The sequence below is a fragment of the Myxococcus dinghuensis genome, assembly GCF_024198235.1.
Taxonomy (GTDB): domain Bacteria; phylum Myxococcota; class Myxococcia; order Myxococcales; family Myxococcaceae; genus Myxococcus; species Myxococcus dinghuensis.
In genome coordinates this window covers 1-56,184 of the sequence record NZ_JAKCFB010000033.1, presented here as the reverse complement: position 1 = coordinate 56,184, position 56,184 = coordinate 1, and the positions used below count along the sequence as shown (strand labels likewise).

The following is a 56,184-nucleotide window of genomic DNA, read 5'->3' as shown; positions in this document are numbered from 1 at the left end:
ATCCGGCTTCAGGACGCGCCGCTGCGCCGGCGCGTCCGTGCGGATCCAGATGGCTCCATCCGGGAGCAGGACGTACACGGTGCCCGCCTCCTGCGGAGCGACCACGAGCATGCCCAGCTCCGGGTAGAGCATCACCAGCGCGAGCTCCGTCTCGAGCGGCCCGGGGAACAGCACGTGGGTATGGAGGGCCACCTCGGCGCCCTCGGACGTGTCCCCGCTCGGCGCCCGCGCCTCGAAGACGCCCTGGTGGAGCTGCGTCTTCTCCAGGAGCGTCCGCCCGTCCGGACCGAAGCGGAACCGGAAGTCGCCGCCCAGGTTCACGCGCCCGGGATGGTGGCTGCCCTGGAGCACGTAGACGGTCAGCTCGCCCGACGCCTCCAGCCGGACGACCAGGTTCACCCGCCGGGAGCCGAACGCCTCGTGCGCGGTCTGCACCGCGGTCCGCACCGCGCGCGCCACGTGGCTGAAGTCCGTGGGAAGGCCCTCCACGGGGATGCGCTCCATCCACTCCGGTGCCTCGAACGGCGCCTTCAGCGCATAGGACGGGTTGAACGTCCCCGCGTCATCCACCTTCCCGAAGAGCCCGTACCAGGCGCCACCGAAGGGGAGGGTGAAGAACCACTGCAGCCGGGAGCGGTCCAACGTCTCGTCCGCCAGGAGGATGTCGGTGGCGCGGATGGCCGCCCGCTCCGCCTCGACGATGTAGAGCGCGCTGCGCTGGACTCGGAGCAGCTCCGCGTCATCCACGGACGGCTGCACGGGCTCGGCCTTGTCCGGGCCCGGAAGGGGCTCGGGCTGGCGCCGCGAATGCGCGCCGCACCCGGCGCCCCAGAACATCAGCACGGCGAATCGAAGCAGGCGCACACGCGACCTCACGCGAAGGAGGAACGGCTCCCGTGAGTCTGCCCGACGTCCCGACTCCCTCGCACGCGTCACCACTCACGCGGCAAGTTCCCCTCCCCTTCCGCCCGTCAGGTCTCCTGCTTCGCGGGCGCCGTCTCCTTCAGGGCGGCCTTCACCTTCTCGCGCAGGGCGCGGGCGCGCTCCTTGAACTGGGTGCGCTGCTCCTCGGTGAGCTGGCCCCCCGCGGCGTCGCGCTGGGCCTTCGTCTCGTCGCGGAGCTGGCGCATCTCGCCCTTGAACTGGTCGGCCTGGGCCTGGGAGAGGCGGCCGCTCTCCACGGCGCGGTCGAGCCGGTGCTCCATCCGCGCCAGGTGCATGCCGCCGTGCCTGCCGCCCTTCATGCCCCGGTGACCGTGGGCGTGGGGCTGCGAGCACTGTCCGTCAGCGGCCTTGTCGCCGTCACCAGCGAGCACCGGCGTGGCGAGCAGCAAGGAGGCGGCGGCGAAGGAGGTCAGCAGGGTCGTCAGACGCATGTTTCGTTTCTCCAGTGGTTCCGAGGGACGCGGGCACTCCCGCTCGCGTCCCCCGATGCCAGGAAAAACCCCGCGCGACCCGGAAGGTTAAATCCCGCCCCGCATGGGGCCCGGGAGGGACTCCTCCCCACCTCACCGCCCCGTCGGCTTGACGGCGCGCGTGGCGATGAACCCGTCGAAATACTCGGACACCGCGTCACCCGACACGTGCCGGTCCTCGAAGAGGCCCGCGAGGACGAAGCCCGCGTCCAGTTGCCCGCCCAGTTGGTCCTGGAGCGAGTGGCCGACACACAGGGGCTCGCCCTTGTCGGTGTACCGTCGACGCTCCTCGTCCGTCAGGCTGGTGAAGTCCGAATAGGGCATCTTGTACTTGAGCTGCAGCACGCCCTGCTCCTGGAGCTCCGGGTCGAAGAGGAAGATGACCGGGTTGCTGAAGCCCGACAGGAGCGCCCCACCGGGCCGCAGCACGCGGAACGCCTCGCGCCACACGGGCCGCACGGTGTCCACGAAGCAGTTCGAGCACGGGTGGAAGACGAGGTCGAAGCTGCCATCCGCGAAGACGGAGAGGTCGCGCATGTCCCCCTCCACGAGCCGCAGGGTCAGCCCCTCGCGCTCGGCCACCTTCCGGTCCTGGCCGAGCTGCCCGGGCGAGTTGTCCAGCACCGTCACGTGGGCCCCGGCCGCCGCCAGCACGGGCGCCTGCTGGCCCCCCGCCCCCGCCAGACACAGCACCTGCTTGCCCGCGATGTCGCCGAACCACTCGCGCGGCACCGGCTTCGTCGGGGTGAGGACGATGCTCCACTCGCCGCGCCGCGCCGCCGCGATGACCTCCGGCCCCACCGGGATGGTCCACCGGTCCCCCGCCGCCACCTGCCGGTCCCATGCCTCGCGGTTGTACTTCCGCACATCCACGTCAAACGTCATGCAACACCCGTCCTTCCATGCCCCCCGCCACGGTGACGACCTCGCCCGTCACGTGGCCGGAGATGCGATCCGACGCCAACGTCACCACCACGCGCGCGACGTCCTCCGGCTGCCCCACCTTGCGCAGGGGCATCGTCCGGGTCACCCGCTTCACGAACTCCGCGTCGGCCACCTTCGCGCGATTGCGGTCCACCTCCGTCCATCCGGGGCACACCACGTTGACCCGCCCGAGCGGCGCGACGCGCCCCAGCTCGTTCTTCAAGCTCTTGACGAACCCGCTCGCCAGCGCGCCCTTCGCCGCCGCGTAGTCGGTGTGGCCGGCCTCGCCGAACAGCCCCGCGGTGGAGCTGATGATGACGATGTTGCCCGTACCCGTGGTCGCCATGTGCCGCAGGAAGGCACGGCAGCACAGGAAGACGCTGTCCAGGTTCTCCGCCAGCGTCTGCCGCCAGCGCGCCAGCGACATGTCCCAGAGTGACTCGTCCGGTGCGGGGTACCGGCCCGCGTTGCACACGAGCACGTCCAGGCGGCCCAGCGCGGCGACCGCCGCGGGCACGAGCGCGTCCACCTCCGCCTCCACCGTCAGGTCCGCGCGCAGCGCCACGCCGCCCACGTCCCGGGACAGGCGCAGCGCCTTGTCCTCGCTGGAGCGGTAGTGCACCGCCACCCTCGCGCCCTCCTCGGAGAACGCGCGCACCAGCGCCGTACCGATACCGCCCGCGCCGCCCGTGACGAGGACGCCCCTGCCCTTCAGCTCCGTGTCCATGCGAATGGTCCCTCGGGTGACAGGGCCCTTCCGTCCGGCAACACGAGCGAACGGGTGGCGTCCGGCGACGCCCGACGCGCAGGGCCCTCGAGTCCTGACAGCCCCAGACAGACGAATGCCCGCCGCCGCCCCAGTGGGACTCCGGCGGGCACGACCTCCCCGCCCTCAGCCCAGCCGCAACAGCTCGCGCGCCTGCTGGGGCGTGGCCGGCTCGCGGCCGTGGGCCCGGGCACGCTTCGCGGCGTCCGCCACGAGCTCCCAGTTGCCCTTCGCGAGCACGCCCTTGGACACGTAGATGTTGTCCTCCAGGCCCACCCGCGCGTTGCCGCCGCGCTTCGCCGCCTCCTCCACGAACGGGAGCTGGAAGCGGCCCACGCCGGCCACGGTCCAGGTGGAGGCCTCCGGCAACGAGGCGATCATGAAGTCCAGCACCTCCGGCCGCGCCTGGAGCGTGCCCGGCACGCCCAGCACGAAGTCGAAGTGCGCGGGCAGCTCCACCAGCCCCTCCTTCGCCAGGTAGCGGGCCTCGTCGATCATCCCCACGTCGAAGCACTCCAGCTCCGGGCGCAGGCCCAGGGCGCGGATGCGCCTGGCGATGTCGCGCACGAGCGGGCGGGGATTCCAGAAGACCTCTTCCCCGAAGTTCACCGTGCCCGTGGTGAGCGTGGCCATGTCCGGCCGGTCCGCCCCCGTCAGCGTCAGCGGACCGCAGCGCTCGTCCACCGTCATGCCCACCGCGCCACCGGTGGACGTCTGGATGAGCACGTCGGTGCGCGCGCGGATGGCGCGGATGGCGGCCCGGAACAGCTCCGCGTCCTGCGACGGCTTGCCGTCCGGGGTGCGCACGTGCAGGTGCACCATGGCCGCGCCCGCCTCGCGACAGCGCGCGGCGTCCTCGGCGATCTCCTCGGCGGTGATGGGCAGGTGCGGCGTCTGGGCGCGCGTCGTCTCCGCGCCCACCATCGCCGCGGTGAGGACCATGGGAGGACTCATCGCTGACCTCGCTGCTTGTCCTTGGGAACCACGCAGGTCCCCGAAGCACGGCACACCACCACGGGCTCCGTCAGCACGTCCGCCGCCGAATCGTTCACATCCGGGCGCGGGCGGATGACCTTGCGGGCCTCGAAGCGCATCTTGCGCGACGTGTTGCCCGCGCTGACGATCTCCCCTTCCGCCTCGATGAAGTCCCCGGCGTACACCGGCGCCAGGAACTCCACGGAGTCGTAGGCGCGGAACAGCCCCTCGTCGCCGTCGGCCCGGATGCACAGCTCCGTGGCCACGTCGCCGAACAGGCCCAGCATGCGCGCGCCGTCGACGAGGTTGCCGCCGTAGTGCGCGTCATGGCTGCTCATGCGCAGCCGGATGATGGCCTTGGTTCCCGTGCTCACGTGGGCTCTCCCTGGAAGTGCATGTCCTGGGGCTCCTTGCCCTCCTTCTTGAGGAGCGCGTGGACGATGTAGTTGGCCACGTCCGAGGGCTTGGTGCCCGGCCCGAAGCCCGCGTCGAAGCCCAGCTCCAGCGCCAGCTTGTGGTCCACGCGGGGGCCGCCCAAGAGCAGTTGCACCTTGCCGTGGATGCCCGCCGCCTTCGCCGCCTCGATGAAGTGGCGCGAGTTGTCCTTGTGCACGTCGCGCTGGGTGACGACCTGGCTCACCAGGATGGCGTCGGCGTTCTTCGCCAGGGCCTTCTTGATGAGGTCCTCGTTGGGGACCTGGCTGCCCAGGTTGAACGCCTCGAACCCGGGATAGCGCTCCAGGCCGTAGTCGCCCGCGTAGCCCTTCATGTTCAGGATGGCGTCGATGCCCACCGTGTGCGTGTCCGTGCCGGTGCACGCGCCGAACACGACGATGCGCCGGCCCACCTTCTCCTTGATGAAGGCGTTGAGGTCGTCGAACGACATCTTCTTGACGACGACCTCGGGCACGTCGATTTCGGCGTAGTCCAGGTACATGCCCGAGCGGGCGTACACGATGAAGAAGGTGTAGTTGTCCGCGGCGCGCTCCGCGGCGGCCACCTTCACGTCGGAGAACCCCATCTTCCGAGTGAAGACGGCGGCGGCCTCCTTGGCCTTCTCCGACAGGGGCACCGGCAGCGTGAACGACAGCTGCACGACCCCGTCGTCCCGACGGTCTCCGTAGGGACGGATGATCTGCTTGCTCGGCTTCACCATCGCTCTATTTCCCCGCCCGCTGGATCTTCACGCTGGTGCCCACCTTGTCGGCCAGCGTCGAGAACCGCGCCTTCTTCGCCTGCTCCATGAAGAAGACGATGGACCACGTGGTGCGTCCGTCACAGCCCACGTACGTCACGGTGTCGACCACGCCGCCGTTGGTGGACGCGTCGGAGTCCAGCCGCTTCGCCGCGGGCTGTCCGCCCACCTTGAGCTTCTCCCAACCCGTGCCGCCGATGCCGGCGGTGATCTTGTCCACGCAGACCTGGGCCTTCATGCCCGCCGTCTGCACCGTGCCCACGTCCACCAGGAAGTAGGCGTCACCGCTGGGGGCGAGGAACTTCGTCGACCCGTCCTCCACCGAGCGCTGCCACGCGGCCGGCACCTGCACCGCGACGTTCTTCACCTGGAAGTTCGCCAGCGCGTCCGCCGAACCGCCCGCGGCCACCACCATCGTCAGAAGCGTACCGAGCATCATGCTGCCTCCAGGATTTCCAGGAACGGATTGAAGTAGTCGGGCGACTTCTCCAGCACGCCGTCGAGCCCCTTGCCGCCGGTCTCCTCGCGCTTCACGTCGCCGAAGTGCCCCTTGCCGATGGCGGCCACCATGCCCTCGTCGCGGCACTCCTGGAGCAGCTTCATCGCCTGGGCGAACACCTCGCGGGCCCGGTTGGCGATCTTCCCGTCCTCCCGGACGGTGAACTCCTCGTCGATGCCCCGCGCCGCGCGGTGGATGTAGTTGGCGGACTTGAGCGCCACGAAGCGGTCCGCCAGGAGCGGCGTGTGCATGGCCTCCGTCATCATGCCCAGCAGCTGGATGCCCTGCCGCGTCCAGATGGCCACCAGGTCCGCCATCACGTCGTACGCGTGGCTGAAGAAGATGTCCGTCTCCTTGTGCTTGGTGGGCGGCATGTACTTCAGCGGCGCGTCCGGGAAGCAGCGGCGCACGAGCATCGCCTGCGACAGCTCCAACAGGAGCGTGTCGTCGCGGTACGGGTCGATCTCGTACGAGTGCCCGATGCCCAACTGCCAGTCCTTCAGGCCCGCCCGCTTGGCGAAGCACTCGTTGATGAACTGGCTGGCGATGACCGTGTGGGCCGCGTCGTACGCGTCCGCCGTGGTGATGTAGTTGTCCTCGCCCGTGTTGATGATGATGCCCGCCAGGGCGCAGATGCGGCGGCTGAAGTACTGGTCGATGAAGGTGCGACGCATGTTGATGTCGCGGAAGAGGATTCCGTACATCGCGTCGTTGAGGAGCATGTCCAGCCGCTCGTAGGCCGCGCAGAAGGCGATCTCCGACATGCACAGGCCGGACGAGTAGTTGGTCAACTGGATGTAGCGCTTGAGCTTGCGGCTCTCCTCGTCCAGGGCCTCGCGCATGATGCGGAAGTTCTCCTGGGTCGCGTACGTGCCGCCGTAGCCCTCCGTGGTGGCGCCGTGGGGCACGTAGTCCAGGAGCGACTGGGCCGTGGACCGGATGACCGCGATGACGTCCGCGCCCGCCTGGGCCGCCGCCCGGGCCTGATCCACGTCGTCGTAGATGTTGCCCGTGGCGACGATGACGTACTTGTGCGGCGCGGGCGACATGGGGAACTGCTGGCGGAGCGCGTCGCGCTGCGCGAGGCGGGCCTTCATGTCCTCCAACGCCGCGCGAGCCTCCTCGCGGACCTCGGCGCGCAGCCGTTGCTCCTGCTCCGCAGGCAGCGGACCCAGCTTGTCCGTGGGCAGCGCCGTCAACCGCTCGACGGCCTCCAGCGGACTCTTCGCCCCCAGTTGTAGCGCCCGGCCGTACCAATAGGCCGCGCCCCGGTTGAGCACCCCGGCGGCCTTCAGCTTGTCGACCATCAGGTTGGCGAGCGGCACTCCTCGGGCCCCCGCCCCGGAAATGCCGAAGAAGCGCAACACGGTGCGCTCGATGGAAACAGTGGTGTTGCGGCGGATGAGGTCGAAGATCGGGTTGACGATCTCCTCCGCCAGCTTGCGCGCGTGTGCAATCTGCGCGTCTTCGATGAACGGGCCTGGCATGGGCGCACCTTACCCGCCAAACCGCCTACCGGAAGCGTGGAAGCACACCGAGATAGCGCTGCCGCACCGCATTATCGGTTCTCGCTCCACCAACACCGAAAATACGATGATCACCCCCACCGAAAAGACGGTGATTCAACCGACATTTCGGTGTCGACAGGTCAGCCGTTCTCGTCAACCCCTTGAATTCATTGAGCACCGGCTCACGGCACGGTCCGTGCTCAAGGAGCGCACGCCTCACCCCCCAAGAGGAGACTCGACGTGAAGACCCGCTCCCTCATCCTGACGACTGTCCTGTTCAGTGGCTCGGCGTTCGCGGCCAACCCACCTCCCCTCACTACCGACACGGGCGCCCAGGTCGGAACCAACCAGAGCTCGAAGACGGCGGGGCCGCGCGGCGGCATCCTGCTGGAGGACTTCCACCTCATCGAGAAGCTGGCCCGGTTCGACCGTGAGCGCATCCCGGAGCGCGTGGTGCACGCGCGTGGCGCGGGCGCCTACGGCGTGTTCGAGAGCTATGGCGACTTCTCCAACCTGACGCGCGCGTCCATCTTCGCCACCAAGGGGAAGAAGACGCCGATGTTCGTGCGCTTCTCCACCGTCATCCATCCGTCCGGCTCGCCGGAGACGCTGAGGGACCCGCGCGGCTTCGCGCTGAAGTTCTACACGGACGAGGGCAACTGGGACCTGGTGGGCAACAACCTGCCGGTCTTCTTCATCCGGGACGCCATCAAGTTCCCGGACATGGTGCACTCGCTCAAGCCGTCGCCGATCACGAACAAGCAGGACCCGAACCGCTTCTTCGACTTCTTCTCCCACATCCCCGAGTCCACGCACATGCTGACGCAGCTGTACTCGGACATCGGCATCCCGGCGAACTACCGCCAGATGAACGGGCACGGCGTCCACGCGTTCAAGTTCGTCAACGCCAAGGGCGACTACCGCTACGTCAAGTTCAACTGGAACTCGCAGCAGGGCATCAAGAGCCTCACCTCCGAGGAGGCCGCGCGCGTCGCGGGTGAGGACCACCAGAACGCCACGTCGGACCTGTATGCGTCCATCGGCTCGGGCAAGTTCCCCGCGTGGGAGCTGACGGCCCAGGTGCTGGACCCCAAGGACCTGGACGGGTTCTCCTTCGACCCGTTGGACCCGACGAAGATCTGGCCGGAGGACAAGGTCCCGTCCATCAAGCTGGGCAAGTTCACGCTCAACAAGCTGCCGGACAACTTCTTCGAGGAGACCGAGCAGTCCGCCTTCTCTCCGGGCGTGCAGCCCTCCGGCATCGAGCCCTCCGAGGACCGCCTCCTCCAGGGTCGCCTCTTCTCGTACGCGGACACCCAGCGCTACCGCGTGGGCGCCAACTACCAGTCGCTGCCCGTCAACCGCGCCAAGGCGTCGGTGAACAACAACAACCAGGGCGGCAGCATGAACTTCGCCAACACGAAGTCGGACGTGAACTACGAGCCGAGCATCGTCCGCGAGACGCAGGAGGTCCCGGCCTACCTGCTGTCGAGCGCGCCGCTGACCGGCACGACACAGCAGCGCCCCATCGACAAGACGGACAACTTCGCGCAGGCGGGCGTGTTCTACACGGCGCTGGACGCGGCCGGGCGTGAGCGCCTGGTGAAGAACCTGGCCGCCGACCTGGGCCAGGTGCGCGACGCCAAGGTGAAGGCCCGCATGGTGGGCCACTTCTTCATGGCCAACCCGGAGTACGGCACCAAGCTGGCCAAGGCCGTGGGCGTGAAGGTCGACGACGCCAAGGCCGCCGTGGCCCCGCTCGCCGCTCGCTGAAGAAGCCGTCCGCGGTCCAGGCCCGGGAGACGCGCGTCGGCTCCCGGGCCCGCAGTCCTGTTTCCCCCCTAGTCCTCGAGGGGCTGATTGGACCGGCCACGCGGGAGTCCGCGGCCACCTCGCCCCTCCCCTGTTCGCGTCCGGAGGACGTCATGTTTCGCAAGCTGTTGATGGGAGCCGTGGGCCTGTTGGTGCTCGTCTGTGGTGTGCTCACCGCCGCGTGGTTCTCCCTGCGCTCGGAGCCGGCGCCCGAGGGGCGCATGCTGGCCACGAGCGAGGCGGAGCGGTACCTGCTCGCCGCCGCGCGTGTCGGCGACACGGAGATCGTCACCGGGCTGCTCCGCGCCGGGACTCCAGTAGAAGCCCGCGACAAGCGCGGGTTCTCGCCGCTCATCCTCGCCGCGTACCACGGTCACCTCGACACGGTGCGCGCGCTGCTCGCCGCGGGCGCTGACGCGTGCGCGGGCGACAATCACGGCAACACCGCGCTGATGGGCGCGGCGTTCAAGGGCTACGCCGACATCGTCGGGTTGCTCAACCAGCAGACGTGCGCCGTGGACCAGACCAACGGCTTCGGTCAGACGGCGCTGATGTTCGCCTCCCTCTTCGGTCGACAGGAGGTGGTCGACCAGTTGCGCCAGAAGGGGGCGTCCCCAGAGACCCGCGACGCGAGCGGACGCAGCGCCAGTGACTGGGCTCAGACACAGCAGCCCCAGGCCCCCGTCGCGCCCGCGCCGGACGCCGCCGCCACGCGCTGAGCGAGCGGCGTGAGCATGATGCGACACCGCGCCGGCGACGGGCCTGGACACGACAGCGCCAGGCCACGGGGGCGCCCTGCGCGCGACGCGCATCCGGCGCCACCGGCGGGCCTGGACGCGACCACTCCAGGCCACCGGGCTGCCCGCGCCGCCTGTTCCCCACCGTCGGACATGGGGGCGCGTAGCAACCGCGGGTTCCCGCGTCCCGCTCAGACGTAGCGGGTGGCGAAGAGCTGGAGGAGCGCGGGCTCCGTGCGCAGCAGGGCGAGCGTCAGCGAGGCATGGCCGGGCACGTAGCCGTTACCCACGACCATCGTGACGTCCTTGCCCACGCCCTCCGCGCCGAGCGCCGCCGCGGTGAAGCTGGTGGCCATGGAGAAGAAGATGGCCGTGCCCCCGTCCTTCACGGACAGGATGGTGGCCATCTCCGTGTTGCCCACGCTGGCGCAGTTGACGACCAGGTCACACAGTTGGCCGCCCGTCGCCTGGCTCACCGCCTCCATCACGTCCACGCCCTGCGTCGCGTCCACCTTCAGCGCCACGTCACACAGCCCGATGGAGGACAACGTGTCGAGCGCGGCCTGGGACACGTCCAGCGCGATGAGCTTGCCCCGGCTCTCCAGGTTGCGACGCGCCTGCGCCAGGCACAGCGCCCCGCTCTTGCCCGAGCCCAGCACCGCGACCGTCATCCCGGGGCGCACGTGGCGGGCCACCAGCGCGGGAGCACCACAGACATCCAGCGCCGCCAACGCCAGCGTGTCCGGGATGTCCGATGGGAGCTTCGCGTAGATGCCGCTGGCGAACAGCAGCGCGTGCCCGCGGATGTCCACGCGGTCGATGTCGACGTGGACCGACTTCACCTCCTCGATGACCAGCGGCGTCAGGGTCAGGCTCACCAGCGTGGCGATGCGGTCCCCCACGCGCAGTTGCTCGCGCGCCGGATGCTTCGCGCCAATCTCCTTCACCCGGCCGATGAGCATGCCGCCGGAGCCAGTCACGGGGTTCTGCATCTTCCCCCGCTCACGGACGATCTCCTGGATGCGCTCGCCGATGCGCGTGGCGTCGCCACCCACCTCGCCCTTGATCTGCTTGAAGGACGCGGCGTCGATGTTGAGGCTCTCCACGTCGATGAGCACTTCGGACTCGCGGCACGGCAGCGAAGGGTCCAGCTTCTTCGCGCGCTGCGGCAGCACGCCCTTCTCGCCGACCACGCGAGACAGCCCATAGAGGTCGTTGCTCATGTTCCCGTCTCCCTGAAGGTCATCGCGCCCTCCGCCTCACCGCGCGGCGCGCGTTGCGACCTGCGTCTATCCGCTCCGGGAGGGGATTGGCCAGCACCACGTCGCCTCCACGGGCCCGGGACGTCGCGAAAACGCCATCCCAGGCCCCCGTGTCCACGCGTGGACGCGCCGCGCTATTCCAGCGCGAGCCGCGGCAGCAGCACCGCGAGCGAGCGCTCGAAGCGGTACGACACGCCGGAGTGGCCGTCCTCGAACTCCTCGTGCACCAACTCCACGCCCGCGTTCTTGAGGTCGTCGGCGAGCATGCGCGTGCCCCAGCGGATGTTGAACTCGTCGCGCGTCCCACAGTCGAGGAAGAGCGTCTTGAGCTTCTTGTAGGAGTCCAGGAACTTGGGCACGAAGCGCACCGGGTCGTGCACCAGCCACCGGTTCCACACGTCCAGCTTCAACCGCCCCGTCTGCGGGTCGAAGGGCAGCTCCAGGTTGAGCGGCTCGCCCTTCTTCGGCGAGTACGCGGCGGCCATCGCCAGCGTGTTCACCACCGGGAAGTCGTCGCCGCGCATCTTCGTCTCCCGCACGCGCTTGCGGAACTCCGTCTGCCACGCCTCCACGCCCCCGGACTTCAGGAGCGAACCCGCCGCCTTCGGCAGGTCCGGCAGGTAGCAGTATTCGAAGTACGCATCCGCCGAGTGCGCCCCCAGGTGCGAGAAGAGCTCCGGGTGGTAGCGCCCCATCACCAGCGCCCCATAGCCACCCGAGCTGTGCCCCAGCACCGCGCGCGACGCCGCCTTGGGCAGCGTGCGGAACGTGCGGTCCACGAAGCCCACCACGTCCTTGGCCAGGTAGTCGCGATAGCGGCCGATGGCGTCGCTGTTGATCCACTGGCTCCCGCCCAGCGACGTCCAGCCGTCCGGGAAGATGCCGACCACCGGAGGGACCGCGCCGGACTCGATGAGCGCGTCGAGCCGCTCCGGCACCGTCAGGCCGAAGCCGGACGCGTTGGTCCACGTCCCGCCGCTGTTCCCGAACGCGTGCAGGAAGTAGACGGCCGGGTAGCGCCGGTCGCTCTCGGCATAGCCCGGCGGCAGGTACACCGTGAGCCGCCGCCGCGCCGGGTCGCCCAGCGGGTTGGACTCCAGCGCGGGTGACTGCAGCTCGCGCGTCTCCAGCAATCCCTTCATCGTGCCTCCCCCCCGGCCGCCCACGCTAAGCGCGCGAGCCCGGGTTCTTGCCGAATACCTTCATCACCGCTTGCAGGTCCGCCCACGCGTTGCGCTTCTCCGCCGGGTTGCGGAGCAGGTACGCAGGGTGGAACGTGGGCATGAGCTGGATGCCCTCGTAGACCCGCCAGTTGCCACGCATGCGGGTGATGGGCGTCGAGTCGCGGAGCAGCGTCTGCGCCGCGAACTTGCCCAGCGCCACCACCACCTTGGGCTGGATGGCCGCCAGTTGCGCGCGCAGGAACGGCTCGCACGCCTGGATCTCGTCCGGCTCCGGATTGCGGTTGCCCGGCGGGCGGCACTTCACCACGTTGCAGATGTAGACGTCGTCGCGGCGGAACCCCATCGCCTCGATCATCTTCGTCAGCAGCTCACCCGCCGCGCCCACGAACGGTACGCCCTGCAGGTCCTCGTTCTCGCCCGGCCCCTCGCCCACGAAGACCAGTTGCGCCCGCGGGTTGCCCGAACCGAACACGATGTTCTTGCGCCCCGTGCACAGCTTGCAGCGGCGGCAATCCCCCAGCTCCCGGCGAACCTGGTCCAGCGTCGGCCGCTCGCCGTCCACGGCTCCGGGCAGCGGCGCGGCCCCAGGGGAGGGCTGGGGTGGAACATCCAGCAACATGCCCGGCGCGGCGGGGCGTGCCGAGGGCGCCCGGGAGGCGGAGGCCGGAGGGGACGAGAAGCCCGGGCGCGCGGCGGGCGGCGGCGCGGGGGGCCTCTGCGTGGGAGCCGCCGCGGCCACGGGCGCCCCAGCAGGGGCCTCCATGGGTCTCGTCGGGGCCTGCGCCACGCCCCTGTCCGCCGCTGGTTCGGCGACGGCCGCGGGGCGCGGCTCGACCGGCGCGGGGGACTGCGGGGACTCCGACGCGGGCCTCGCGAAGCGCGAGCGCAGGGACGGGGTCAGGCGCTGGAGCTCGGCCGCGGCCTTCGCGTCGATCATCAGCACCCGGCCCGCCGCGTCCTCCTGCCAGAGCAGGTGGCGGCGGACGTCCTCGAGCACGGCGCTCATGTCCAGCGAGGCTTCGGGCGAGTCGTCGTTCACGGTTCTGGATCGGTATCGGACGCAGCGCCCGGGCGCAAGGAAGCGGTCATCTTCGCCTCCACGTTCCCCGCGCCGGGGCGGACGGGCCGCCATGCACCAGCGCTCGGCCCCACGGACGCCTCGGTCTCGCACATCGCGTCACACGCCCGGGGCGTCCGACCGGGCCCACACTGGGGCGCCCCTCGATTCAGCCCTGGCCTCCACTGGAGCCGGGACGCGGCAGGGAGCGCAGGAGGTCGAGGATGCCCCGGGCCACGCCCTCCTTGCTCCCCTGGAGCTCCTGTCGCGAGCCCGAGCGGGTCAACACCGTCACGTGGTTGGTGTCCGTGCCAAACCCCGCGCCCGGGGCCGTGACGTCGTTGGCGACGATGGCGTCCAGGCCCTTGCGCTCCAGCTTCTCGCGCGCGTGCTCCTCCACCCGCTCCGTCTCCGCGGCGAAGCCCACCAGCAGCGGTCTCTTCCCCTGCCCCGCCACCTTCCGGGACGCCTCCGCGAGGACGTCCGGCGTCCGGACCAGCCGCAGGTTCTCCGGCGTGGCGGTCGCGCCCTTCTTCACCTTCTGCGGCGAGCGCGTCTCCGGGCGCCAGTCACTCACCGCCGCCGTGGCGATGAAGAGGTCCACCGCCTCGACTCGCGACAGCACCTCGCGCGCCATGTCCTCCGCGGACACGACGTCCACCACCTCGAGGCCGGAGCGGTCCACGGCCCCGACGGGCCCCAGGACCACCGTCACCGAGGCCCCCTGGGTCCGCGCCACGTGCGCCAGGGCCATGCCCATCTTCCCCGTGGACGGGTTGGAGATGAAGCGCACCGGGTCCAGGAACTCGCGCGTGGGGCCCGCCGTCAGCAACACCCGCTTGCCCGCCAGGGGCCCGGGCGAGAAACGCGCCGCCACCGCGGCGACGATGTTCGGCACGTCCGCCAGGCGCCCCTCCCCCACGTCGCCACACGCCAGCAGCCCCGCCCCCGGTCCCACCATCGTGAAGCGCTTGTGCGACAACAGGGCCGCCACGTTCTCCTGCGTCTGCGCGTTGTCCCACATGGCGACGTTCATCGCCGGCGCCAGCACGACGGGCCCTCGGAAGGCGATCAGCGACGTCGTCACCGCGTCGTTCGCCATCCCCGCCCTCAATCTCGCCAGCAGGTCCGCCGTCGCGGGGACGACGACGAAGGCCTCCGCCCAGCGCGCCAGGTCCAGGTGCCCGAAGTTCCCCTCCTGCGAGGGGTCGAAGTAGTCGGTGAGGACGGGGTGGCCGCTGAGCGCCTGGAAGGTCAGCGGGGTGACGAACTGCCGCGCCGCCTCCGTCATGGCCACGCGAACCTCCGCCCCGGCGCGGCCCAGCTCGCGGACGAGCTCACACGCCTTGTAGGCGGCGATTCCGCCCCCGACCCCCACGATGATGCGACGGCCCTTCAGTGCCGATGCGTCCATGCGGCTACCTAATGCGCTCGCCCGTCGAATCGCAACCCGCGCGCACCGGCACGTCGTCCCGCCGCTACCGGCCCAGGGACAGCTCCCCACGCGACGGGACGTCCACCACGCGGACCTCCGGCCCCCCCGGCGTCCCCGTGTGGAAGGCACCCCACACCACCGTGTAGCGCCCGGGCGGCAGCCCGTTGACCACCACCTGCTCGGAGCGAGGCTGGTAGACGAGATACGCCCAACGCGAGCGCAGCAGCTCCTGCGAGGCGGGCGCCCCTGGGGACGACACGTCGCCCGCGACGACCCAGAGCGCCATGCCCCGCTCGGGCTTGAGCTGCACGGTGAGGGAGGCCGTTCCTGGAGCGGGGCCCAGGTCCAGGCGCATCTGCTCCCCGCTCACCTGGGCGATGATGGCGGGCTCCCCGGAGAACTCGCGCCCCACGCCCAGCACGAAGCGGTAGCTCCCCGGCGCGGCCTCCACGGAGTAGGAGCCATCCGGTCCGGTGACGAGCGTCAGCGGCTCACCCCGGTCCCCGTTGACCGCCGCCACCTCGACGCCCGCCGCGGGCTGTCCTCCGGGGAGGAAGACGCGACCGCTGAGCCGCGTCGCCTGCCGCAGCGACAGCACCAGCGCGCTCCGGTCCCCCCGCTCCACGAGCTGCGTCGCGCTCAACCGGCCCTTCCGCGCGGTCACCGAGTAGCGCGCGACATAGGGCGGACTTCCCAACGAGAAGCGCCCGTCCGGGCCCGACAACACCGACTCCTCGCAGACCTCGCAGGTGATGACGGCATCCGCGACGGGGGCGCCGCCCGCGTCCTTCACCTGGCCGGAGATGCTGGGCAGCTTGTCCAGCACCAGCTCGCCGAGGTCGGACTGCGTCGCCGGACGATCCACCATCAACGGCTCGTAGCCCGCCGCGTCCACCGAGGCGATGACGCGCTCGCCCGCCGTGGGCAACGGCAGCTCGAACTGGCCCTCGGGGTGGTCCACGTGGTTGTCGTCGATCCGGAACCGGCGGACGACGGCCCCGTCACTGCCCACGACACGGCCCCGGAAGACGGCGCGCTTCTTCACCACGACCTTCACGGGAGGACCGCCCGCCTTGCCCTCGGCGCGCTCCACCTGGTCGTAGCCCGAGTGCTTCGCCTCGATGCGATAGCCGCGATCCGGCCGGAGCGAGCGGAACTCGAAGTGCCCTCGCGCGTCGCTCTGCACCGGCTCGGCGCCGCGTGGGACCACCATCAAGGACGCGCCCGCGACCGGCGCGCCCTCCGTGTCGACCACGTCCCCCACGAGCGGCGCCCCCGGCTTCAGCTCGGCCTCGAGCTTCAGCGTCTGCCCGTCCATCACCGTCACCTGCCGCCGCTCGGAGGGCTGGTAGTCCGGGTGCGAGGCCACCATCGTATACGTGCCCTCGGGCAGGCCGCGCATGGGCACCACGCCGTCCGGTCCGGACGAGCGGTCGCTGCGGAAGATGCCCTCCTGGTCCACCCACAGCACCACGTCCGCCCCCTCCACGCGCCGGCCCTCGGACGACACCGTGACCTCGACCGCGGCATGGGGCTCCAACGAGAGCTCCACTCCGGACGCGGGCGCCGTCACCTTCAACTGGCCACCGCCCCACTCCGAATGGTGCGCGTGCAGCTCGTAGAGCCCCGCCGTGGGCACCTGCGCGACGAAGTTGCCATCGCCGTCCGCGAGGATGGCCTCGCCCGTGGGCTGGACGAGCACGGACACACGGGGCGCGGGACGGCCGTACTGGTCCATCACCCGCCCGGTGATGAGCGTCGCCCGCTGGAGCTCCAGCTCCACCGACGTCTCCCCCCGCCCCACACGGGCCGGGAGCTGCGCGTCCTGGAACCCCTCCGCCTTGCCCTCCAACACGTAGTCCCCGGTGGCCAGCGGCCCCAGCTCGACGAGCGTCCCGGTGCTCCCGCGTTCGCTGCGCACCAGGTCTCCATGCGCGGTGCGGAGCACGAGCTGCGGGTTGGGGACCGGCTGTCCCTCCTCGTCCACCACCGTGACGAGCAGCTTGCCGGCCACCTCCAGCTCCAGCGTCACCTGCGTGACGCGCGCGTCGAGCGTCAGCGTGCGCGGAATCGAACCCAGCCCCGGCGCCTCCGCCGTCACCACCAGCTCGTCGGGATAGAGGCCGGTGAAGCGCACCACCTCGCCCTCCGTGCGCAGCTCGCGGGAGAGGTGGTCCGCGCGCAGGCGCACCGTGGCCGCCGCGGGCTTGCCCTCGCGCACGACGCGGACCTCCAGCGTCCTGGCTGGCGTGAGCCGCAGGCGCACGGGCTGCGAGCCCGCCTCGACCTGGGACTCCACGGCGGGCACGTATCCCTCCGCCATCGCGAGCACGTAGAACGGCCCCTCGCCCAGGCCCTCGAGCGCGAAGCTGCCATCCCCCTGGGTCTCCGCCTCGAACGCCAGCGGCACCTTGCGGGACACCGCGTGCACGCGCGCCGTCCGCACCGGCTGCCCCGCCTCGTCCACCACCTGGCCCCGCAGGCTCCGCAGGGGCGGGAGGAAGAGCTCCACGGGATCCCCGGGCGCCGCCCGGTCCCTCAACGCGACGCCCAACCCCGCGGCCTTCGCCCAGACGGAGAAGGACACGCCCACCAGGTGCTCGAAGCGGAAGCGCCCCTGCGCGTCGGTGCGCGCGGTCGCGCGCGGCGTGAGGAAGCCCCGCTGCTGCTCGAAGAAGGCGAGCGCGTGCAGCGCCGTCTCGTGCGCCTGGCAGGACAACAGGGCCAGACCGCACTCGTCACACCGCACGTCGACCAGGGTCCGCTCGGCGCTCGCGGCGAGGAAGACCTCCGCGTCGGGGACCGGACGCCCCGAGGGGTCCAGGACGCGCCCGGTGAGCGCCAGCCCCTCCTGGCCACCGGAAGAGACCTCCACGGCGGAGAACTCGGGCAACCCCTTGGACGCGGTGAGGGGTCCACGCGGGGCCCCCGACTCCCGCGTGTCCGCCCCGGGGCGACTCCAGAGCCACGTCGCTCCGAGCGCCACCAGGGCCAGCGTCACCCCTATGAGGATCCACTTGCGCATGCGCACGTCGGCGGGACCATAGCCCGCGGCCGGCCCCCGAACGGACGATTCCGACCTGAAATTCCGGGCTCGTCCGCCTCAGGACGCTCCGACAGGGGGGCTCGCTGTCGCGTGCCCGACGGAGCGCGGCTCGGGAACACCGCGGCGCTTCGGGTGTTAGGACTTGCCCTCGAGCGCGTCCAGGCGCCGCTCCACCTGCTCGAACCGCTCGTTCGTCGAGTCCGCCAGCGTCCCCAACAACCGGGCCATGCGTCCCGCGTGCGTCTCCATGCGCTGGAGGCGCCCGGAGAGCGAATCCACGGTGCCCGTCATCGCGTCGAGGGTGTCGAGCATGGAGTCCATGTTGGAGCGCATCGACTCAATGCTGATACGCATCGCGCCCATCCCCGCCCCCAGGATGCGCACGTCCATCCGCGTGTCCTGCAGCTCCTGCCGGAGCTCGGTCACCTCGCCCAGCAACCGGACCATCACGTCCCCGCCGACCGCCCTCGCCATCCGCCCTCCACGTCCGTTCCCCAGGGAACGTACGCGGGAGGTCTGACGCGCGGCGGTTTCGTGTCCCGTCGAACGAGTTCGTCGCGAGCGCATGGCGGGAGGCCTCACTCCTCGGCGAACGGCTGGATGGCCTGGGCCACGGCGAGCTCCTGCCGCGCCTCGCTCAGCTCCGAGTTGGTGGCGCGCAGCCGGTCGCTGAGCACCTGCACGAAGCTCCACAGCATCTTCACCGCGAGGATGGACTCGCGCTTCATCAGCCCCATCAGGTCCGGGCGGGAGATCACCATGGTCCGCGTGGGCTCCGTCGCGCGCACCGTCGCCGAGCGCGGCGCGTTGTCGATGAGCCCCATCTCGCCGAAGTGCCCCCCCGAGCGCAGCTCCGCGATCTCCACGCCGTTCTTCTCGATGGCCACGCGCCCTCGGATGACGACGAACAGCTCCTCGCCCGGCTGTCCCTCCACCACGATTTCACGGCCCGCCGGATAGGTGCGCGTGGTCGCGATGGACAGCACCGCCGTCTGTTCCTTGTACGTGAGGTGACGGAAGAGCGGGATCTTGCGCAGCGCCTCCATGCGCGACTGCGCCTCGCTCGTCTCCTCGCTGGACATGGTGGCGCTGTCGCCCGCCACCTTCACCACCACCGCGGTGATGTTGTCCTTGCCACCGCGCTCGTTGGCCAGGTCGATGAGCCGCTTGGGCAGATCTCCCGGCGAAAGCCCCGCCACCAGCGGTAGCAGTTCCTCGTCCTCGAGGTAGCCGTGCAGACCGTCCGAGCACAGCACGAACATGTCGCCCGGCATCAGGTCCACGATGAGCGTGTCGACCTGCACGGAGTCCTGGATGCCCACCGCCCGTGTAATCACGTTGCGGTACTGTGACGTGGCCGCCTGCTCCTTCGTGATGGTGCCGGCCTTGAGCTGCGCGGCCACCAGCGTGTGGTCCTCCGTCAGGCGGTGACACTGGCCGTGGCGGACCAGGTACACGCGGCTGTCGCCGACGTGGCCGATGACGCCCTTGTTGCCCCCCACCGCGAGGCACACGAACGTCGTGCCCATGCCGCGCTTCGTGGAGTCCGTCATCGCCGTGCGGTAGATGTCCGAGCAGGCCCGCTGGACGGAGACCTCCACCAGCGCCGCCGCCGCCGAGCGACTGTCCGCCGTGGGGTTGTTCCCCAGGTCCTTGAGCAGGTGGCGGTTGGCCGTGATGTGCTGCTTGACGACCTCCGTCGCCCGAGCGCTGGCCACCTCGCCCGCCGCGTGCCCGCCCATGCCGTCGGCGACCACGTAGAGGCCGAGCCCCACATCCACCAGCATCGCGTCTTCGTTGTGCTGCCGCTTGCGGCCGACGTCGGTCAGTCCGAAGGCTTCTGTGGTCAAGGCCACCGCGAACACTCCCGTGTGTGACTGTGGGCGACTTCGCACGTTACGCAGGCCACTTGAGACGTGGCAAGGCTCAGGGAGCCATCCGCGCCGCCAGCATCCGGACGAAGCCACCCGGCGTATAGAACGCCAGCTCCACCTGCCCGAAGCGCAATCGCGCCCCATCCTCCAGGGGCACGGGCTTGCGGGGGGTGAGCCGAACCCCTCCGAGGAACGAGCCGTTCTTCGAGCCCGCATCCGTCAGCAGGAAGCCCGCCTGCGCCTCGTCCCGGGCAAACCACGCGTGGAACCGGGACACACTCCCGTCATCCAGCACCACGTCGTTGTTACCCGTCCGCCCCACGGTGATGCCCCGGCCGAAGGCGTTCGTCCGGGACTTCACCACCGGGAACACCACCGCCTCGCTCGCCCCCAGCGTCGGGGGCCCCGCGTTCGTCACCGTCTTCAGCCGGTACTCCTCCTGCTCCACCGTCAGCTCCGGGACGGGTAAGGGCAGGAAGACGAGCAACCCGGGCGGCAGGTGCCGCTCGAGGTCACCCCGATTGCGCAGGTATCGCGAGACGTGGGCGCTGAGCAGCTCGGGCATAGGAAGAGTCGCGGTGGGGGGAACGGGCCGCGACTCCAGTCTACACCGACTTCAGCGCCAATCCGCGAACAAGCCGAACATCGGGCCACCCACGAAGGTCCGGCCGAGGCTCCGGCGCTTGAGGCCGAAGGGCTCCGCGTAGCCGGCCGCGACGCCGAAGGCGACCTGGTCGAACTGGTAGCCAATCTGGATGCGGCCATCGATGATGCCCGCGGTGCGCTTGTCGGCGGCGTTGCCACCATCGAAGTGCGCGCCATAGAAGACGGGGCCGCCGGTGACCTGGAACCCCCAGTGGGCGCCCTCCTTCAGGTGGTTGCGGTAACCGACGCCCACCTGGGCCGTGTGCTCGTAGTAGGAGCCGAGCAGCGTGTGCGGTTCACTCTTGTCCTGGGTCGGCATGGAGGCTCCCCAGCCCAGCCCGCCCTCCACCAGGAACACGAACGCGTCCTTCCGATCCTGGAAGAAGGTGAACTGCCACTGCACCTTCAGCCGGGGGGTGATGGTGTCGTCCCGGAACGACGCCCCCAGGAAGACGCCTCGAGGCAGCCAGGCGGGCGACGGCGAGGTGTGCTCGCGGCGGGTGAGCGTCTGCGCCTGGGCCGCGGAGGTCAGCCCAAGCGACAAAACCAGCAAAACAAGGAGCTTGCGGAGCATGGTTCCCTTACCCGCCACGGCGCGGACCGCTTGTCAACGAAGTGTTGGGTTGGCTATGACGCGTTCGTTACTTGCGGATGGGCAAGGGGCCGGGCCATGCCTGGAGCCACCCGCCGCGAGGCACAAGGAGCGGGACACCGCATGCCAGTCGTGACAGTCCGGGCCGGGAACAAGCAGGGCTCGGGAAGGTTCGACACCCTGGTTCGCAGGGCCACGGAGAAGGCCTCCGACCTGCTGGAGCAGAGTGGTCGGGTGCTCGTGGTGTACGAGAAGGGAAGCGCGAGCATCTATTACGAGGGAGAGGGCCAGGAGCCCCTCCGCGCTCCCGCGCCCCGCGTCTCCTGAGCCGGGCCGACACGCCCGGCGGTCTCCCCGACCTTCCTCGCGTTTCCAGGCGGAACCCCCGCGGCGCGACGTGCGTCCAGGAGGGACCCAGCCCGCCTTCAGCGAAGGAACATCTCCGTGCGCCTGATCCTCGTCGCCTCCCTGCTCGCCCTCGTCGGCTGCAGCACCGCCCGGCCCACCGCGGCGTCGCTCGCGCCGGAGCTCCCCGCCACGGGCTCGGCGCCTGGGTCGATCCAAACGGGCCGCACCATCCTCCGCAACGCCCACATCCGACTGGAGCGCTCAGAGCCCGAGCAGGGTCCGGTGGAGGCCACGAAGCTGGCGCAGGCCCATGGAGGCTACGCGCAGCGCGCGTCCAGCGAGTCCGTCACGGTGCGCATCCCCGCCGCGCGGCTCGACGCCTTCCTCGACGCCCTGCCGACCCTGGGCGAGGTGGAGGACAAGTCCGTCTACGCCGAGGACGTGACGGAGACGCACCTGGACATGCAGGTGCGACTGGAGAACCTCAAGCGCGTCCGCGAGCGCTACCTGGAGCTGCTCCAGCGGGCCGTCACGGTCGAGGACACCATCAAGGTGGAGAAGGAGCTGGAGCGCGTGACGGCGGAGTACGAGTCGCTCAAGACGCAGTTGGAGCGGTTGGAAGGCCAGGCCGCGCTCGCCTCCGTGACGCTCGTCTTCGACCGCCCCACCCGTCCGGGCCCGGTGGGCTGGGTGTTCTATGGCCTGGGCAAGGCCGTCAAGTGGCTGTTCGTCTGGGACTGACGCCCGGGCTCACGACTCGTCGAGCTTGCGGTAGAGCGTCCGGCGGTTGATGCCCAGGATGCGCGCGGCGGCGGCCTTGTTGCCGCCCTGGGCATCCACCACGCGGCGCACGTACTCGCGCTCGACCTCCTCCAGCGGCAGCGCGTCTCCGGAGGTCTGCTGGAAGAGCGCCGGCCTGCCCCCCTCGCCCCCAGGCAGCTCGAAGTCCTCCGGCAACAGCGTGTCGTGGTCCGACATGGCCACCGCGCGCTCGAGCAGGTTGGCCAGCTCGCGGACGTTGCCGGGCCAGGCATGACTCATGAGGCGCCGCATCGCGGACGCGGACACGCCGACCACCTCCCTCGCGCGCGGGCCGCCCAGCCGTCCGAGGAAGAAGTCCACCAGCGGGACGATGTCGTCGCGCCGCTCGCGCAGCGGGGGGACCTCGAGGCGGATGACGTTGAGGCGGTAGTAGAGGTCGGGTCGGAAGCGGCCCTCGCGCAGGAGCACCTCCAAGGGGCGATTGGTCGCGGCGAGGACGCGGGCGCGCACCGTCACCTCCGAGTTCGCCCCCAACGGGCGCACCCGCCCCGTCTCGAGCGCCTGGAGCAGCTTGGCCTGGACCTCCAGCGACAGCTCGCCCACCTCGTCGAGGAAGAGGGTGCCGCCCGCCGCCGCGGCGAAGACACCTGCCCGGTCCTCGCGCGCGTCGGTGAAGGCCCCCCGCCGCACGCCGAACAGCTCGCTCTCCGCGAGGCTCGGGGGGAGGGTCGCGCAGTTGAGCTGGAGGAAGGGCTCGCCGCGCCGGGCACTCGACTCGTGGATGAGTGAGGCGAGCGCGCTCTTCCCCGTCCCCGTCTCGCCCGTGAGCAACACCGTGGAGTCCGTGCGCGCCGCCTTGCGCGCCATGTCCAGCACCTTGCGCATGGCGGGGCTGCGCGCCACGAGCCCCCCGGGCGACTCGGTGGGCACCGCCGCGCGCAGGCGGACGATCTCCCGTCGCAGCTGACGCTCGCGGAACGCCCGCTCGATGGCGAGCACCAGCTGGTCGATGTTGAAGGGCTTGGTGACGAAGTCGCAGGCCCCCGCCTTCACGGCCGCCACCGCCAGCTCGATGCTGCCGAACGCGGTGATGAGCAGGACGAGCTGCCCCGGCTTCTCCGCGAGCAGCACCTCCAGCAGCTCCGTGCCACGCATGCGCGGCATCTCCACGTCGGAGATGACGAGGTCGAAGGACTCCTTGCCGAAGCGGGCCACCGCCTCCTCGGGCGAGGTGAGCCCCGTCGTCTGGTAGCCCCGAGCGCCCAGGCTCTCGCACAGGAAGTCCACCACCCCGGCGTCGTCATCCAGGACGAGCAACCGCTCTCCACGCCCGCTCATGCCACCACCTCCTTCGACTCCGCTTCTCCAGCCACCGGCAGGAACACCTGGAAGAGGCTGCCCTCCCCTGGACGCGAGGACACCGCCATCGTCCCCCCGTGCTCGTTGACGATGGACTTCACCACCGCGAGCCCCAGCCCCGTCCCGCCCTGCTCGGACCATGTGCTGAAGAAGGGCTCGAAGATGTGCTCCACCCGCTCCGCGTCGATGCCCACGCCGGTGTCCTCCACCGACAGGCAGATGCCGGCGCGCTCCGGCAGGCTGGGCGCGATGCGGAAGTTCGCGGGCGCGAGCGCCAGGCGCACCGTCCCGCCACGCGAGGTGGCACGGAGCGCATTGGTCAGCAGGTTCAACGCGACCTGCTGCACTCCGTCTCCGTCCGCGAACACGCGCGGCAGGGATGGCGCCAGTTCGGACACCAACCGCACGTCACGCTTGCGCGCCTCGTGCTCCAGGAGGTCCACCACGGCGCGCACCGGCGCGGCGACGTCGAGCACGTCCCGCCGCGTCGGCTTGCGGCGGGAGAGGTCGAGCAGTTGGCGCACCGTGCGCGCGATGCGCTCGGACTGCTCGACGAGGATGTTCGCGTTGCGGCGGACGTCCTCCGGCAGCTCGGTGCGCGCGGCGAGCGCCTGGGCCCGACCCCCGAGGATGAGCAGCGGCGAGCCGATCTCATGCGCGAGCCCCGCCGACAGTTGTCCGAGCGTGACGAGCTTGTCGACACGCTGGAGTCCCGCCTCCAGGGCGATGCGCGCCTCCACCTCCTCGGTGAGCCTCCCTCGCGCCTCCCCCAGCTCCTTCACCATCGCGTTGAAGGCGTGCGCGACCTCGCCCACCTCGTCGTCGCGCTCGGCGACGACCGACGTGGTGAAGTCGCCCCCACGCACCGCGCGCATCGCGCCGACCATCCGCTCCAGGGGCCGCTGGATGTAGAGCAGCATGAGGAGCCACCCCACCGCGGAGATGCCGACGATGAGCGTCAGCGTCGACAGGAGCGTGGAGAACCGCGTGGACTCCAGGTCCAGGCGCAGACCGTCGAGGGGTTTGACGACGCCCACCGCCCCCAGGCTGCCGCCCGTGTCGTTGTGCAGGGGCAGGACGATGGACAGGTGATCGAGTCCACCCTCCCCTCCGAACCGGGTCACGACTCCATGGGCCTTCATCACCTGGACGGCCTCCGCCTCGACGAGCGGGAGCGAGCGGGAGCTGCCCAGGGAGCGCGCCACCAGCGCCCCCTTCGCGTCGAAGACGAGCACGTCCACCGTGGGGTCCTTCAGCTCGAGCGACTCCAGCATCTTCCCCACGTCCCCGGACTGCCCGTCCCGGACCGCGTTCTCCATGGCCACCTGGAGCGCCGTCGCCAACAGCCGAGACGCCTGCTCCGTGGCCGTCCGCAGCTCCATCTCCTCCTTCTGGAGTTGGCTGTACCCGTAGGAGCCCAGGATGACGGCGCTCGTGAGGGTGAGGCCCAGGCCCAGCTTCGTGGAGATTCGCACGGCCGCACTGTGGCGAAAGTGCACAGGTGATTCAATCCGCCTCAGCCACGCCTGCTCCCCGAGCGTCATCCACTCCTGTAATTCCAAGAGGTTGGCGAATGACGCGGTTGGACCAGGACTTGCCCAGGGCTGGGGCATGACACGGACCCTGTTGATGGGCCTCCTGGCCCTCTCCGCCGCCGGCTGCACGAGCGCGGCCGCCCCCTCGCCCACCCCGGAGCGCACCGCAGCCAGTCCCCAGAAGGACGGCGTCATCCAGCTCGCCGAGGCCTCGCAGGCCTTCGTCGCCGTCACCCCCGTCCAGCCGGACCCGAGCGGAGCGCTGCTCCAGGCCCCGGCGCGGGTGGCGTTCCGGGATGAAGCCGTCTCGCGCCTGGCGGCCCCGCTGGCCGGCCGCGTGGTCACCGTCCATGTGCGCACGGGCGACACGGTGAAGCAGGGTGACGCGCTCGTGACGCTCGATTGCCCGGAGGCCGCGGCGGCGCGCACGGCGGTGGCCACGTCCGGGGCGGCGTTGCGCGAGGCCCAGTCCGCGTTCGAGCGCGAGCGGCGCATGTTCGACCAGGGCGTGAGCACGGAGCGGGAGCGGCTGGCCGCCGAGACGCGGCTGACCGAGGCGCAGGCCGAGCTGGCGCGCGCCCAGGCGTCCGTGGGCTTCGTGGGCGCTGGCGGTGGCACCACGGTGGTGCTGCGCGCGCCGCTGGCGGGCACGGTGTTGTCGCGGAGCGCGGCGGTGGGCAGCGCGGTGCAGCCGGGCGGCGAGCCGCTGGTGGAGGTCGGGGACCCGTCCGCGCTGTGGGTCGTGGCCGAGGTGTTCGAGCGAGATTTGCCGCAGGTGCGCGAAGGCGCGCGCGTCAAGGTCACCCTTCCCTCCGTGCACGCGCCGCTGGAGGGCACGGTCACGTCGGTGGGCGCCGTCGTCACGACGGGCTCGCGCACGGCGCCGGTGCGCGTCGCGCTGGCGGAGACACCCGCGGGGCTGCGGCCGGGGATGTTCGGTCGCGTCCGCATCGACGCGGCGGAGGCGAGCCTGACGCTGCCGGTGGAGGCGGTGCTGCTGCGCAACGGCAAGGAGTCGGTGGTCTACGTGAAGCAGGACGAGCGCACGTTCGTGCGGCGCTCCGTCGTCATCGCTCCGCCGGTGGACGGCCGCGTGCAGGTCATCGCGGGCCTGACGCAGGGCGAGCAGGTCGTCACCAAGGGCGCGCTGCTGCTCGACGGAGCGGCGGACCAGTTGCTCTGAGCGCCACGAGGACGTCCCCATGTTGAAAGCACTCATCGCATTCTGTGTCCGCAGTCGCCTGCCCGTCCTCGCGCTGACGCTGGGCATCGGCCTGTTCGGCGTGAAGGCCTACCTGGACACGCCTGTCGAGGCGTTCCCCGACGTCACCAACCTCCAGGTCAACGTCATCGCGCAGATGCCGGGGCTCGCCCCCGAGGAGATCGAGCGCCAGGTGACGGTGCCCCTCGAGCGCGTGCTCAACGGCACGCCGGGCATGGTCCAGATGCGCAGCGAGAGCCTCTTCGGCCTCTCGCTCATCTTCCTCACCTTCGATGACGACGTGGACCCGTTCAAGGCCCGCACCACCGTCTCCGAGCGACTGGCCAGCGCGGACCTGCCCGACGACGCGGACGCGCGTCTGGCGCCCGAGGCCACGCCCCTGGGCAAGGTCTACCAGTTCCGCGTGCTGAGCGACCGGCACACGCTGACGGAGACGCGCTCGGAGATGGAGTGGAGCATCGCGCGCCACCTCCGGCAGGTCCCCGGCGTCGCGGACGTGCTCAGCCTGGGCGGATTCCTGAAGGAGTTCCACGTCCAGGTCGACCCCTCGCGACTGCTCGCCCACGGGTTGACGCTCGCCGACGTCACCCAGGCCCTGGAGCGCTCCAACCGCAACGTCGGCGGCGGGTTCCTGAAGCAGGGAGACCAGGAGCTGCTCATCCGCGGCGTGGGCTACCTGCGTGGCGCCCGCGACGTGCAGGACATCGTCCTCAAGAGCGAGGACGGCACGCCCGTGACGGTGGGTGACGTCGCGCGCGTGGTGGCGTCCCACACGCCCCGGCGCGGCTCCGTGAGCCACGACCTGGACATGGACGTCACCGAGGGCGTCGTCCTCCTGCGTCGAGGTGAGAATCCGAGCGCCGTGCTGGAGGGTGTCCACGCCAAGGTGAAGGAGCTGAACGAGCGCGTGCTCCCCCAGGGCATGCGCATCGAGCCGTTCTATGACCGGAACACGCTGGTGCAGCACGCGCTGGGCACCGTGCACCACAACCTGTTGCACGGAGCCATCCTGGTGGTCGCCGTGGCGTGGCTGTTCCTGCGGAGCCTGCGCTGCTCGCTCATCGTCGCGTCGGTCATCCCGCTGGCATTGCTCACGGCCTTCATCGGACTGCGGATGGTGGGGCTGCCCGCCAACCTCATCTCCATGGGCGCCATCGACTTCGGCATCCTCGTCGACGGCGCGGTGGTGCTGGTGGAGAACGTGCTGCACGAGGCCGCGATGCGGCGGCCCAAGCGGCGCAAGGAGATGCTCGGCCTCATCCTCCACTCGGCGCTCGACGTGGCCCGGCCCACGTTCTTCGCCATGGCCATCATCATCGCCGCGCTCATCCCCGTGTTCACCCTGGAGCGCGTGGAGGGCCGCATCTTCCGCCCCCTGTCGCTGACCTACAGCTTCGCGCTCGTGGGCGCGCTGGTGTTCGCGCTGACGGTGATTCCCGCGCTGTGCGCGCTGTTCCTGCGCCCCAAGGACGCGGAGGTGAAGGAGCCCAGGCTGCTCGGCGCGCTGCGGACCAGCTACACGCGCGCGGTGACGTGGCTGCTGCCGCGCAAGGCGCTGGTGTTCGGCGGCATGGCGGCGCTGGTGCTCCTCACGGGCGTCATCGGCTCGCGGGTGGGTAGCGAGTTCCTCCCCGAGCTGGACGAGGGCGACATCAACATCTTCGTGGAGATGCCCGCAAGCATCTCGCTGTCGCGGGGCGCGGAGGTGCTGCTGGAGGTGCGCAGGCGCATCCTGGCGTTCCCCGAGGTGAAGGAGGTGCTCGTCGAGCAGGGACGTCCCGAGGACGGCACGGACAACGAGTCCGTCAACATGGGCAAGACGTTCGTGCGCTTCATCCCCGATGACCAGTGGCGCAAGGGCTGGGACAAGGAGCGCATCATCCGGGAGATGCGCGCGTCGCTGCTGGAGATTCCTGGCGTGAGCTTCAACTTCTCGCAGCCCATCAAGGACAGCGTGGAGGAGGCCATCAGCGGCGTGCGCGGCAAGGTGGTGCTCAAGATCTTCGGCACGGACCTGGCGGCCATGCGCTCCACGCTGGAGCAGGCGGTCGTCTCGCTCCAGAAGGTCGAGGGCGTGGTGGACCTGGGGCTCTACCGTGACTCCAGCGTCCCGCAGCTCCAGGTGGTGCTGGACCGTCCGGCCCTGGCCCGCGCGGGCATCGATGTCTCCACCGCGCAGGACCTGGTGGAGACGGCGCTCAGCGGCAAGGTGGTGACCGAGCTGTGGGAGCAGGAGCGTCCCGTCGCGGTGCGCGCCATCCTCGCCGGCACGGAGCGCGAGGACGAGGCCCGCATCGGCGACATCCTCGTGCCCACCGCCAGCGGCGGCCACGTGCCGCTGCGCGAGGTGGCGAAGCTGGAGAAGGCCCTGGGACGGGCGAGCATCAACCGCGAGGCCAACAGCCGCACCCTGGCGCTGAAGTTCAACGTCGAGGGCCGCGACATGGGCTCCACCATCCAGGAGGCCATGGCCACGGTGGAGAAGGAGGTGAAGATTCCCGAGGGGACGTTCATCAAGTGGGGCGGCGAGTTCGAGAACCAGCAGCGCGCCCTCGGTCGCCTCGCGGTCATCGTTCCGGTGTCCTTCCTCGTGGTGTTCGCCCTGCTCTACGCGGCCCTGGGCTCGGTGCGCAGCGCGGGCACCGTGCTGGCGGGTGCGCCCTTCGCCATGTGCGGCGGAGTGCTCGCGCTGGCGATCACCGGCGTCCCCCTGTCCGTCAGCGCGGCGGTGGGCTTCATCACGCTGCTGGGACAGGTGTGCCTCGCCTCGCTGCTGGTGGTGAGCGCGGTGGACGAACGCCGACGCGCGGGAGAGCCGCTGGAGATCGCGCTGCCCCAGGGTGCGGCGAGTCGCTTCCGCGCCGTGTTGATGACGGCGATGCTCGCGATGCTCGGCTTGTTCCCCGCCGCGCTGTCGACGGGCGCCGGGAGTGAGACGCAGCGGCCGTTCGCCATCGTCATCATCGGAGGGCTGGTGACGGCGGTGCTCGTGTCGCTGTTCGCGCTGCCGGCCTTCTACTCGGTCATCGTGGGCAAGCACTCCGCCTCGGACGAGACGCCGGACGACGACGAGCTGGATGCGGACGTGAAGTCGCTGGGTGACAACAACACCGCGGAAGCGGGCAAGGTGGGAGCGGTTGCGGCATGAAGCGGTTCATCTCGATGACGACGCTGTGGCTCACCCTGGCCTCGGGCAGTGCGATGGCGCAGGAGGCGACACAGGCCTCGCGACCTCCGGACCATGTCACCCTCGAACAAGCCTTGGAGCTGCTCGCGACGAGCAGCCCCTGGGCCACCGCGGAGCGCTCGCGCGTGGCCGTGACGGAGGCGGACCGTGTCGCGGCGGGCCTGCTCCCGAACCCGTCGCTCAGCTACAGCTCCCAGATGCTCGCGACGGGCGTCAACACCGGCTCGGCCATCACCCACCAGTTCACGGTGGAGCAACCGCTGCTCCTCTTCGGGCAGCGGGGGGCGAAGCGTGATCTCGCCGACCGGAGCGTGGCCGCCGAGCATGCGCGCGTGAAGGCCTCGCTCGCGGAGCGGGCGCTCTCCATCCGAGAGGCCTTCGCGTCCCTGCTCGCGAGCCAGGAGGAGCTGCGCGTCCTGGAGGAGATGTCGCAGGACCTGGGCCGCGTGGAGAAGGTGGTGAAGGGGCGGGCCGCCGCGGGTGACTCCAGCCGCTATGACGTGGAGCGCATCGAACTGGAGGGGCGGACGCTGGAGGTCGAGGTGATGAACGCCCGCGCCAGCGTGGACGACGCCTCGGGGAAGCTCGCCGGACTGCTGGGGATTCCGAACTGGAGTCCGCACGCGGAAGGGACGCTGCGATCGACGGGAGAGGCGCCGCCCTTGGAGACGCTCTGGGAGACGAGCCAGCAACAGCGGCCGTCGCTCGTCGCGGCGAGGGAGCGGCAGGAGGTGGCCCGGGGCGGGCTGAAGGTGGCGCGTCGGGAGGGGCTGCCCATCCCGTCCATCGCCGCCGGACTCCTGTTCACGCGCCACGAGAAGAGCACCCTGGGCTACGTCGGCATCGGGCTTCCCCTCCCCTTGTTCGACCGCAACCAGGGCGCCATCGCGCGAGCTTCCGCGGAGGTCGAAGCCGAGTCCCGCACGATGGACGCGGAGTTGGCGGAGGCACACGCGGAGCTGACGCGCGCCCATGCCGTGCTCGTGAAGCGGAAGGAGGCGCTCGCGCGACTGGACAAGGACGTGGTCGAGCGACTGCCCACGGTACGGAAGATGGCCGAGGACGCCTATCGCGAGGGACGCGGCGGAATCCTGGAGCTGCTCGACGCGCTGCGCTCGCTCAAGGACATGCGCGTGCTCCACCTCCAGCAGTGCGAGGCCGTGAAGCAGGCGGAGGCCGCGGTCCTGTTCGCCTCCGGACTGGACGCCCTGCCCACCGCGCAGTGAGCGTCAGGACGTGTAGCCGGACGCCGCGCCTCCGGTCCGGCTACACACGCACTCGGTCGATGGCATCGCGGATGGCCTTGCGCAACGCGGGGCCCTCCGTGAAGACGGCGGAGATATGGCCAGCGTCGAGGATGCGCAGCTCGCTGCCCGCCCAGTGCGCGTGCAGGGTCTGCGCCTCGGCGAGGGGCACGAAGCCGTCCTTCGCACAGGCGACGATGACGGCCGCGTCCGGCTGCGGAGGCGGCGGCAGCGTGCGGGCACTCGCGGCATCGAGGATGCTGGCCAACCGGGTGCGGGCCTCACCTTCGCTCGTCGAGAGTGACAGCGCGCGGAAGTTCACGGAGCGGGAGTGGGCCCCTCGCGTGAACACGGGCGCGGGTGACGCTCCCGCAGCGAGCGCGGCGACGCCCACCGGCATGGGCAGTGTCGCGGCGGTCAGCGCGGCCATGAAGCCCCCCATGCTGTAACCGGCGACGGCGACACGCTCGTAGCCCTGCGCCTTCGCGAAGGCCACGAAGGAGCGCGCCTCTTCGATGGTGGCCAGGTTCATGGTGAGCTGGTCGCTGACGGTGCGAACGTGCGGCCCCCGCTGGCCCAGCGCGCGCCGGACGCCGTAGTAGGGGTTCTCCAGCAGGAAGACATCGATCCCCTGCTCGGCGAGCGGCGCGAACAGCCACGAGCGGAGGAAATATCCCTCGTCCCGCGACGCGGCGAGGATGACGCAGGCCCCCCGAACGGGCCCCGGCTTCGCGGAGATGCGCCGCAGATGTCCCTGTCGAACCTCCTGCGGGAGCAAGGGACAGGGCGAGTCGAAGAACCCATCCACCACCAGGCGCCTCCCCTGCGTCAGGGGCCTCGCCCACCGGACCTCGAGCGGACGAACCTCCGGACACAGATGCGACATCAACGAGGGGCCCGTCAGGGCGGCCTCGTCCCCCCAGCCCTCGGAGAACAGCGAGGCGCTCACGCGGGCGCTGATGAACCGGTCGAGCAGGTGCATCCGCGATTCGGAGGCGCTCCCCGAGGTTCCTGTGCGCGACGCCATGGCAGCTCCCTTCGGCGGTGGAGGTCCCAGGCTCTAACAAGCCCCTGTCAAAGGGCCAACGGAGGCGCGTCCAGGCCCCAGTACACGCCAGCGCCACAATGTGCATCGCCTCCCTTCGCGATCCCATTGCCCTCGGAAACGCATGTGGTATAGAGCCGCCCCGTGACTCGGCACCTTGAGTCATCCTCCCTGCTGGACGAAGTCGGTCTCCCAGGGGGCGTGGTCAGGAAGTACTGGAAGTTCCGTAGTAAAAGCCGTAGGTTACGACTTACGGCCAGGTAGCTCACCTGGTTAGAGCGGCGGTCTCATAATCCGCAGGTAGTCGGTTCAAGTCCGACCCTGGCCACAAGCCCCGGAGTCACTCCTCGAGTGATTCCGGGGTTTTCTTTTGCGCCCTCCCCTTCGCCAACCCCAGGCGAGGCGCCGGCCGCCCCCTGCTGCCACCTCAGCCCATGCCCACCTCCACCGGGAGGTCCTGTCGTCTCGGACGCCCCATCCCGGAGGTCTCACCCCATGGAGCACGCGTCCCCCCTTCGCGACATCGCCTTCGGAGCCGCTTCGGGCCTGCTCGGCTCACGCCCGCCACAGAGAAGGCCGCGCGCATGGCCCTCCTCCCCTTGGGCATCGAAGTCGAGGGACGCCGCAAGCAGCAGCTCGGCAACCTCGTCCACTACGGCTACGGCACCTTCTGGGGGGCCATCTACGGCGCCCTCATGTCGCGCAGCCGCCGCCCGCCCGGGCGCTCGGGCCTGGGACTCGGCACCGCCCTCTTCCTCGCGGGCGACGAGTTCGCCGTCCCCGCCCTCGAGCTCTCCGCGCCCGCGCGGGAGACACCGGGAGCGGCCACCTCGCCGCGCTCGCCGCCCATTGGGTCTACGGCGCCACCACCGCCCTGACCTTCCGCGCCCTCACCCGCGCCGCAGCACGCGCACCATGAACGACGAAGGCCCCGCTCCCACGAGGGAAGCGGAGCCTTCCTCTTCACACCCGCCTCAGCTCACGAGTCGTAGCCCGTGTACCCCTGGAGCACGAGCACCTTGCCGCTCGACGGGTAGAACAGGACGGCCACCTTGTTGAACTGGTGGCAGTTGTGGCACGGCACCTCGTAGTCGGCGATCCACGCCTGGACGTTGCCGCCACCGGCGTACGCGTCGATCGCCGCGAGCAGCGCCACGCCGTTGCCGTAGTAGCCGTTCTCGAAGAACACGCTCTGCGACAGGCCCGCGCGGTTGGTGAAGACGCCGTCCTCGATGGCCGGGAAGCCCTGGTACTGCTGCGACAGCCCACCGTGGACCTCCTCCATGACCGCCTGGATGGTCGCGGGCGGGTTCGTGCACGCCGGCGTGCTGTACGCGTCGATGGGCTCCAGGTGGTGCCACGCGCCGTTGTTCGAGCCCGCGTTCCACGCCGCGATGGCCGGAGACAGCGACGAGGCGTCGACCGGCGTCAGCGACAGGGCCGCGGCCGGCGACACCTCACACAGGTTCGCCACGTACATACAGCGCGACACCTGGCGGTTCGACCCACAGTCACCGAAGTCCGTCGTGCCCGCCGGCTTCGAGTGGATGCAGGTGTAGACCTCCGGCAGGCACGGCGGCGACGGCCAGACCTGGTACGGGTCGTCCGTGGTCAGCGCCAGCGACGTCACGCGCGCCACCAGCCGCGCCGTCTTCTGCACCGACTGCCCACCCGCGGTGCTCGCGGTGAAGGTCAGCGGCGTGGTGTGCGGGTCCATGGCCTGCTTCACCGCCGTGTACGTCCAGTCCAGCTTGAACGTGTCCGCGTCCACGCGCGACACCTGCGGAATCCCGTCCTCCGCCGACACCGCCAGCGAGTCCGCCAGGACGTTCGCCCGGCCACGGTAGATGAGGTTGTCCCCACCGTGCACCACGTAGACCGGGTCCACCGCCTCCTCGATGTAGACGGAGCTGGCGCCGCGGAAGTCGAAGAAGCGCGGGAACACCTCGATCTTCGCCGTGTAGCTCGTCGGCGTACCCGTGAAGGTGTTGACGCTGATGAACAGCGGCAGGCCGGAGAGGATGCTGTTCAGCTCGTGCCCCTCGGGCAGCACCACCTCGAAGCGGCGCTCGCTGATGATGTTCGCCTTCCCGAACGCGTCGTCCGGGACGAAGCTGAACACGTTCTGCAGATAGCGGTTCGCCGTCGCGTGGAGGATGAGCGAACGGACGCCTTCGCGCGTCTCGAACGTCCCCATCGTCTCGAAGCTCAGCTCCAGCGAGGCCTCCGTCGCGTAGATGCGCGTCGCCGTCGCCGCGGCCTCGGATACCCCGACCTGCTCGTCGACCGCGACGTCTCCCGCGGATTCACCACAGCCCGTGAACGCAACTGCCCCCAGACACGCCAGCGCCAGTCCTCGAAGTTTCATCACGATGCTCCCGTCAAGAATGGATACTGCGAAAAGCCACAGTAGCTTGAGCACCCGGACAGAGTGAGGTGCCAAGCGGGTGACATGGGACGGGCCACACCCGCGACGTGTGTGGGCGTGGAGGGCCTGTCACCGGCCGGCGCTTTTGTTGACGGAGTGGCAGACCGCCCCCCTAATGCCCGGACAGGTCGGTAGCGGCCTGTAGCAGCGCCACGTCAGGAGGAACCCCCATGCAGGATGGAAACGCCAGCCCCCTGAGCCCCGAGCTTTCCCCGTCGCCGGTGGCCAGCGAGGCGACCGTCGACGCGCGCGGTCCCGAGGCCGATATCGTCTCCACCCACGTCCTCGTCCCCGAGGAGCAGGTGCAGAAGCTGCGCGAGCTGGCCCGCCGCACGCGCATCCACCAGAGCGAGTACCTGCGCGAGGCCGTGGAGGACCTGCTCGGCAAGTACGGCCGCGCGCCCGCCAAGCCCGAGGGCAACTCGTGAGGCTGTCCACGCCGGTGCGCGGCCTCATGCCGCGCCTGCGCGAGGCACCGCTCCCCGTGCTCGTACGCGATGTGGACGCCCCGCGCCCGCCGCGCACACCGCTCGCGGGTGAGCGCCCCACGTCCATCCGCGACGCCATCGTCCGCTGGTTGGATCAGGAGCTCTGAGCGTCTCACCAGCCCCTACCTGGAGGCTGGCAACCCGCGCGGGGTAGGCTCGGGACTCCTCGTTTCCCAGGAGTTCCACACCCCATGCGAACCCTCCTCCTCACCGCCGCGCTCGCCGTTGCCGCCACGGGCTGCGCGAGTTCGGGCGGCTTCCACAAGCTCTACCCGGGCATGACCTCGCAGCAGGTCGTGGAGGCCATGGGCTCCGGCCCCAGCCGGGCGCAGGAGTTCCCCGACAAGTCCACCGCCTGGTACTACGGCGACGATCGCTGCGTGCTCATGCGCGACGACAAGCTCGTCACCAAGGCCACGACGGAGGAGCGCACGTCGGTGGACACGCCCATCGTCTCCGTCCGCTCCACCTCCAAGGCGCTGTGCGCGCCGGAGGGCTACGACGCGGAGGCGCGCAGCGAGCAGGAGATCGACACCCCCTTCGGCACCTTCAAGGGCAACATCGACCCGTCCGGCGCGGTGAAGAAGGTGAAGAACGCCGTGGCGGGCGACTCGGCCGACGCGGAGCAGCCGACGGCCACCACGCCCGCGCCGTAGTCCTCGGCGCCCGTCCCGGAGGCCGCCCGCGTGACGCGCGGCCTTCCGGAAGACACCTCACGCGCTGGGAGCCGCGGCCTGCCCTTCCTTGTCCAGCTTGCCCGCGATGTCGCGGAAGGACATGTGCCCCAGGGACATGAGGACGAGGCCGAAGATGATCTGCTGCGCCGTCTGCGCGAACCACAGCACGTTCGCGTAGGCCAGCCCGCTGGCGTTCACCACCGCCGCCGGCAGGAAGAGGCTGAGCCCCACCTTGCAGGCCGCCTGGAAGGTCCCCATCATCCCCGGCGCCGCGGGAATCATCACCCCGACCACCAGCACGCACAGCACCACGTAGGCCTGGAACAGCGACAGGTTCATGGGCTGGCACGTGGCGCCCGGGGCGACCGTGGAGCAGTCGAACGCGTTGGCCAGGAGCATCATCCCGAACCCGTTCACGCCCCAGTACACCACCGTGTAGACGAAGAAGAGCGCCACCTGTCGGCCGCCCGGCAACTGCCGCATGGCCCCCACGAAGGTGTCCACGACGTCGGCGACCTTGTCGGCCAACGCCGGCGCGAAGCGGCCCACCGTCGAGCGCACCAGCCGCACCGTGCGCTCCTGCTGCCACAGCCCGAACAGCAGGAAGGCCAGTCCGCCGCCGAACACGGCGAACATCAGCCACGAGCCCAGCTTGACGTAGCGCACCTCCGGCGTCTCGTTGGGGACGAAGAAGAGCAGCACGCGCATGGACGCGGCGACGAACAGGCCGTCGACGATGCGCTCGAGCACCACCGACGTCATCGCCGCGCTGCGCCGGATGGAGCTGCGCTGGGCGATGAGGAAGGGCCGGGCGAACTCCCCCAGGCGGAAGGGCAGCACCAGCAGCATCATGAAGCCGATGCCAGAGGCCTCGTTGAGCTTGCGGAAGGGCACCCGCTCCAGCCCCGACAGCAGGCAGCCCCAGCGCAGGGTGCGGGCGACGTGGATGCCCACCAGGCACAGGAGGTACGGCGCGAGCCACGCATAGTTCGCCGACCGGAGGCTGGCGAGCTGGGTGCTCCAGTCGGTGTCCCGGAAGGCCCACCAGAGGAAGAGGACGGTGACCAGGAGGCTGGCGATGAGCTTGACGGCGCGTTTCACGGCGGCCGGGTATACCGTCAGTCCTGGTCGGACTCCAGCGACTCTCCAGCCAGAAGTCTCGCGGGGTTGTCCCGGAGCAGGCGGGCGAACGTCTCCCCACCTGCCCTGCGGTCCAGCTCCTCCATCGCCCGGCCCACCCAATCCCGAGCCCCCACCGGCCCATGCAGGTCCGTGGCGGCCACGGCGTAGAGCCCCTCGTCCAGGAAGGCGCGGGACAGCTTCTTCGCCGTCCCCCCGTAGCGGCCCACCAGCGCCCCCACGTCCAGTTGGAGGAGCGCCCCCGCGCGCACCGCCTCCGCCGCGCGACCCTTGCGCTCGAACTCCAGGCAGCGCTCGGGGTGGGCGATGAGCGGAAGGATTCCCTTCGTCCGGATGCGGAACAGGATGTCCGGCAGCGCGGGCACCGGCGCGGTGTAGGGCAGCTCCACGAGGACGCAGCGCCCGGCCCCCAGCATGCGCGCGGCGGGCGTGCCCAGGCCGCGCAGGAAGGCCTCGTCCAGCACGTTCTCCGCGTTGCGTCCGAGCGTCAGCGGGAGGTGCTCGCGCGCCAGCGCTTCCCGCAGCTCCCCCAGGCGCTGCTCGACGACGTCCACCGCGGCGTACTCGGGGCGCGCGTGGGGGCTGGGCGCCACGGTGGAGAAGCCCAGCGACACCAGCGCCCGCGCCATCTCCAGCGCGTCATCCAGGCTCCGCGCGCCGTCGTCGACGCCGGGAATCAGGTGGCAATGCAGGTCGACGTAGCCGCTCACGCGTCCCCGGCCTGCCGGTCGGGATGGCGGGAGGGCGGCACCTCATCCTCCGTCTCCTCGGCCTGGCGGTCGGGCACCCGGTACTCCTCTCCCAACCAGCGCCCCAGGTCCACGGCCCGGCAACGGCGGGAGCAGAACGGGAACGACGTGTTCTCGGAGCGAGGAGGCACCGGCTTCTGACAGATGGGACACGGGGAGGTGCTCATGGCGGCTTCCTCCATAGATAAGCCTTGACGCTCCCGCGAGCCAGGACGTTTCGTGCCCGCTCGCCACAGAGGGAGAGCCCGAGATGAAGGTCCTGCGCATCACCCAACCCGGCGGCCCGGAGGTGCTCGCCTTCGAGGAGCGCCCCGCGCCCGTCCCCGGGCCCTCCGACCTCCTCGTCCGGGTGCGCGCCACCGCGCTCAACCGCGCGGACCTGCTCCAGGTGCGTGGCCACTACCCCGCTCCCCCGGACGTCGCGCCGGACGTCCCCGGCCTGGAATACGCGGGCGAGGTGGTGGCGGTGGGCCCGCGCGCCCGGCGCTTCCAGGTCGGCGACCGCGTCATGGGCCTGGTGGGCGGCGGCGCCTGGGCCGACCTGCTCGTCACGCACGAGCGCGAGGCCCTGCCCATGCCCGAGGGGCTCGACTTCACGGACACGGCCGCGCTGCCGGAGGCCTATCTCACCGCGTACGACGCCCTCTTCCTCCAAGGCGGCGTGAGCGCGGGAGAGACGGTGCTCATCCACGCGGTGGCCAGCGGCGTCGGCTCCGCGGCGGCCCTCTTGTGCAAGGCCACCGGCGCGCGCGTGGTGGGCACGGGCCGCAACGCCGCCAAGCTGGCGCGGGCCTCCGACTGGGGCGTGGCCAGGACGGTGCTCTGCGACGCCGCCCCACCCCGCTTCGCCGACGCCGTGCGCGCCGAGACGAACGGACGGGGCGCCGACCTGTGCCTGGACCTCGTGGGAGGCGACTACGTCCCGGAGACGCTCGAGGCCCTCGCGCCACGCGGCCGCGTCATGCTCGTGGGCCTGGTGGCCGGCGCCCGCGTGGACGTCGACCTGGGGCTGGTCCTGCGCAAGCGGCTGCACGTCACCGGCACCGTGCTGCGGAGCCGTCCGCCCGAGGAGAAGATGGCCCTGACGCAGAGCGCGGAGCGCCACCTGCTCCCGCTGTTCCGCTCCGGCGCGCTCCGGCCCGTCGTCGACGCCGTATTCCCCCGGGAGCAGTTGCGCGAGGGCCTCCAGCGCATGGCGCGCAACGACTCGGTGGGCAAGCTGGTGGTGCGCTGGGATTGAAGCCCCCCGCGCCCCCGAAGCCCGCCGCCAGCGGGGTGAAGGCGCGCGCCCCACCCCGCCAGCGGGACGCTCACGTCACAGGGGCCCCAGCCGGCCGACGCGGAAGCGCGCATCCCACGGCGCGCGGTTGGTGCCCCCCCCCGTCGAGTCCCACATGGTGCCGTTGGCGTACGGGTTGTTGATGTTGATGGTGGTCTGGAGCGTCTGGGCGCCCGTGCCGAACACCACCGTATAGGTGCCGTTGGCCGCCATGGGTACGCCGGCGAAGTTCGCGCGGAACCAGGTGTACGCGGTGGTGGTGCCGCACTGCACGCCGGTGTTGACGACGCTCGTCGCCGTGCCCACCACCGCGCCCGCGAAGCCGTTGCCCGAACGGATGTGGGCCGCCGTCGGGGCGGTGCTGGACAGGAAGCACCCCTCCGCGAAGTTGGTGGTCAGGTCCATGGGGATGAAGAACGACTGGCCGACCTGCGTCGTGAACGTCACGTCATGCGTGTGCGTGGGGATGACGTTGCGCACGGAGTTGGCGTTGGTGTGCCAGCCATACAGGCCCGCGGCCCCCGCGGCGTCCGGGTAGGTGATGTTGAGGGTGGACGTCGTGACGCCGTTGCACCACGGGTAGTGCATCGTGGAGAGGATGTCGTAGGGCGTCAGGGCGCGCCAGTTGCTGTCCTCGTAGCAGGGGATGGTGTTGCGGGTGTGCTCGTGCCGGAAGCCCAGCACGTGCCCCAGCTCGTGGATGAGGACGGTGGCCGTCGTCACGTTGGGTGAGCTGGGCGGCGCGGGGTCGAGCGAGGGGATGTCGATGACGACCGTGCGCGAGACACAGCCTCCGCCCGAGGGGAAGAACGCACACGCGCCGCCCGAGGACCAGGGCTGGACGGAGAACGTCACCGCGGGGTTGGTGTTGACGCAGTTGGCGTCCTGGGTGCTGTCGTAGATGAAGTCCACGTCCGCGAACGCCTCCCAGTTCGCCGTCGCGTACTGCATCTCGTTGACGATGCGCGCCTTGTTGGCGCCGAAGGTGTTGCTGACGCAGTAGCGGAGGTTGAAGCGCGCCGCCCACCGCCAGATGTCGTCCGCCCCGCCCACGGTGTTGACGATGAGCCCGGAGGTCTGCGTGCCCAGCCCACCGGACGTCCCCGCCGCCTGCTCGGAGACGTACTGCTCGTAGCGCGAGCGCAGCTCCTCCTGGGACACCGCCAGGTCCCACTCGACGACGAAGAGCTCGCGCCCATCCACCACCCGGCGCGCGCTGCGTTGGTAGTCCTCCCAGCTCATCACCTGGGAAGACGGCGCAGAGGGCGCGGGCTCCGCACGTGGCACGTCCGGCTCACCCGCGCCACAGGCCCACAGCAAGGGAACCGCGAGGACGACCCACCCCGTGCGCCACGGGGACACTCCGCTGCTTCGCATCATGGGCTGCTCCTGAGGAAGTGCGCTGCATGGGTACGGCGCCGGCAGCGTCCCATCCGACGGGCCCCCCGCGGCAATCGCGGAAGCCTCTTAGCCTCGCGACTCCGACTCCACCTCCAGCGTCATTTCCTGTGGCCCCTGGAACCGCGCGAGCACACGCGTCACGCCCGAGTCACCCTCGCGCCGACGCGACCTGACTTGACGGCACCGCGCGCGAAGGAATACTCGAAACCTGAATCACCATTCATCTCAGGATTCACCCCAACACGGGAACCCCATGAACTTCCTTTCGAAGCGTCGTCACGGTGTGGTCATCGGCCTCTCCAGCCTCCTGCTCCTGGCGGGGTGTGGCGGGCAGGAGCTGCCGACGGGCGATGCACCGTCGCAGGACACCGACACCGCGACGTCCGCGCTCTACGAATCCCCGGACAGCCTCATCGGCCTGTCGGGGACGTACTCGCGCACGTGGCCCCTGGCCGCGCCCGAGGAGCTGCTCACCATGACGCTCACCGGCACGGAGCAGATCGACCACGTCGACGGGACCTACGTCCGCACGGTCAGCCGCGCCTGTCCCATCCTGGGCTGCAACAGCGAGTCGGGGAGCTTCTACGCGCTGCCCAACAACCCCGCCATGGGCGCCTTCATCGTGTTCAGGGACCTGGCCGGGCAGAACCGTGACGTCTACGCCATCCTGCAGATCCAGCGCAGCGCCTTCACCGGGAAGATCACCGGCATCGTCCTCCAGAAGGGCGACGTCACGCCGGTGCAGTCGTTCACCATGACGCGCGTGGGCCTCTGAACCACCGCGCCCACTCCACCCGTGAGCGCCCGCGCGAACGCCGGGCGCTCAATCCCAGCCGTACCAGTACTTCTCCTTGGAGTCGTACGAGTACTTCCAGAAGACGACGGTGTAGCAGGTGATGATGTACTTCCCGTCCGAGTAGCGGTGGTAGCCGCTGTCGCGATGGCTGGGCGGTTCGCTCGTCCCGCCTTGGAGGTCGCACGTGGGCAGCGTCGCGATGCGCGTGGGGACCAGCTCCTCGACGGTCTCGGGATAGGTCCCCTTCTCCGCGCGGTACGCCTCCAGGCTCGCGATGAGCGGCGCGAACTCCCGCTCCACGCGGTCGAAGCGCCAGTACATGCCGCGGACCATCCCCACACACGTCAGCGCCATGCCCGCCAGCAGGATGGCCAGCGGCGTGAAGGCAATCCGCCTGCGGACGGGGAACACCCCCAGCACCACCATCACCAGCAACAGCAGGACGCAGACCACTGCGATGAACGGCGCCAGCAGGACGAAGTTGAACGACAGGTGCCCCATCAGCGTCATCGCCCCGACCCCCAGCAGGGTGCCCACCGCGACGATGATGTTGAGTCGACGTTCTCGCATTCCCTCACGATAGCAGGACGACACGACAGCCCCGCTCTCCCCGTTCGAGTCTCAATCCTTGGGACTCCGCGAGGCCCGCCGCGTCAGGACGTCGCATCCATCCACAGCTTCACGACCTCCACGAGCGCCTCCAGCTTCGCGCGGACGTCCTGGGCATCGCGCAGGGTGACGACCGCCCGGTCCGCCGCGGCCCAGCGCAGCAGCCCGGAGGCATCCTCGAAGGAGAAGCCCTGGCTGTCCTTCACCTTCGCCCCTCGGTGGAAGATGAGCTGGAATTGGTGCTTCGGCTGCAGCTTGAACGTCACCCGGTCATCCGTGTAGCCGAAGCTCGGGGCGTTCCACTTGATGCGCTCGGTGATGCGCCGGTCGGACGCCAGGATGGCGGCCCTCACCCGCTCGACCTCTTCCTTCAACGGGTGCTCCAGCTCCAACATGTAACGGTCGACGGCCTCGGCCCTGTTCGCCACGTCGCTCCCCTGCTCCCACGAAGTCCATCCATCACACGACAGCACGCTGCCCCCGCGTTCACATAGGCAAGCAGGCTCTCGATCGCAAGATTGGGAGGAGAGGACTTCCAAGGAAGTACCGCCCCCCAGGAAGTCTCCGCCTGCTGGCACCCCTGCCTCCGCGAGCAGCCTCCCCTCCCAGCCCGTGATTCGTTGATGGCGCGCCCACACCCGTCGCGGAGGTGCAGGGCCGCGTGTGCCTTCCCCGAGGAATTCGCTCCGCCTCGTCGAGCCCCCACATGAACCCTGTCCCCGCCGTCTCCGCCAGCAGCGAGCCTCCCGCCCCACCCGCCCCCACCACCTTCGGTCCCGGCACCCGCCTGCACCAGTACGAGCTCATCCGCCAGCTCGGCAGTGGCGGCATGGGCACCGTCTTCCTCGCGCGCGACACGCGCCTGGGACGCCGTGTCGCCATCAAGTTGCTGCACACGCAGGACGCGCAGTTCGCGCGGCGCTTCCTCCTGGAGGCCCGCACCACGGCGCGCTTCAGCCACGAGAACATCGTCATCATCTACGAGGTCGGCGAGGTCGGCGACAGCCCGTACATGGTGCTGGAGTACCTCCAGGGCCAGCCGCTCAACAAGCTGCTCAAGGGCGCGCCCCGGCTTCCTCCCGCGCGCGTCGTGGAGCTGATGGCGCCCGTGCTGCGCGCCCTCGCCTGCGCGCACGAGCAGAAGATCGTCCACCGGGACCTGAAGCCGGAGAACATCATCGTGACGGACTCGGGCACCATCAAGGTGCTCGACTTCGGCATCGCCAAGGTGCTCCACGGCGACGAGCGCCCCTCCGACGCGCTGCCGCGCGCCTTCCTGGAGGGGCTGCGCTACACCCCCGGCCCCGTGCTCGTCGACGACGCGCACCAGCTCACGCGGCAGGGCGCGCTGCTCGGGACGATGTCGTACATGTCCCCGGAGCAATGGGGCAACGGCGTCCCGGTCGACCACCGCACGGACATCTGGGCGGTGGGCATCATGCTCTTCCGCATGCTCGCGGGCCGTCACCCCCTGGATCCGCTGCGTGGCCCCCAGCTCATGGTCACCGCGCTGCTCGACGAGCCCATGCCGCCGCTCCGGGCGGCGCTCCCGGACGTCCCGGTGGAGCTGGCCAGCGTCGTCGACCGCTGCCTGCGCAAGCACAAGGACCAACGCTTCCCGGACGCGCTCGCGCTCCTGCGAGCCCTGGAGCCGTTCATGCCCGGGCGCTTCGTCCAATCCGCCCCCATCGACCAGAGCCCCTACGCCGGGCTGAGCTCCTTCCAGGAGTCGGACTCCGGCCGCTTCTTCGGCAGGGCGCGTGAGACCGCGGCCCTGGTCAACCGCGTGCAGGACACGCCCCTGGTCGCCGTGGTGGGCCCCTCCGGCGCCGGCAAGTCCTCCTTCGTGCGCGCGGGCCTGCTCCCCGCCCTCAAGCGCTCCGGGGCGGCGTGGGAGTCCCTCATCATCCGACCCGGGCGGGACCCGCTCGCGGCGCTCGCCAGCATGCTCGCGCCCTTCGTGACGTCCTCGCCCACGCTGGAGGAGGACCTGCGCAAGCAGCAGCAGATCGCCTCGCACCTGCGGCTGGAGCCAGGGTACGTGGGCGCCGTGCTGCGGGCCCGGGCCCGGCGCGAGCGGCGGCGCATCGTCCTCTTCATCGACCAGTTCGAGGAGCTGTACACGCTGGTGCCCGACGCGCGCGAGCGCCGCGCCTTCACCGCGTGCCTGTCCGGCATCGCCGACGACGCGACGTCGCCCATCCGCGTCATCCTGTCGGTGCGCTCCGACTTCCTGGACCGCGTCTCGGAGAACGAGCGCTTCATGGCGGAGCTGGCCCCCGGCCTGTTCTTCCTCTCCACGCCCCAGCGGGACGGGCTCCGGGAGGCGCTGGCCCAGCCCGCGGAGCTCGCGGGGTATCGCTTCGAGTCCACCACCATGGTGGACCAGATGATCCAACACCTGGAGACGACGCCCGGCGCGCTGCCCCTGCTCCAGTTCGCGGCCACGCAGCTCTGGGAGGCTCGAGATCCGTCCCGGAAGCTCCTGACGGAGGAGGCCTATCGGCGGCTGGGGGGCATCTCCGGCGCGCTGGCCACCCACGCGGACAGCGTGCTCACGGGCATGTCGCCCCACGAGAAGTCACTGGCGCGGGCGGTGTTCCTCCGGCTCGTCACGTCGGAGCGCACACGCGCCATCGTGTCGCTCGAGGAGCTGCGTGAGCTGACGCGGGACACGGCGGAGCTGCAGCGCCTCATCGACCACCTGGTCCAGGCGCGCCTCCTCCTCATCCAGACGGGGCGCGGCGCCACGGGCTCGTCCGTCGAGCTGGTGCACGAGTCGCTCATCACCGGCTGGCCCACCCTGCGCCGCTGGCTCGACGAGGGCCAGGAGGACACGGCCTTCCTCGAGCAACTGCGGAACGCGACGCGGCAGTGGCAGGCGAAGGGGCGCGACAGCGGCCTGCTGTGGCGCGGGGAGATGGTGGAGGAGGCCCGCAGGTTCGAGCGCCGGTATCGGGGAGAGCTGCCCGCGTTCCAGCGGGCCTTCCTCCGGGCCGTCGCGCAGCAGGCCGCGAGGCAGGAGCGACTGAAGCGCGTGCTCATCGTGGGCGGCGTGACCTTCCTGGTGCTGCTGTTCATCGCCGCGGCGGTGGCGCTGGTGTTCATCCGGGATGCCCAGCAGGAGTCCGAGCGACAGGCCGCCGCCGCCCTGCGCGCGGAGGCGTCCGCGAGGCACGCGGAGGCCCAGGCCCGGACCTCGGAGGCCGAAGCCCGGGCCCGGCTCGCCGAGGTGCAGACCAAGGAGCAGGAGCGGCAGGCGGCGCAGCTTCGCGCGGAGGAGGCCTCCGGCCAGGTGGAGGAGGGCAACGCGGAGCTGGTGCGCAAGAACACGGAGCTGGTCGTCACGCTCCGGCGCGCGCGTCAGGCCGAGTATCGCGCGCGACTCGCCCGCTACCGCGCCGAGCAGAGCGCCATGGCGGCGCGGCAGTCCCGGGGTGAAGCCGAGCGACTCCTCCAGCGGGAGCAGGAGCGGGCACGGCGCATCGAGGCGACGCTCGGGAGCCGGTTCATCGAGACGCTGAAGTGAGGAGCCGCCATGTCGGAACGCAGAGCGCGTGTCACACGGTGGGTCCTCGTGTCGCTGGTGTTGTGCGCGACGCCGGCCATCGCGCAGCAGGCCGCGGGTGCCCTGGACGCCCGCCCCCACCGCCCCTGGGCCGAGGGCGTCTCCGCCGAGGACCAGCGGGCCGCGGAGGTGCTGTTCCTCGAGGGGAACGGCTACCTGCGTGAGTCCGTCTTCGTCGAGGCCATCCGCAGCTACCGGCGGGCCCTGGGCCACTGGAACCACCCGGCCATCCACTACAACCTGGCCCTCGCGCTGATGAACCTCGACCAGCCGCTCGAGGTCCACAAGCACCTCCGGGCCGCGATGGACCACGGCGCCGAGCCGCTGGACGCCGCGCGCTTCGAACACGCTCGGGCCTATCAGGCCCTCATCGAGAAGCAGCTCGCCTGGGTGGACGTCCGCTGCGACGAGGAGGGCGCCGTCGTCACGCTGAACGGACAGCCCCTGTTCAAGGCCCCCGGGCGATACCGGAGCCTCATCCGCCCCGGCGTCCACAGCGTCGTGGCGCTGAAGGAAGGCTACCTGCCCACGGAGACGCGGCAGACGCTGAAGGCCGGGGAGACGGCCGAGCTGCGCCTGGCGCTGCATACCGCCAACGAGGTGATCCGCTATCGCCGGCGCTGGTCCGCGTGGGTTCCCTGGACGGTGCTCGGCGCGGGGCTCGCCGTCGGCGGTGCAGGCGCGCTGCTGCACGTGAAGTCGAAGCAGGCGTTCGACGACTTCGACTCCCGGATTCCACCCGAGGGCACCCCGCTCACGCCCGCGCTCTCCTCGCTGCGCCGCAGGGGCTCCCGGCTCCAGGGCGTGGCCATCGGCGCGTACTCGCTCGCGGGCGCGACGTTGGTGACCGGCGCCGTCATGGCCTACCTCAACCGCCGCGAGTCCTACCGCATCCAACCCGAACCCGAGGCCCCCTGGGCGCTCGCCCCCATCCTCGACACCGAAGCCCCCGGAGTCCTCGGCTTCGTCCGTTTCTGATGTGAGGTCCGCATGAAGCCCGTCCGCGTCGTCACCTGCCTCGCGCTCCTTTTCTGCGGGGCGCTCCTCGCCTGCTCCGACTCCGAGACCGTCACCTGCCGACAAGGCCTCCTCTGCCCCGCTGGCTACAGGTGCACCGCCCGCCAGACGGAGTGCATCGACCGCACGGACACCTGCGGCGACGGAATCGTCCAGGCCCACGAACAGTGTGATGACGGGGACAGGCAGGAGGACAGCATCTGCACCTCGGACTGCAAGTTCGTGCTGCGCTGTGGAAACGGGCGCGTCGAGCCAGAACTCGGGGAGGCGTGCGACGATGGCAACCACGTCAACGGCGATGGGTGCAGCGCGGACTGTGGGTCCGCCGAGTCGTGTGGCAACGGCGTCCTCGACGCCGCCAGGGGCGAGCTGTGCGACGACGGCAACCAGGTCGACGGCGACGGCTGCAGCGCGGACTGCCGGTCCAACGAGCGCTGCGGCAACGGCATCCTCGACAGCGCGGCGGGCGAGGTCTGCGACGACGGCAACTCCCTGAGCGGCGATGGCTGCAGCGCCGACTGTCGCTCCCTGGAGCGCTGCGGCAACGGCCTCGTGGACCTCACCCGCGAGGAGCAATGCGACGACGGCAACTCCCTCGACGGCGACGGCTGCAGCGCCGACTGCCACTCCAACGAGCGCTGCGGCAACGGCATCCTCGACGGCGTGGCGGGCGAGGTCTGCGACGACGGCAACAACCGCGATGGCGACGGCTGCAGCGCCGACTGCCGGTCCCGTGAGAACTGTGGCAACGGCGTGCGCGACCTCGCGGCGGGCGAGGCCTGCGACGACGGCAACGACGTCGACGGTGACGGCTGCAGCGCCCACTGCCGCTCCGACGAGACGTGCGGCAACGGCATCGTCGACGCGAGCCGGGGCGAGCGCTGCGACGACGGCAACAACGTCGACGGTGACGGCTGCAGCGCCAACTGCCGCTCCGACGAGACGTGCGGCAACGGGGTTCGCGACCTGGCGACCCGCGAGGCCTGCGATGACGGCAACCGGGTCGACGGCGACGGCTGCAGCGCCGACTGCCGGTCCGACGAGACGTGCGGCAACGGCATCGTCGACGCGAGCAGGAAGGAGAGCTGTGACGACGGCAACAACGTCAATGACGATGGATGCAGCGCGGACTGCACGTTGGCCACCCACTGCGGCAATGGCCTCGTGGAGCCGCCCGAGGTGTGTGACGACGGCAACGCCAACGCCTGCGGCACCTGCAGCGCCGACTGCGGGCGGGCGCGCGCGCCCACGAACGCGCGAGGGACGCTGTCCATGAGCGACCTGGCCCGCCCGGGAGAGGTCCTGGTCCTCGACGACGGCTCGCGGAGGGTGTTCTTCGAGTTCACGACGGACGGACGCGCCGCCGCGCTCTCCCACAAGCCCGTGCGCCTGCCGCCCAGCGGGGGCGCCTCGGCGCTGACCGACGCGCTCGTCTCGGCCATCAACGGGGCGAGGACCGACGGCGCCACGGGCCTGCGCCTCTCCGCGACGAGGCTGAGCGCCGCCGCCATCCTCCTGGAGAACCTGGACCCAGGCACCGCCGGCAACCAACCCGTCACCACGTCCGTCCCGGAGAACCGCCTCGCCGTGACGCCCCTGGCCGGAGGCGAGGGCTACGACTGCCCCCTGGCCATGGGCTGCATGCTCGACGCGGACTGCACGCGAGGCAAGGACCAGGACGTCGGGTGCATCAAGCTGCTCGGTCAGAGGCGGGGCGTCTGCGGCCCCCGTCCGCGCAACTGACCCATTGCGCCCCGAAACCGGGACCGTATCCTCCGCCGCCATGGCCACCCACTTCGACCCCAGCGCCGCCGCCCAGCCGGACTCCGGCGTCTTCGGACTGCCCCACTCGCCCGACGAGGCGCACGTCGTCCTCATCCCCGTGCCCTTCGAGGCCACCACCAGCTATGGCGGCGGCACCTCGGAAGGCCCCGCCGCCGTCCTCGACGCCAGCCGGCAGGTGGACCTCTTCGACGTGGAGACGGGCCGGCCGTACGAGCGCGGCATCGCCATGCTCCCGGAGCCCCAGGAGCTGCGCGACTGGAACACCCGCGCCAAGGAGCGCGCCCAGGTCGTCATCGAGGCCGGCGGCATCCACTCCGGCGACGCGGAGCTGCTCGCCGCCGCCAAGGACGTCAACGCGCTGTGCGAGCAGTTGAACGACCACGTCTACCGCACCGCGAAGCACTGGCTCGACCAGGGCAAGCGCGTGGGCGCGGTGGGCGGCGACCACTCCATCTCCTTCGGCATCATCAAGGCCCACGCGGAGAAGTACCCGGGCCTGGGCGTGCTCCACCTCGACGCCCACGCCGACCTGCGCGTCGCCTACGAGGGCTTCACCTGGTCCCACGCCTCCATCATGTACAACGTCGCCGAGCGCATCCCCGGCGTGAAGACGCTCGTCCAGGTGGGCCTGCGCGACATGAGCCAGGAGGAGCACCGCTACATCGAGGACTCGAAGGGCCGCGTCCACGGCTTCTTCGACGCCACCCTCCAGAGCCGCCGCTTCGACGGCGTCCCCTGGAACCGCCAGGTGGATGAAATCGTCGCCCTGCTGCCCCAGCAGGTCTACCTCTCCTTCGACATCGACGGGCTCGACCCCGTCCTCTGCCCCCACACGGGCACGCCCGTCCCCGGTGGCCTCTCCTTCCCGGAGGCCGTGGCCCTGCTCGCCGGGGTCGTCCGCTCCGGGCGAACCATCGTCGGCTTCGACCTCACCGAGGTCGCGCCGGATCCCGAGGGCGGTGAGTGGGACGGCAACGTCGGCGCCCGCCTGCTCTACAAGATGATCGGCTGGATGCTGAAGTCTCAGCGCGACTGAGCCTCGGCGCGGGTGCCCCGGGGCAGGTGCAGGCTGAAGGTGGAGCCCTGCCCCAGGCGCGACTCCACGGACAGCCCGCCGCCGTGCAGGCGCGCCAGCTCCGCCGCCACGTAGAACCCCAGGCCCGCGGCCCCGGCGGGCCCGTCCTGGAACTGGAACGGCGCGAACAGCCTCCGCGCCGTCTCCTCGGACAGCCCCGGCCCGCCGTCCCGCACCCTCACCGTCACCCGCGAGCGCGAGGACTGGAGCTCCACGCGCGCCTGCCCCTGGCGCACCGCGTTCGCCAGGAGCACGTCGAGGATCTGCCGGACCCGGTCCGCGTCGAACGTCACCGACACGGGCTCCACGGGCGCCGACAAGGACACCGCGGCGCGGGTGCGCCACAGCGACACGGCGTCGCGCAGGTGCCACGCCAGGTCCCCCTCCACCGCGTGGAGGCTCAACTCCCCCGACATCAGCCGCGCCGCGTCCCGGAGCGTCCGGCCCAACGCGTCCAGGGACTGGAGCTGCACGCCCAGCGACGCCAACGCGTCACGCTCCAGGCGAGGGTCGGCCTCCAACCGCTTGAGCTGGGTCCACGCCACCTCCAGCGCGCCCTGGAGCGCCCGCGCGGTCCAGTGGCCGAGCGCCACCACGGGCGGCTCCGGCTCCGGCGCGGGAGCCCGGGGCGCGTGCGCGAGCGAGCGGTGGACCAGGGACTCGAAGTCGGTGATTTCGAAGGGCTTGTGCAGGAAGGCGTGGGCCTCCGGGGCGCCCTGGGGCAGCACCGCGCTCAGGAGGATGACGGGCACGTCCCCGAGCGTCGCGTCCCGCTTGAGCCGGCGGCACAGCTCCACGCCGCTGAGCCGGGGCATCATGTGGTCGGTCACCACCAACTGGGGGCGACGCTCGCGGGCCAGCTCCAGGGCCTCCGCGCCATCCCGGGCCTTCACGACCTCGTGACCCAGGTCCTCCACCACCTGACTGAGGACTTCCAGCACCGCGGGCTCATCATCCGCGACCAGGACGAGACTCATGCTCCACTCCTCGACACCGCCGCGGCGCCCCAAGGCCACGACGCCAGGACTCCGACCGGCCCCCACCGATCCGGCAATGACTCGGGGAACGGCCACCTCCCGGAGATGCGATCGTTCACGGACGTGTGGATTGATCTATGAAAGGCGACGCACGGCCTCCAGCGAATCCTGGGAATGCCGCTGGCTTCCCGACAGTCCGCTTGTCACTCCGCGGACAATCCGCCCGAGGCGCATGGAGGGTTGAAATGAAGGCAGGAGTCATGAGGTGGCTGCTGGTGGCGACGCTGCTGGCATCGGGTGGCGCGAGCGCCGACATGGCCCGGCGCCGGGACGCCGTCGTGGAGGTCGTCCAGAAGGTCTCTCCCGCCGTCGTCTACATCGGCACCGAGCAGGAGGTGGAGTCGCGCTTCCGCCGCCGTTCGCCCCTGGAGGAGTTCTTCGGCGGCATGGGCGGAGGACAGGAGCGGCAGAAGATTGAAGGCCTGGGCAGCGGCGTCATCATCGACGCGTCCGGCATCATCGTCACCAACGACCACGTCATCCGCGGCGCCTCCGCCATCCACGTCGTGCTCGCGGACGGTCGCTCCTACGACGCGGAAGTCATCGGCAGCGACGCCGCCAACGACCTGGCCGTCCTCAAGGTCAACGCGAAGGAGCCCCTGCCCATCGCCCGGCTGGGCACCAGCTCCGACCTGATGATTGGCGAGACCGTCATCGCCATCGGCAGCCCGTTCGGCCTGAGCAAGACCGTCACCGCGGGCGTCGTGTCCGCCACTGGAAGAACTTTCCGGGCGGACAACCGCGTCTACAACGACTTCGTCCAGACGGACGCGGCCATCAACCCGGGCAACTCGGGTGGGCCGTTGCTCAACGTGGACGGGGAGATCATCGGCATCAACACGGCCATCTTCGGCGGCGGCGCGCAGGGCATCGGCTTCGCGATTCCGGCGGACAAGGTGCGGCGCATCGTCGACGAGCTGACGCGCTTCGGGAAGGTGCGGCCCGCGTGGGTGGGCATCGACGCGGCGGACCTGCCGCCTCGCGTGGCGCGGCAGCTCGGGTGGGACCGCTCCTATGGCGCGCTGGTGACGTCCGTGGAGCCCGGCAGCCCGGCGGCGCAGGCCGGCGTGCGGCGCGGCGACGTGGTGGCCGAGTTGGGCGGCTCGCGCCTGCAGGACGCCGAGGACTTCGACACGCGCATCCGGGGCTACCCGGCCCGCTCCACCTTCGCCCTGGTCCTCTTCCGTGACGGCGAGACACGCACCCTCCAGCTCACCCCCACGGAGTTCCCCCCGCGCATGGTGGAGTCCCTCGCGTGGGACAGGCTGGGACTCCGGGTGAAGGAGAACAAGGGCGTGCTCGCGCTATCGGGCGTCCGGCCGGGGTCGGTGGCGGCGGAGGTCGGCCTGGAGCCCGGGGACATCATCCTGCGCGTGAACAACCAGCCCCTCGCGACGGCGGATGCCTTCCGGGAGGCGCTGCTCAACGCGCGGCGCGGACGCAGCGTGCTGCTGCTCGTGCGCCGAGGCCGTTACGGCTACCACATCACGCTGCCCTTCGAGCAGGACCAGGGCCAGAGCCTGTAGGGCCGCCCTCCAGCCAGACAGGGATGTAGCAGCGGCTTCCTCGGATTTCGGGGCACGTGCGGATCGCACTAGCATGCAGGCCCCATGAGCACCGTGCGCTACCTCTCTCTTGGTCCCCTGCTCGCCGGGGCTGGCTCCCGAGCCTTCCTCGGCCTCGCCCTGGAGGATGGTCAGCCTCCTCGCCCGGTCGTCCTCATCTGGGCGCCGCAGGAGGTGGTGCAGAGCCCGGAGCTGACCGCCAAGCTGACGCGCGAGACGAACCGCGCCCTCGTCTTCGACCATCCGCACATCCTTCGCGTGCACAGCCTCGCCGCGCAGGACGGCGGGCTCGCGCGTGTCACGGAGTTCGCGGACGGCGAGCCACTGCGGCGGGTGTTGGAGGCGCATCCCCGCCTGCCGCCGCCGCTCGCCGCGTTGATCGCCTCCGATGCCGCCATGGGCCTGCACTACGCGCACATGGCGGGCAACGACGACGGCTCGCCCCTGGTGCACGGTGACGTGCGCCCCGAGACGCTGATGGTGTCCTTCAGCGGCATGACGAAGGTGACGGGCTACGGCGCGCTCAGCGTGGCGCCGCGCGAGCGCGACGGGAAGCGCGTGAAGAACCGCCGCGCATACAGCGCGCCCGAGCAGCTCCTGGGCGGTCGCGAGGCAGTCAACGTCCAGTCGGACGTGTTCCTGCTGGGGCTCGTCCTGCACGAGTGCCTGTCCGGGAAGATGCCGTTCAAGGACAACGCGGACCCGGACAAGGCGACGCTCACGCGCACGCTGCCGACGATGTCCCAGGACGTGCCGCTCAAGCTGGACGCCGTGGTGCGCAAGGCCACCGCGAAGCGCGCGTATGACCGGTACACGTCCGCCCACGCGTTCCGCGAGGCCATCGTCGAGGCGGTGGGCACCCTGCCCGCGCACACCTCGCTGGCGGACTTCCTCGCCAAGCTCTTCCCACCCGAGAGCGAGGCCCGCGCCGCGCGCCGCCGCGTCATCGAAGCGGGCATCGCGGACGTCCTCCAGAAGACGGGCGTGCCGCCCCCGGCGGTCGCCGAGTTCCTCGCCACCGGCAGCCTGCCCGCCACCATCGTCCCGAAGGTGTGGCCCACGCTGCAGGGCCAGCTCTCCATCCTCGCCGCCGTCTCCGGTGGCACGGGCAACGTCCAGGTCGTCAGCGAGCCCGCCAGCGGCGCCGAGGCGACGAGCACTCCCAGCGCGCCCGAGGCCGCGAGTCCGTCCGCTCCAGCGGGTGCGACGACCAGCACGCCGAGCGCCGCGCCTGGAGCCGTGACTGCCTCGGGCACGCAGGGTGGCTCCGCTCCGTCGGCTGGCACACAGGCCGCGAACGGGACGACCGGCCCCGCAGGCGACGCCGGTGGTACCAGCGCGCAGGCGACGAACACGACGACCAGCCCCCAGCTCCCGACCGACAACAGCGCTGCGGAAGCCTCCACACCAGCGACTGGCGCGACTGGCGCGACGCCTTCTCCGACCCCCGCCGGACCGCAGCCCGTCATCGCGCAGGTGACGCCTCCGGCCGCTGCTGGCGTGCCACCGGTTGCGACCGCCACGCCGGGCGCGGCGCCTTCTCCGAAGTCCTCCCGCGCCTGGATTCCCATCGCGGGCGTGGGGCTCGTGCTGACGCTCGCGGGCGGGGCGGTGGTCCTGTCGAAGCTGCCCGCTGGAATCTCCCAAGAAGGCGAGGACGCGGGCTCGCTCGCGGTGTCGCCGCCCGTGCTCCTCGATGCGGGCACGGACGCGGGGACGGCCCCGGAGCGACCGCAGGTGATCACCGGCCTCCTGGACATCACCGTGGATCCGCGCGTGGACGTGTCCGTTCCCGGCACCTTCCTCGGACGGACGCCCCTCACCGCGACCCTCCCCGTGGGGCGCTACGTCGTGACGCTCAGCAACACCGTGCTGGGCATCCAGACGACCCGCACCGTCACGGTCTCCGCCAATGGACGCGCGTCGCTCCAGGTCTTCCTGAACAAGAGCTACGTCATCGTGCGCGCACCGAAGGACGCCATCGTCACCCTCGACGGTCGCCTCGTCGGCGCGGCCCCCGTCGAGGAGCAGGAGGTGTACGAGGGCAACCACCAGCTCCTGGTCATCGCCAACGGCGCGCGCTGGCAGAAGAGCTTCAAGGTGGACCCGGGCCAGCGCATCGCCTTCGACGTCGACTTCGAGACGCCGTCCGAGGAGTAGCCCCTTGCCTTCCCCGAGGGCCGGGCTACTCCCGACCCTCTCGGGACAGGAACGCGAGGACGCGGTCGAGGTCCACCGGCCGGCCCAGGCACTCGTTGGCCCCCGCGGCCAGGCACCGCGACCGCTCGTCCTCCGTCATCGCCGCGGTGACGACGACGATGGGCAGCGCGCCGAAGCGCGCGTCCCGACGGACGGAGCTCACCACGTCGTAGCCCTCGTCGGTCATCGGGACGAGCAGCAGCATCGCGTCCAGCTCCGGTGAGTCCCGAAGCAGGACCAGGGCCTCGCCCATCGACTCCGCGTGGAGCAGCTCCAGTCCCCGACTCTCCAGCACGCTGATGAGCGAGAAGACCTCCCGGATGTTGTCGTCCACCACGAGCATGCGACGGCCGCTGAGCCCCTTGTTCGAGCGAGGGAACTCCACGGGCGCCGAGGGCACCTCCCACGTCGCACCCGAGAGCATCGCGGCGGAGAGGACGGAGACGTCCTGCCCGGAGGACGCGTCGCCGAGCCCCACGTCCGAGAACGCCGCCAGCTCGCGCGCGGACACGGCCGCGTGCGTCGTCAGCGACACGGACTCCAGCATCACCGGGTTGCTTCGCGTGTGGGCCGCCGCGTGGGCCAGGCCCTCGCCACCCACCGCGCCCACGTAGACCTCCGGGAGGTAGAGCGTGAAGGTGCTGCCCCGCCCCTGCTCGCTCATGACGTGCAGCTCGCCACCGAGCAGCCGCGCCAGCTCACGGCTGATGGACAACCCCAACCCGGTGCCGCCGTAGCGGTGGCTCGTCGAGGGCTCCGCCTGCTGGAACGCGTCGAAGATGCGGTTGAGCGCCTCCTGCGGGATGCCGATGCCGGTGTCCGTGACGCTGAAGGCCCAGAGCGCGTCGGCGTGGTTGAGCACCTCGCTGTCGAAGCGCAGGAGGCCCCGCTCCACGGAGGTGATGCGCAGCTCCACGCGCCCCCGCTCCGTGAACTTGAAGGCGTTGGACAGCAGGTTCTTGAGCACCTGCCGCAGGCGCATGGGGTCCGTGTGCACCGTCCACGGCCGAGCCCCCGAGAGCGCCACGCCGAACCCCAGGCCCTTGTGGTCCGCCACGTGCTGGAACTCGCGCTCCACGGCCAGCTTGATGTCGGTGAGCGGCACGTCGGCCGGCTCCACGCGCATCATCCCCGCCTCGACCTTGGACAGGTCGAGGATGTCGTTGATGAGGGACAGCAGGTCCGTGCCCGCCGCGTGGATGGTCCGCGCGTACCCTTCTTCCCGGGGCCCCAGGCGGTGCTCGGCGTTGTCCGAGAGCGCCTTGGACAGGATGAGCAGGCTGTTGAGCGGGGTGCGCAGCTCGTGGGTGATGTTCGCCAGGAACTCGCTCTTGTTTCGCGACGCGAGCGCCAGCTTCTCGGTGAAGCCGACGTTGTCGTTGAGCTCCTTCCACACGCCCGTGGGCGCATTCTCCGTGCCGGGGGCCTCCGCGCTGCCGCCCTCCACGCCCACCTTGCGCGCGACGCGCGTCACCTCGAGGGAGAACACGCGCAACTGCTCCACCATCGCGTTGACGATGTTCTTGAGCTCCAGCCCCTCGCCCCGCACCTCCACCGAGAGCTGGCGCGACAGGTCTCCGCGCGCCACCGCGCTGCTCACGTCGATGAGGTCGCGCACCTGGGCCGTGAGGCTGGAGGCGAGGATGTTCACCCCGTCTCCGAGCCGCCGCCAGGCGCCCTCCGCGTCGTGCGTGGGGACCTGCGCGCCGAGCCGGCCCTCCAACCCCACCTCCCGCGCCACGCGGGAGATGTCCTCCGTGAACGCCGCCAGCCGGGAGACGCCCGTGTTGAACGTCTCCGCGAGCCGGTCCAGGAGCGGATGGTGCCCCCGCACCGCCGCGCGGCGCGAGAAGTCTCCGCGGTTGACGGCCTCCATGGCGTCGAGCAGCGCCTCGAGTTGAGCGTCCCCGTCTCCACGTCCCTGGTTGCGAGAGTCTTCCACGAGAGGCTCCTGCGGACCCGCTGGTCGCGCCCGGAGCAGGTGCACCCCGCGCCCGGACGCCATCGCGATGGCGCGGCGGCGAACAGCCATCCCACGCTCGGGAATCCCGAGCGTGGCTCATGCGCTCTTGCGGCGGCGCATCATCGCTTCGTACGAGCGTCCGACGCTCTGAGACAGAATCATCAGCTCCCCGACATCTGGCGGCGTGAGCTGATCCGGCCCGTTGTCCACGTACAGCAGGTGCACCACCTTTCCCCGCACCAGCAGGGGAAGGATGACCGCCGTCGTGGGGAAACCACCTCCCAGCAGCTTGTAGAACACGGCCATCGCCGCGTCACGCCGCACCGGGCCCACGTAGTGCGAGCGCGTGTCTCGGACCAGACGGAACGTGCTCTGCTCGCGAAGCGCCACGCCGATGCGCCGCACGGACGCCTCGCGCACGCCGGAGCCCATGCCGTGCCAGCCAGTGACGAGGCTGCCCTGCACCGACAACAGCAGGTTGCGCTTCCACTTGCCCATCGCGAAGCGCAGCACCGTGCGCGCCACGTCCTCGCGGTCCAGGCTGCGCGCCAGCTCCGCCTGCGCCTCCGCGAAGGACAGCGGTGTGGGCGGCGGCTCGGGCGGCCGGGCCGGAGGCGCGGGGGGCACCGCCCCGGGAGGAGGCACCTGGGCGGAGGTCGCGGCCACGGGCGGCGGCGCCTGGCGCGGGGGCACGGGCGCGGCGGGAACGGGGACGCCCACGTGCACGGGCGGAGGCGGCGGCGCGGGGGGCGGCGCCACGGGGCGCGGCTGGGCGTCATC

The 56,184-nt window shown here is 70.8% G+C and carries 49 protein-coding genes, 1 tRNA gene and 1 pseudogene (1 of these 51 only partly in view); 20 read left to right on the top strand and 31 right to left on the bottom strand.

The window, feature by feature from the left end:
• The 9 genes from LZ198_RS31925 to kamD all read right to left on the bottom strand — a co-directional run.
• On the bottom strand, positions 1-864 hold the 5' portion of the coding sequence (locus LZ198_RS31925; protein WP_253975903.1) for a hypothetical protein. The gene continues 66 nt to the left of window position 1, outside the view; the window shows 864 of its 930 coding nt (coding positions 1-864); its start codon is at positions 862-864; its stop codon lies beyond the left edge, outside the window.
• Positions 865-971: 107 nt separating this feature from the next.
• A complete protein-coding gene (locus LZ198_RS31920; protein ID WP_253975902.1) occupies positions 972-1,376 on the bottom strand; it encodes a hypothetical protein in 405 nt (134 codons plus the stop codon).
• A 132-nt stretch (positions 1,377-1,508) separates the two neighbouring features.
• Positions 1,509-2,300 (bottom strand): class I SAM-dependent methyltransferase, encoded by a 792-nt coding sequence (locus LZ198_RS31915; protein WP_253975901.1) that lies wholly within the window; start codon positions 2,298-2,300, stop codon positions 1,509-1,511.
• The gene (locus LZ198_RS31910) at positions 2,290-3,066 is read right to left on the bottom strand and encodes an SDR family NAD(P)-dependent oxidoreductase (RefSeq protein ID WP_253975900.1); all 777 of its coding nucleotides are present in this window, start codon (positions 3,064-3,066) and stop codon (positions 2,290-2,292) included. Before LZ198_RS31910 ends, LZ198_RS31915 begins: the two co-directional genes overlap by 11 nt.
• A 165-nt stretch (positions 3,067-3,231) precedes the next feature.
• On the bottom strand, positions 3,232-4,059 hold the full coding sequence (kce, locus tag LZ198_RS31905) for a 3-keto-5-aminohexanoate cleavage enzyme (protein ID WP_253975899.1): 828 nt from the start codon (positions 4,057-4,059) through the stop codon (positions 3,232-3,234).
• Positions 4,056-4,454 carry a 3-aminobutyryl-CoA ammonia lyase gene (kal, locus tag LZ198_RS31900; RefSeq protein WP_253975898.1) on the bottom strand — a complete coding sequence of 133 codons (399 nt, stop codon included), beginning with the start codon at positions 4,452-4,454 and terminating at the stop codon, positions 4,056-4,058. Before kal ends, kce begins: the two co-directional genes overlap by 4 nt.
• Positions 4,451-5,236 (bottom strand): lysine 5,6-aminomutase subunit beta, encoded by a 786-nt coding sequence (gene kamE, locus LZ198_RS31895; protein ID WP_253975897.1) that lies wholly within the window; start codon positions 5,234-5,236, stop codon positions 4,451-4,453. The genes kal and kamE overlap by 4 nt, the downstream gene beginning before the upstream one ends.
• A gap of 4 nt (positions 5,237-5,240) precedes the next feature.
• The gene (locus tag LZ198_RS31890; RefSeq protein ID WP_253975896.1) at positions 5,241-5,714 is read right to left on the bottom strand and encodes a hypothetical protein; all 474 of its coding nucleotides are present in this window, start codon (positions 5,712-5,714) and stop codon (positions 5,241-5,243) included.
• A complete protein-coding gene (gene kamD, locus LZ198_RS31885) occupies positions 5,711-7,261 on the bottom strand; it encodes a lysine 5,6-aminomutase subunit alpha (RefSeq protein WP_253975895.1) in 1,551 nt (516 codons plus the stop codon). The genes LZ198_RS31890 and kamD overlap by 4 nt, the downstream gene beginning before the upstream one ends.
• A 261-nt stretch (positions 7,262-7,522) precedes the next feature.
• On the opposite strand from kamD, the gene LZ198_RS31880 reads away from it, so the two are divergent.
• Both LZ198_RS31880 and LZ198_RS31875 read left to right on the top strand, forming a co-directional pair.
• Complete coding sequence (locus LZ198_RS31880; protein WP_323383100.1) at positions 7,523-9,055, top strand: catalase; 1,533 nt, start codon at positions 7,523-7,525, stop codon at positions 9,053-9,055.
• Between the two features lie 152 nt (positions 9,056-9,207).
• Complete coding sequence (locus LZ198_RS31875) at positions 9,208-9,813, top strand: ankyrin repeat domain-containing protein (protein ID WP_253975894.1); 606 nt, start codon at positions 9,208-9,210, stop codon at positions 9,811-9,813.
• 209 nt (positions 9,814-10,022) lie between these two features.
• Here the strand turns inward: LZ198_RS31875 and kdd are convergent, their stop codons facing one another.
• The 9 genes from kdd to LZ198_RS31830 form a co-directional block, all read right to left on the bottom strand.
• Positions 10,023-11,054: an L-erythro-3,5-diaminohexanoate dehydrogenase gene (kdd, locus tag LZ198_RS31870; protein ID WP_253975893.1), complete on the bottom strand. Its 1,032-nt coding sequence runs from the start codon at positions 11,052-11,054 to the stop codon at positions 10,023-10,025.
• A 173-nt stretch (positions 11,055-11,227) separates the two neighbouring features.
• Positions 11,228-12,235, bottom strand: a complete 1,008-nt coding sequence (locus LZ198_RS31865) for an alpha/beta hydrolase (RefSeq protein ID WP_253975892.1) — start codon at positions 12,233-12,235, stop codon at positions 11,228-11,230.
• Positions 12,236-12,260: 25 nt separating this feature from the next.
• Entirely contained in the window at positions 12,261-13,316 is a 1,056-nt protein-coding gene (locus LZ198_RS31860) for a uracil-DNA glycosylase (RefSeq protein ID WP_253975891.1), read from the bottom strand.
• A gap of 187 nt (positions 13,317-13,503) precedes the next feature.
• Positions 13,504-14,748, bottom strand: coding sequence for a bifunctional phosphopantothenoylcysteine decarboxylase/phosphopantothenate--cysteine ligase CoaBC (coaBC, locus tag LZ198_RS31855; protein ID WP_253975890.1), 1,245 nt, complete (start codon positions 14,746-14,748; stop codon positions 13,504-13,506).
• 64 nt (positions 14,749-14,812) lie between these two features.
• The gene (locus tag LZ198_RS31850; RefSeq protein ID WP_253975889.1) at positions 14,813-17,794 is read right to left on the bottom strand and encodes a carboxypeptidase regulatory-like domain-containing protein; all 2,982 of its coding nucleotides are present in this window, start codon (positions 17,792-17,794) and stop codon (positions 14,813-14,815) included.
• Between the two features lie 156 nt (positions 17,795-17,950).
• Positions 17,951-18,289, bottom strand: coding sequence for a hypothetical protein (locus LZ198_RS31845; RefSeq protein WP_253975888.1), 339 nt, complete (start codon positions 18,287-18,289; stop codon positions 17,951-17,953).
• A 104-nt stretch (positions 18,290-18,393) separates the two neighbouring features.
• Positions 18,394-19,680 carry a Stp1/IreP family PP2C-type Ser/Thr phosphatase gene (locus LZ198_RS31840; protein WP_253975939.1) on the bottom strand — a complete coding sequence of 429 codons (1,287 nt, stop codon included), beginning with the start codon at positions 19,678-19,680 and terminating at the stop codon, positions 18,394-18,396.
• A 61-nt stretch (positions 19,681-19,741) separates the two neighbouring features.
• Positions 19,742-20,254, bottom strand: a complete 513-nt coding sequence (locus tag LZ198_RS31835; RefSeq protein WP_253975887.1) for an FHA domain-containing protein — start codon at positions 20,252-20,254, stop codon at positions 19,742-19,744.
• A 51-nt stretch (positions 20,255-20,305) separates the two neighbouring features.
• The gene (locus LZ198_RS31830) at positions 20,306-20,908 is read right to left on the bottom strand and encodes a hypothetical protein (RefSeq protein ID WP_253975886.1); all 603 of its coding nucleotides are present in this window, start codon (positions 20,906-20,908) and stop codon (positions 20,306-20,308) included.
• 141 nt (positions 20,909-21,049) lie between these two features.
• Between LZ198_RS31830 and LZ198_RS31825 the strand changes: the two genes are divergently transcribed.
• Positions 21,050-21,253: a hypothetical protein gene (locus LZ198_RS31825; RefSeq protein ID WP_253975885.1), complete on the top strand. Its 204-nt coding sequence runs from the start codon at positions 21,050-21,052 to the stop codon at positions 21,251-21,253.
• A gap of 117 nt (positions 21,254-21,370) precedes the next feature.
• A complete protein-coding gene (locus tag LZ198_RS31820) occupies positions 21,371-22,015 on the top strand; it encodes a DUF4349 domain-containing protein (RefSeq protein WP_253975884.1) in 645 nt (214 codons plus the stop codon).
• A gap of 9 nt (positions 22,016-22,024) precedes the next feature.
• Here LZ198_RS31820 and LZ198_RS31815 read toward each other — a convergent pair whose 3' ends face one another.
• Positions 22,025-23,374: a sigma-54-dependent transcriptional regulator gene (locus tag LZ198_RS31815; protein WP_253975883.1), complete on the bottom strand. Its 1,350-nt coding sequence runs from the start codon at positions 23,372-23,374 to the stop codon at positions 22,025-22,027.
• Positions 23,371-24,870: a sensor histidine kinase gene (locus LZ198_RS31810; RefSeq protein ID WP_253975882.1), complete on the bottom strand. Its 1,500-nt coding sequence runs from the start codon at positions 24,868-24,870 to the stop codon at positions 23,371-23,373. The genes LZ198_RS31815 and LZ198_RS31810 overlap by 4 nt, the downstream gene beginning before the upstream one ends.
• A 136-nt stretch (positions 24,871-25,006) precedes the next feature.
• Here LZ198_RS31810 and LZ198_RS31805 point away from each other — a divergent pair, with 136 nt between their 5' ends.
• From LZ198_RS31805 to LZ198_RS31795, 3 genes are read left to right on the top strand one after another with little or no spacing between them, the layout of a single operon-like run.
• Positions 25,007-26,113 (top strand): efflux RND transporter periplasmic adaptor subunit, encoded by a 1,107-nt coding sequence (locus tag LZ198_RS31805; RefSeq protein ID WP_253975881.1) that lies wholly within the window; start codon positions 25,007-25,009, stop codon positions 26,111-26,113.
• A gap of 19 nt (positions 26,114-26,132) precedes the next feature.
• Positions 26,133-29,300 (top strand): efflux RND transporter permease subunit, encoded by a 3,168-nt coding sequence (locus tag LZ198_RS31800; protein WP_253975880.1) that lies wholly within the window; start codon positions 26,133-26,135, stop codon positions 29,298-29,300.
• Positions 29,297-30,565 carry a TolC family protein gene (locus tag LZ198_RS31795; RefSeq protein WP_253975879.1) on the top strand — a complete coding sequence of 423 codons (1,269 nt, stop codon included), beginning with the start codon at positions 29,297-29,299 and terminating at the stop codon, positions 30,563-30,565. The genes LZ198_RS31800 and LZ198_RS31795 overlap by 4 nt, the downstream gene beginning before the upstream one ends.
• A 40-nt stretch (positions 30,566-30,605) precedes the next feature.
• On the opposite strand, the gene LZ198_RS31790 is transcribed toward LZ198_RS31795, so the two are convergent.
• Positions 30,606-31,610, bottom strand: a complete 1,005-nt coding sequence (locus LZ198_RS31790) for an alpha/beta fold hydrolase (protein ID WP_253975878.1) — start codon at positions 31,608-31,610, stop codon at positions 30,606-30,608.
• 272 nt (positions 31,611-31,882) lie between these two features.
• On the opposite strand from LZ198_RS31790, the gene LZ198_RS31785 reads away from it, so the two are divergent.
• Both LZ198_RS31785 and LZ198_RS31780 read left to right on the top strand, forming a co-directional pair.
• A tRNA-Ile gene (locus LZ198_RS31785) sits at positions 31,883-31,956 on the top strand.
• Between the two features lie 256 nt (positions 31,957-32,212).
• Complete coding sequence (locus tag LZ198_RS31780) at positions 32,213-32,506, top strand: hypothetical protein (protein ID WP_253975877.1); 294 nt, start codon at positions 32,213-32,215, stop codon at positions 32,504-32,506.
• 101 nt (positions 32,507-32,607) lie between these two features.
• Here the strand turns inward: LZ198_RS31780 and LZ198_RS31775 are convergent, their stop codons facing one another.
• Positions 32,608-33,996: a hypothetical protein gene (locus LZ198_RS31775; RefSeq protein ID WP_253975876.1), complete on the bottom strand. Its 1,389-nt coding sequence runs from the start codon at positions 33,994-33,996 to the stop codon at positions 32,608-32,610.
• 230 nt (positions 33,997-34,226) lie between these two features.
• On the opposite strand from LZ198_RS31775, the gene LZ198_RS31770 reads away from it, so the two are divergent.
• The 3 genes from LZ198_RS31770 to LZ198_RS31760 all read left to right on the top strand — a co-directional run bounded on the left by LZ198_RS31770 (position 34,227) and on the right by LZ198_RS31760 (position 35,200).
• Complete coding sequence (locus LZ198_RS31770; protein ID WP_253975875.1) at positions 34,227-34,484, top strand: ribbon-helix-helix domain-containing protein; 258 nt, start codon at positions 34,227-34,229, stop codon at positions 34,482-34,484.
• Entirely contained in the window at positions 34,481-34,651 is a 171-nt protein-coding gene (locus tag LZ198_RS31765) for a hypothetical protein (RefSeq protein WP_253975874.1), read from the top strand. Before LZ198_RS31770 ends, LZ198_RS31765 begins: the two co-directional genes overlap by 4 nt.
• Before the next feature lie 84 nt (positions 34,652-34,735).
• Positions 34,736-35,200, top strand: coding sequence for an outer membrane protein assembly factor BamE (locus tag LZ198_RS31760; protein ID WP_253975873.1), 465 nt, complete (start codon positions 34,736-34,738; stop codon positions 35,198-35,200).
• A 57-nt stretch (positions 35,201-35,257) separates the two neighbouring features.
• On the opposite strand, the gene LZ198_RS31755 is transcribed toward LZ198_RS31760, so the two are convergent.
• Genes LZ198_RS31755 through LZ198_RS31745 form a run of 3 tightly spaced genes read right to left on the bottom strand, consistent with a single transcriptional unit; the run spans position 35,258 to position 37,277 of the window.
• Complete coding sequence (locus LZ198_RS31755; RefSeq protein WP_253975872.1) at positions 35,258-36,322, bottom strand: lysylphosphatidylglycerol synthase transmembrane domain-containing protein; 1,065 nt, start codon at positions 36,320-36,322, stop codon at positions 35,258-35,260.
• 17 nt (positions 36,323-36,339) lie between these two features.
• Positions 36,340-37,071: a tyrosine-protein phosphatase gene (locus LZ198_RS31750; RefSeq protein ID WP_253975871.1), complete on the bottom strand. Its 732-nt coding sequence runs from the start codon at positions 37,069-37,071 to the stop codon at positions 36,340-36,342.
• A complete protein-coding gene (locus LZ198_RS31745) occupies positions 37,068-37,277 on the bottom strand; it encodes a DNA gyrase inhibitor YacG (protein ID WP_253975870.1) in 210 nt (69 codons plus the stop codon). The genes LZ198_RS31750 and LZ198_RS31745 overlap by 4 nt, the downstream gene beginning before the upstream one ends.
• 83 nt (positions 37,278-37,360) lie before the next feature.
• Here LZ198_RS31745 and LZ198_RS31740 point away from each other — a divergent pair, with 83 nt between their 5' ends.
• Entirely contained in the window at positions 37,361-38,350 is a 990-nt protein-coding gene (locus tag LZ198_RS31740; protein ID WP_253975869.1) for an NAD(P)H-quinone oxidoreductase, read from the top strand.
• A 75-nt stretch (positions 38,351-38,425) separates the two neighbouring features.
• On the opposite strand, the gene LZ198_RS31735 is transcribed toward LZ198_RS31740, so the two are convergent.
• On the bottom strand, positions 38,426-39,769 hold the full coding sequence (locus LZ198_RS31735) for a M57 family metalloprotease (RefSeq protein ID WP_253975868.1): 1,344 nt from the start codon (positions 39,767-39,769) through the stop codon (positions 38,426-38,428).
• A 274-nt stretch (positions 39,770-40,043) separates the two neighbouring features.
• Here LZ198_RS31735 and LZ198_RS31730 point away from each other — a divergent pair, with 274 nt between their 5' ends.
• Positions 40,044-40,565, top strand: a complete 522-nt coding sequence (locus LZ198_RS31730; RefSeq protein WP_253975867.1) for a hypothetical protein — start codon at positions 40,044-40,046, stop codon at positions 40,563-40,565.
• A 48-nt stretch (positions 40,566-40,613) separates the two neighbouring features.
• Here the strand turns inward: LZ198_RS31730 and LZ198_RS31725 are convergent, their stop codons facing one another.
• Together LZ198_RS31725 and LZ198_RS31720 are read right to left on the bottom strand one after the other, a co-directional pair.
• The gene (locus tag LZ198_RS31725; RefSeq protein ID WP_253975866.1) at positions 40,614-41,156 is read right to left on the bottom strand and encodes a hypothetical protein; all 543 of its coding nucleotides are present in this window, start codon (positions 41,154-41,156) and stop codon (positions 40,614-40,616) included.
• Positions 41,157-41,239: 83 nt separating this feature from the next.
• Complete coding sequence (locus LZ198_RS31720) at positions 41,240-41,623, bottom strand: DUF1801 domain-containing protein (RefSeq protein WP_253975865.1); 384 nt, start codon at positions 41,621-41,623, stop codon at positions 41,240-41,242.
• A gap of 278 nt (positions 41,624-41,901) precedes the next feature.
• Between LZ198_RS31720 and LZ198_RS31715 the strand changes: the two genes are divergently transcribed.
• The 4 genes from LZ198_RS31715 to LZ198_RS31700 are packed head-to-tail and all read left to right on the top strand — an operon-like array spanning position 41,902 to position 48,601.
• Positions 41,902-44,724: a serine/threonine-protein kinase gene (locus LZ198_RS31715; protein ID WP_253975864.1), complete on the top strand. Its 2,823-nt coding sequence runs from the start codon at positions 41,902-41,904 to the stop codon at positions 44,722-44,724.
• 9 nt (positions 44,725-44,733) lie between these two features.
• Positions 44,734-45,741 carry a PEGA domain-containing protein gene (locus LZ198_RS31710; protein WP_253975863.1) on the top strand — a complete coding sequence of 336 codons (1,008 nt, stop codon included), beginning with the start codon at positions 44,734-44,736 and terminating at the stop codon, positions 45,739-45,741.
• A gap of 12 nt (positions 45,742-45,753) precedes the next feature.
• Positions 45,754-47,523, top strand: coding sequence for a DUF4215 domain-containing protein (locus LZ198_RS31705; RefSeq protein ID WP_253975862.1), 1,770 nt, complete (start codon positions 45,754-45,756; stop codon positions 47,521-47,523).
• 40 nt (positions 47,524-47,563) lie between these two features.
• A complete protein-coding gene (locus tag LZ198_RS31700) occupies positions 47,564-48,601 on the top strand; it encodes an agmatinase family protein (RefSeq protein ID WP_253975861.1) in 1,038 nt (345 codons plus the stop codon).
• On the opposite strand, the gene LZ198_RS31695 is transcribed toward LZ198_RS31700, so the two are convergent.
• Positions 48,589-49,617 carry an ATP-binding response regulator gene (locus tag LZ198_RS31695; protein ID WP_253975860.1) on the bottom strand — a complete coding sequence of 343 codons (1,029 nt, stop codon included), beginning with the start codon at positions 49,615-49,617 and terminating at the stop codon, positions 48,589-48,591. The genes LZ198_RS31700 and LZ198_RS31695 overlap by 13 nt on opposite strands.
• 245 nt (positions 49,618-49,862) lie before the next feature.
• Between LZ198_RS31695 and LZ198_RS31690 the strand changes: the two genes are divergently transcribed.
• Entirely contained in the window at positions 49,863-51,203 is a 1,341-nt protein-coding gene (locus LZ198_RS31690) for a trypsin-like peptidase domain-containing protein (protein ID WP_253975859.1), read from the top strand.
• Positions 51,204-51,287: 84 nt separating this feature from the next.
• A complete protein-coding gene (locus LZ198_RS31685; RefSeq protein ID WP_253975858.1) occupies positions 51,288-53,402 on the top strand; it encodes a protein kinase domain-containing protein in 2,115 nt (704 codons plus the stop codon).
• A 25-nt stretch (positions 53,403-53,427) separates the two neighbouring features.
• Here LZ198_RS31685 and LZ198_RS31680 read toward each other — a convergent pair whose 3' ends face one another.
• Both LZ198_RS31680 and LZ198_RS31675 read right to left on the bottom strand, forming a co-directional pair.
• A complete protein-coding gene (locus tag LZ198_RS31680) occupies positions 53,428-55,383 on the bottom strand; it encodes an ATP-binding response regulator (RefSeq protein ID WP_253975857.1) in 1,956 nt (651 codons plus the stop codon).
• Positions 55,384-55,500: 117 nt separating this feature from the next.
• Positions 55,501-56,184, bottom strand: a pseudogene (locus LZ198_RS31675) (hypothetical protein); the annotation flags it as partial.

What these genes read in the sequence shown, in the direction of transcription:
- LZ198_RS31850 (WP_253975889.1), bottom strand. Translation starts at nt 17,794, where the DNA reads ATGCGCAAGTGGATCCTCATAGGGGTGACGCTGGCCCTGGTGGCGCTC.
- LZ198_RS31795 (WP_253975879.1), top strand. Translation starts at nt 29,297, where the DNA reads ATGAAGCGGTTCATCTCGATGACGACGCTGTGGCTCACCCTGGCCTCG.
- kce (WP_253975899.1), bottom strand. Translation starts at nt 4,059, where the DNA reads ATGAGTCCTCCCATGGTCCTCACCGCGGCGATGGTGGGCGCGGAGACG.
- LZ198_RS31790 (WP_253975878.1), bottom strand. Translation starts at nt 31,610, where the DNA reads ATGGCGTCGCGCACAGGAACCTCGGGGAGCGCCTCCGAATCGCGGATG.
- kdd (WP_253975893.1), bottom strand. Translation starts at nt 11,054, where the DNA reads ATGAGCAACGACCTCTATGGGCTGTCTCGCGTGGTCGGCGAGAAGGGC.
- LZ198_RS31910 (WP_253975900.1), bottom strand. Translation starts at nt 3,066, where the DNA reads ATGGACACGGAGCTGAAGGGCAGGGGCGTCCTCGTCACGGGCGGCGCG.
- LZ198_RS31745 (WP_253975870.1), bottom strand. Translation starts at nt 37,277, where the DNA reads ATGAGCACCTCCCCGTGTCCCATCTGTCAGAAGCCGGTGCCTCCTCGC.
- LZ198_RS31685 (WP_253975858.1), top strand. Translation starts at nt 51,288, where the DNA reads ATGAGCACCGTGCGCTACCTCTCTCTTGGTCCCCTGCTCGCCGGGGCT.
- LZ198_RS31690 (WP_253975859.1), top strand. Translation starts at nt 49,863, where the DNA reads ATGAAGGCAGGAGTCATGAGGTGGCTGCTGGTGGCGACGCTGCTGGCA.
- LZ198_RS31805 (WP_253975881.1), top strand. Translation starts at nt 25,007, where the DNA reads ATGACACGGACCCTGTTGATGGGCCTCCTGGCCCTCTCCGCCGCCGGC.
- LZ198_RS31770 (WP_253975875.1), top strand. Translation starts at nt 34,227, where the DNA reads ATGCAGGATGGAAACGCCAGCCCCCTGAGCCCCGAGCTTTCCCCGTCG.
- LZ198_RS31740 (WP_253975869.1), top strand. Translation starts at nt 37,361, where the DNA reads ATGAAGGTCCTGCGCATCACCCAACCCGGCGGCCCGGAGGTGCTCGCC.
- LZ198_RS31705 (WP_253975862.1), top strand. Translation starts at nt 45,754, where the DNA reads ATGAAGCCCGTCCGCGTCGTCACCTGCCTCGCGCTCCTTTTCTGCGGG.
- LZ198_RS31760 (WP_253975873.1), top strand. Translation starts at nt 34,736, where the DNA reads ATGCGAACCCTCCTCCTCACCGCCGCGCTCGCCGTTGCCGCCACGGGC.
- LZ198_RS31775 (WP_253975876.1), bottom strand. Translation starts at nt 33,996, where the DNA reads ATGAAACTTCGAGGACTGGCGCTGGCGTGTCTGGGGGCAGTTGCGTTC.
- LZ198_RS31835 (WP_253975887.1), bottom strand. Translation starts at nt 20,254, where the DNA reads ATGCCCGAGCTGCTCAGCGCCCACGTCTCGCGATACCTGCGCAATCGG.
- kamD (WP_253975895.1), bottom strand. Translation starts at nt 7,261, where the DNA reads ATGCCAGGCCCGTTCATCGAAGACGCGCAGATTGCACACGCGCGCAAG.
- LZ198_RS31695 (WP_253975860.1), bottom strand. Translation starts at nt 49,617, where the DNA reads ATGAGTCTCGTCCTGGTCGCGGATGATGAGCCCGCGGTGCTGGAAGTC.
- LZ198_RS31825 (WP_253975885.1), top strand. Translation starts at nt 21,050, where the DNA reads ATGCCAGTCGTGACAGTCCGGGCCGGGAACAAGCAGGGCTCGGGAAGG.
- LZ198_RS31715 (WP_253975864.1), top strand. Translation starts at nt 41,902, where the DNA reads ATGAACCCTGTCCCCGCCGTCTCCGCCAGCAGCGAGCCTCCCGCCCCA.
- LZ198_RS31865 (WP_253975892.1), bottom strand. Translation starts at nt 12,235, where the DNA reads ATGAAGGGATTGCTGGAGACGCGCGAGCTGCAGTCACCCGCGCTGGAG.
- LZ198_RS31815 (WP_253975883.1), bottom strand. Translation starts at nt 23,374, where the DNA reads ATGAGCGGGCGTGGAGAGCGGTTGCTCGTCCTGGATGACGACGCCGGG.
- LZ198_RS31915 (WP_253975901.1), bottom strand. Translation starts at nt 2,300, where the DNA reads ATGACGTTTGACGTGGATGTGCGGAAGTACAACCGCGAGGCATGGGAC.
- LZ198_RS31710 (WP_253975863.1), top strand. Translation starts at nt 44,734, where the DNA reads ATGTCGGAACGCAGAGCGCGTGTCACACGGTGGGTCCTCGTGTCGCTG.
- LZ198_RS31920 (WP_253975902.1), bottom strand. Translation starts at nt 1,376, where the DNA reads ATGCGTCTGACGACCCTGCTGACCTCCTTCGCCGCCGCCTCCTTGCTG.
- LZ198_RS31780 (WP_253975877.1), top strand. Translation starts at nt 32,213, where the DNA reads ATGGCCCTCCTCCCCTTGGGCATCGAAGTCGAGGGACGCCGCAAGCAG.
- LZ198_RS31700 (WP_253975861.1), top strand. Translation starts at nt 47,564, where the DNA reads ATGGCCACCCACTTCGACCCCAGCGCCGCCGCCCAGCCGGACTCCGGC.
- LZ198_RS31800 (WP_253975880.1), top strand. Translation starts at nt 26,133, where the DNA reads ATGTTGAAAGCACTCATCGCATTCTGTGTCCGCAGTCGCCTGCCCGTC.
- LZ198_RS31875 (WP_253975894.1), top strand. Translation starts at nt 9,208, where the DNA reads ATGTTTCGCAAGCTGTTGATGGGAGCCGTGGGCCTGTTGGTGCTCGTC.
- LZ198_RS31725 (WP_253975866.1), bottom strand. Translation starts at nt 41,156, where the DNA reads ATGCGAGAACGTCGACTCAACATCATCGTCGCGGTGGGCACCCTGCTG.
- LZ198_RS31830 (WP_253975886.1), bottom strand. Translation starts at nt 20,908, where the DNA reads ATGCTCCGCAAGCTCCTTGTTTTGCTGGTTTTGTCGCTTGGGCTGACC.
- LZ198_RS31890 (WP_253975896.1), bottom strand. Translation starts at nt 5,714, where the DNA reads ATGATGCTCGGTACGCTTCTGACGATGGTGGTGGCCGCGGGCGGTTCG.
- coaBC (WP_253975890.1), bottom strand. Translation starts at nt 14,748, where the DNA reads ATGGACGCATCGGCACTGAAGGGCCGTCGCATCATCGTGGGGGTCGGG.
- LZ198_RS31735 (WP_253975868.1), bottom strand. Translation starts at nt 39,769, where the DNA reads ATGATGCGAAGCAGCGGAGTGTCCCCGTGGCGCACGGGGTGGGTCGTC.
- LZ198_RS31845 (WP_253975888.1), bottom strand. Translation starts at nt 18,289, where the DNA reads ATGGCGAGGGCGGTCGGCGGGGACGTGATGGTCCGGTTGCTGGGCGAG.
- LZ198_RS31730 (WP_253975867.1), top strand. Translation starts at nt 40,044, where the DNA reads ATGAACTTCCTTTCGAAGCGTCGTCACGGTGTGGTCATCGGCCTCTCC.
- kamE (WP_253975897.1), bottom strand. Translation starts at nt 5,236, where the DNA reads ATGGTGAAGCCGAGCAAGCAGATCATCCGTCCCTACGGAGACCGTCGG.